We start from the raw sequence: 55116 nt of genomic DNA, 5'->3' as shown, positions 1-55116 counted from the left end.
CCGGACGCCGGGACGACCGGTATCACCGACGCCGAGCTGGAACGGCTCTACGACTACCCCTCGGGACTGGACCGACCCTGGGTGCAGGTGAACTTCGTGGCCAGCGCGGACGGCGCGGTGACCGTCGCCGGGAAGTCCCGCGGACTGGGCAACCCGGCGGACAAGAAGGTGTTCGCGCTGGGTCGTGACCTGGCCGACGTGGTGCTGGTCGGCGCGCGGACCGCGCTGATCGAGGGCTACCAGGGGGTCAAGGCGGGCGAGGTGCGGCGGGAACGCCGGACGCGGCTCGGCCTGTCCGAGGTGCCGCCGATCGCCGTGGTGACCGCGCGGTGCTCCGTCGAGCCCACGTCGCCCCTGCTGGCCGGTGCGGCCGTGCCGCCGATCATCCTCACCACGTCGTCGGCCCCCGTCGAACGCCGGGACGCGCTGGCCGCTGCGGGCGCCGACGTCGTCGTGGCAGGTGACGAGGCCGTGGACATGCGGACGGCGTTGCGGGCCCTGGACGCGCGTGGGCTGCGGCGCGTCGACTGCGAAGGCGGGCCGACGCTGTTCGGAGCGCTCATCGCCGACGACCTGGTGGACGTGCTGTGCGTGACGTTCGCGCCGATGCTCACCGGCGGTGACGCCGGGCGCATCGCGTCCGGACCGCTGCCCGACGCGCCGCGCGACCTGGAGCTGGCGTCGATCCTGCGGTACGAGAGCGCGTTGCTGTTGAGGTACGTCCGGGCCGGCACGTGACGTCGGACCGACCTCTCCTGGAGGCGGCCGTGCGCGGGAACGCCGCGGCGTTCGACCAACTGGTCCGCAGGCACACCGTGCGGATGTACCGGGTGGCGCTGCGCATCGTCGGCGACCCGGTCGAAGCCGAGGACGTGGTGCAGGACGCGTGGATCTCGGCGTGGCGCGCACTGCCCCGGTTCCGCGGCGAGGCCGCACCGTCCACGTGGTTGTACCGGGTGGTCACCAACGCCGCGCTGGCGCACCTGCGGCGGAAGAAGCCCACCGTGCCGCTGGAGTCCGCACCCGAACCGCGCACGTCGGACGGGCCGGAGGCGTCGCTGCTGCGCAACGAGACGACGGACGTCGTGCTGCGCGCCATCGCCGAGCTGGAACCGACCCAGCGGGTGCCGCTGGTGTTGCGGGAGCTGGAGGGACTGAGCTACGAGGAGGTGGCCGAGGTGTTGGGCATCGCGGTGCCGGCCTTGCGTTCGCGGCTGCACCGGGCGAGGGTTGCCCTCATGGCGAAGCTGGGGGAGCAGCGATGAGCCCGCTCCCTTGCGGACGCTCGATCGACGAGTTGGTGGCGTACCTGGCGGACCGGGACGACCCGGAGCTCACCGCGCACGTGGCCGGGTGCGCGCAGTGCGCGGCGGAGCTGGCCGAGTTGGAGGACCGCTGGTCGTCCGTGCGGCTGGTCGCGGTGACCCCCGTGCCGACGCCGCCGGGCCTGGTGTCGCGGGTGCTGGCGGCGGTGCACGGCGTGCGCCCCCGGCTGGGCTCGGCTCCGGCCGGGTTCGACCAGGACGGTGGGCGGGTGAGCGTGGCAGAGCGTGCCGTGCTCGCGGTGTGCCGGCGGTTGGCGGTGGAGTTGGCGACCGGGTTGGGCCTGCACGTGCGGGGTACCGCGGTGGAGGACGGTGAGCTGCAGGTGCTGGTCGCGGCCCGTTATCCGGCGCCGGCGATCTCGGTGGCCGACGAGCTGCGCTCGCAGCTGTCCCGGGAACTGGTCGAGCACCTCGGCGACGCCGCTCCGGTCGTTCACGTGCACTTGATCGACATCGGCTGAGCCGACCGGGCACGGCGCTCGAGCACGCATCCCGCCGGTCGTGCCATCCGACCGAGGCCAGAAAAGTGACCCCGGTCACAGTTCCGTGATGATCCGGACACCGTCCGCATCCGAACCAGTGCAGAACGATTCGACGTTCGGCACCTGCATTGGACATTCGGGATTCGGGACTCGGCCTCGGAAGGACCACCCATGGCGCAGACCACATCCACCAAACCGGACACCGCGAACGTGCCCGCCCGCCTGGCGGACGACACGGCCCAGGGCAAGACCACCATCGCGTCGTCCGTGGTGCAGAAGGTCGCCGGCATCGCGGCCCGTGAGATCTCCGGCGTGCACGCGTTGGGCGGCGGGGTGTCGCGGGCGTTCGGCGCCCTCCGCGAGCGGATCCCCGGCGCGGGCACGTCGACGACGAGCGGCGTGAGCGTCGAGGTCGGCGAGAAGCAGGCGGCCATCGACCTGGACATCGTGGTCGAGTACGGGGCGGGCATCGTCGACCTGGCGCGTGCGGTGCGCCGCAACGTGATCACGGCCGTCGAACGCATCACCGGCCTCGAGGTCATCGAGGTCAACATCGCGGTGAACGACATCCACCTCCCCGAAGACGACGAGGACCAGGAACCGGCTCAGTCCCGAGTCGAGTGATGGACCAGTCGGAACTGCTGGAGGCGGCGCTGCTGGCCCACCCGTCGGTGGCCCGCCTCGACGGCCGGTTCGCGTCCTACCTGCCCGGCCGCCGGGTGGACGGCGTGCGCACCGACGACCGTCGCGTAGGCGTAGCGGTAGTCCTCCACCCCGGCCGCCCGATCCCCGAGGTGGTCGACGAACTGCGGGCGACCGTCATCGCCGTGACAGGCAACCGGCCGGTCGACGTGGTCGTCGCAGACCTGGAGGACCCGTGACCCGAGCCCTCGCCCTCCTCCAGCCCACCCGACTTCCGGGCCGCCTCGCACCCGCCACTTTCGACTCACCGAGCGGCGTCCGCGCTGGCGGGCCGGTACTGGGCGGCGGTCGGGTGGGCGTGGTGCGGGGCGGTCGGGTTGTGTGGGTGGCGGGTGCGGGACGGGCTGTGGTGGGGCTGGGTGCGGGCGTGCTGCGGGAGGCCGTGGGGCTGTCCTGGGGTGGCGGGGGGTGGCCTTGGGGCTTGCGCATTTGCTTCGCCGGGAGTGCCGCGCTCCTTGTTTCCGGCAACGAAATCCGCGCGCACATCGTGCCCAAGATCCGGTGCATTCGCCCGATCGAGCGATCAAGGCTGAGAACCGACCAGGCCAGTCATTGTCCGACCTTCAGGAGCAGGCCGTGAACAGACCAGGCAAAGCGGGCCCGGACGGTACCAGGCGGGCGGCAGGTCGGGCAGGGGTTCGGGCAAATCCTCAAGCCGAGACCCAGAAAGAGCTACAAGCGGAGATTCAGGCGGCGGAGCTTCTAGCAGAGGGTCGGGCCAACCTTCAAGCGGAGGTTCGGGCATTCGTCCGGGCTCATCATCCCGACGTCGGCGGCGATGCGGAGTTCTTCGTGCGCGGTTTGGCCGAGTTGCGGGCCGCACAGCGGGCAAAGGCGGGCGGCGCGGCTCGCGCGAGGGACAGGTGGGATGCGCCGATCGTCGTGGTGCAGCGTGGGTCGTGGCAGCGGAAGGTGTGGCAGCGGCTGTTCAAGCGCCGGGTCCGGCGGAACCTGATCTAGTCCGGCGGGAACCCGGCCCAAGGGGTCTTATCCGAGAATTCTTAGGAGTGCTGGATATGAACGGAACTCAGACCGGGTTGTTGGCGGGCCTCGTCCTCGGCTTGGCCGCGACCAGTGGCTTCACCGCGTTTCTGGTCACCCTCGCGGTCGGTGTCATCGGGTTGGTGGTGGGGCGGGTGTTGGACGGGGAGCTCGAACTCGGCGACCTCATCGGGCGGGGGCGGGACAAATGAGCAGTGCCGTTGCCGAACGGGAGCAGGCGAGTGTTCCCGGTGAAAGCGGCGACCGCACCTCCGACGACCGGAACGACAACGGCGACCGGGGCGGGTTGGACATTCACCAGTCCGTCATCCGGAAGGTCGCCACCAGGGTCGTCGAGCAGGTGGCGGGCACGCTTCCCGGCGCTTCGGTCAAGGTCCGGGGCGAGGGGCAGTACGTCGAGATCGCGGTGAAGGTCGGGCTCGACTACCCCAACCCGGTACGGGCGACCGCGGCCGAAGTGCGGCGCACGGTCACCGACGAGGTCGAGCGGATCACCGGCTACCGGGTGGCGGACGTCGCGGTGACCGTGTCCGCGCTGCGCCCCGAGCCCCGACCACGAGTGGAGTGACGCCGTGCGCGTGTTGTTGCGTCTGCTGTCCCCGTTCCTCGGCCTGGCCGTGGCGGGCGCCGGTGCCCTGCTGATCGCCGAGATCGCCTGGCACTGGGCCGGCCGAGGCCACCTGCTCCCCCGCACGCTGACCGACCTGGCCTGGACCGACGACCGGGTCCGCGTCGCCGCCCTGATCTCCGCGATCGCCGGTCTGCTGCTGCTGATCCTCGCGATGACCGCGCGCCGGAGGTTCCTGCGCCTCCACGACCCGGCGGACGGCGTCGTGGTCACCACCTCCTCGACCGCACTCGCCCGCGTGGTCGGTCACCGGGTGCGCAAGGAGGAAGGTGTCACGGGTGCCTCGGTCACCGCGTCGAAGCGCAAGGTGCACGTCCGGGCCACCAGCAGGCTGCACGACGAGGCCACCCTGCGCCCCCACCTGCTCCAGGTGGTCGGCGAGACGGTGAAGGGCCTGCCGATCGCACGTCGCCCGAAGGTGTCCGTCGTGGTCCACTCGCCGAAGGACCGACCGAAGCACCGACCGGAGGTCCGCCGATGATCGCCCGCTCGAACCGCACCGAACGAGTCTGCGCCGCCATCCTCGGCACGGTCGCCCTGCTCGTCGGCGCCGGCGCGCTGGCGCTCCACCTCCGCCGCGTCGACCGCCCTGTGCTCGAACCGCGAGTGCTGGACTGGGCGCGGGACAACCTGCTGCTCAGCCGCATCGGCGCGATCGTCCTCGGCTTGCTCCTCATCGTGGTGGGCCTGCGCTGGGCGTGGCGGGCCGTCACCCCGGAGAAGCACCCGGACCTGGCCTTGGAGGACGGGGTCGTGGTCACGTCCGGTGCGATCGCGGACGCGGTGAAAGCCGACGTCGAGCAGGTGGACGGGGTGTCGTCGGCCAGCGTGAAGGTGATCGGTGAACCCGCCCTCCGGATGAAGCTGACCCTGCGGCAGGGCGCGGACGTGCGGGCGGTGTGGCAGGAGCTGGACGGGGTGCTCGGCCGGGCGCGCAACGCGCTCGGGGTGACCGTGCTGCCGACGGCGGTGCGGCTGGACTTGGCGGCGCGGGCCCGGCAACGCGTGCGCTGAGCGCTTTCACCAGGCAGGATGACCGCGTGGCGCTTCCGCTGACCCCGCCCGTGCAGCCCATGCTGGCCAACGCGGTGGACGAGATACCGACCGGCTCGGACTGGGTGTTCGAGCCGAAGTGGGACGGCTACCGCTGCCTGGTGTTCCGCGACGGCGACGAGTTGTTCCTCCAGTCCCGCAGCGGCAAGCCGCTCAACCGGTACTTCCCGGAGGCGGTGGCCGCGCTGCTGCGCACCCTGCCGGAGCGGGTGGTGGTGGACGGCGAGCTGGTCGTGGCGAAGAACGACAAGCTGGACTTCGACGCGCTGTCCGAACGCATCCACCCCGCCGCGAGCCGCGTGCAGCTGCTGGCCGAGCAGACGCCCGCGAGCTTCGTGGCGTTCGACCTGCTGGCGGTCGGGGACGAGGTGCTGCTGGACGAGCCGTGCACGAAGCGCCGGGAGCGGTTGGAAGGCCTGGTCACCCCCGGCGACTCGCTCTACCTGACCCCGGCGACGACGGACGGCGCGCTGGCGTTGCAGTGGTTCGAGCTGTTCGAGGGCGCGGGCCTGGACGGGGTGATCGGCAAGCCCGCGTCCGCCGGGTACGCGCCGGGCAAGCGCACCATGATCAAGGTCAAGCACGCGCGGACCGCCGAGTGCGTGGTCGCGGGGCTGCGCTGGCACAAGGACACCGAGCCGGGCACGGCGGTCGGGTCGCTGCTGCTGGGCTTGCACGACGACAACGGGGTGCTGCACCACGTAGGTGTCGTCGGGTCGTTCAAGGCGGCCGAACGGCGGGCACTGGCGGAGGAGCTGAGCGGCCTCATCACCGGGGACGACCACCCGTGGCTGGTGGAGCCGGACGGCCGCCGGTTGCCCGGTGAGATCAACAGGTGGCGGGGCAAGCAGGCCGAGTGGGTGCCGCTGCGCCCGGAACGCGTGCTGGAGATCGCCTACACGCAGACCGAGGGCGGTGCGCCGGTCCGGCTGCGCCACAACGGACAGTTCCGCCGCTGGCGGCCGGACCGCGACCCGGGGTCGTGCCGCTACGACCAACTCGACCAGCCCGCCCGCTACGACGTGGAGTCGGTGCTGCGCGGCGAGGTCCGCCCGGCCTGACACCGTCCCGGGCACGGTGGAACCGCCTCGCCGTAGTGGTCCCACCGCGTAGTGTGACCGGCTGTGGGGGATGTCAACGCACTCGTCCAGGAGCTCGACGAACGGATGCTCCGCGACTGCAAGCGGCTGACGATGTGGCGTCAGCTGCACCGCAGCACCGGCGTGCTGTACACCATCGTGCTCATCCTGGTGCCCGCCGTGCTCGCGGTGGGGTTCACGTCGTCGGAGACCGTGCTGGGCAAGGCGCTGCTGCTGATCGCGGCGGTGGTCGGTGGCCTGAACGTGACGTTCAAGCCCTACCTGCACAGCCAGAAGCGGCGCGCGGACGTCAACGTCATGCGGCGGTTGCGGGACCAGTTCCAGGGCGAGGTCGCCAGGGGCGGGGACGTGATCGCGGTCTACGAGAGGTACTCGGCGCAGTACGCGTCGATCTTCGAGGCGCGCGGGCGGGAGCTGGTGGACGGGCACCTCGGCAACGAGGAGAACAAGCCCGAACAACCGAAACCCGCGCAGCCCTGACCCGGACGACCTCGAACGCCGCGGCCTTGAACAGCGCGGCTCTCGAACGGCGCGGCCCTCGAACGTGCGGCCCCGCAACGTGCGTCGCCGAGCCGGAGCGGACTCCGCGCCGGGGCTAGACCTCCGGTCGCGCGCTGCGGGTCGCGCCCACCGAAGCCAGCACGACACAGCACACCGCGACCCACTGCGCGGGGCGCAACGCCTCGTGCAGCACGACCAGTCCGGCCAACGCCGCGACCGCCGGCTCCAGGCTCATCAGGATGCCGAACACCCTGGGCGGGATGCGGCGCAGCGCCTCCAACTCCACCGAGTACGGGATCACCGACGACAGCAGCGCCACCGCCGCGCCGGCGATCAGCACCACCGGGTCCAACAGCGCCGAGCCGGCGTCGGCGATGCCGAACGGCAGGGCGAGGGCGGCGCCGAACACCATCGCCATGGCCAGGCCCTTGCCGTCCGACGTGCGGCTGCCCAACGCGGCGGCCAGCAGGATGTAGCCGGCCCAGCACGCGGCGGCGGCCAGCGCGAACAGCACACCGGTCAGGTTCAGCCCGCCGTCGACCCCGGTCAGCAGCACCACCCCGGCCGCCGCGAGCAGCGCCCACAGCCCGTCCAGCCACCGCCGCGACCCGAGCACCGCCACCGCCAGCGGCCCGAGGAACTCGATGGTCACCGCCGCGCCCAGCGGGATGCGCTCGATGGCCTGGTAGAAGGTCAGGTTCATGGCGCCGAGCACCAGCCCGTACGCGGAGACGACCAGCAGCGTGCGCCGGTCCATCCGGAACGACGGCCGCCACACGATCAGCAGCACCACGGCCGCGAGCACCAGCCGCAGCGTCACCGTGCCGGCGGCACCCGCCATCGTGAACAGCTGCTTCGCCACGGCCGCGCCGACCTGGACGCTGACCACGCCGAGCAGCACCAGCGCCGGCGGCGGGATCGCCCCGAACGCCCTTGCCAACCCGGACACCGGCCCGGATGGGGGGAAACGCCGTTCGGGGACGCCCTCGACGTGCACTGTGACCACGCCGCTCATCTTCCACCAGCCCGCTCACCGAAGTCTCACCTGCGCTGTGTGAGGCTTTGCACGAGCTGTCGGGAGAGAGTGAGGGACCACCGTGCCGCGTCGGCGTCACGCCGCCTTGTTGCTGGTGGCACTGAGCGCGCTGACCGCGTGCAGCGCGGGCCCGTCGACCCGTCCGGTGATCGCCGTGAACGGCGGTGGCGGGCAGACGCAGGACGCGGCTCCGACCGGTCCCCGCGAGATCCCGCCGCTGGAGAACTACAAGTCGAACCTGACCTGGACGCCGTGCACGGAGCAGACCAAGCTGCGGATGGGCTCGTCCGCCCCGGCGGGCGAGCAGAAGTACGAGTGCGTGCGCCTCACCGTGAAGCTGGACGCCCCGAGCCGGCCGGGACGCGGCAGCCTCGGCATGTCCCTGCTCCGGGTGGGCACCGGCGGCAGCGCCCTGGTCGTCGTGGGCGACCCGGACGGCGAGCCGGGCACCCTCAAGGCGGCCAGGCTCGCCGCGTCGCTGCCCCCGGCGGTGCTGAGCACGTTCACGCTGATCGGCGTGGACCGGCGCGGCACCGGCAGGTCCGACGGCGTGCAGTGCGTGCCGGAGCCGGCCCGGGTCGGCATCGTCGAGTCGGACCCGGACTCCAAGTCCCAGGACCGGCTGCTGGAGCACGTCGGCCGGGCCAGCCAGGAGTGCGTGCTCGACCTGGAGAACCGCCTCACCGCGGTCGACTCCTGGCGGGCCGCCGCCGACCTGGAGCAGCTCCGCGAAGCCCTGGGCACCTCCCACCTCAACGCGATCGGCGTCGGCGACGGTTCGAAGGTGCTCACCCTCTACGCGAGCCGCTACCCGGACCGCATCGGCCGGATGGTGTTCGACGGCGCGCCGGACCCGACCATGGACGTGGCGGGCGTGGCCGAGTCGCGGGCGGTGGCTGCGGAGGCGACGTTCGCCGCGTTCGGGAAGGACTGCGTGATCCGCTCCTGCCCGCTGGGCGCGGACGCGACGAAGCGCTTCACCGCGCTGCTCACCGCGCTGCGCGACAAGCCCCTGCCCGGCGACGACCTGGACCTGACCCCCGGCACCGCCGTCACGGCGGTGCTGACCGCGCTGGCCGACCGCTCGCGCTGGCCCGCGCTGGCCGACGCCATCGTCGCGGCGGAGTCCGGCAACGCCGCTCCGCTGACCGACTTCGTGCGCCCGCAGGTCGTCGACCGCGACGACAACCCGCCGCTGCTGGATTCGGGCATGATCACCGGCTGCAACGACACGGCGACCCGCATCCCCCCGGAACGGGTGGCCGGGTTGACCGGTGACTGGCGCACCAAGCATCCCCTGTTCGGGGCCTGGCACGCCCGCCGGCTCCTGCTCTGCGGGCCGTTCCCGGTGCCGCAGACGGCGAAGCCGCCGAAGCTCACCAGCGCACCCCCGGTGCTGGTGATCACCACGGCCACCGATCCGGTGACGCCGCAGGGCGGCAGCGAGCGGGCGGCGCAAGCCCTTCCCGCCGGCATCGTGCTGGGCTGGCAGGGCGGCGGCCACGGCGCGCTGGGCCAGTCCGCGTGCGCGTCACAGGCCGCGCAGGAATTCCTGGTCGACGCGAAGTCCCCGACCAGCGGCACGGTCTGCCCGCCCTGATCCGGGAACGGGACCGGAGATTGTGCCGAGCCGCGGAAGCGTATTCTTCGGCGATAAATTGAAACAGTCCGGCCGCACATTATCGGCGTTTGATGTTTTTCGTCCCGACGTGACCGAGAATTCCTCGGGAATCGGGGACGGAGGACGGCCCCCGGAGCGGGGGCTCCGGGGGCCGTCGACGATCTTCTCGCGGAGTCAACAGCTGGAGCAGCACCCGCAGCCAGGGCCGGTGCAGCCGCCGCAGCAGCCGCAGCCACTGGCCTGAGGCTGTTCCACTGTCGTGATCTCTACCGTCATCATGGCCTCCCGTGATTGCACGGACATCCAGCATTGGCAAGGTAGGACGGCCCTTACGGTGCGCCCTACCGCCGGCCAGGGGAAGTCCCGTCACCCGATCGCGGAGCATTTATCATCAGATTGTCGCACTGCGTACCCGCATTTCAGCCGGTCAGCTCATCCAATGCGCGTTGGGCCGCGTCCAACTCCGCCCGGAGTTGTTCGACCCGGGCCAGGTGCCGTTCCCGAGCAGCGCTCAAAACCGTCTCCACCGCCTCGTCCACTTCCGGCAGGAGCAGCTTCGCGGCCTGCGCCACCGCCGAGGCCGCGATCGGCGCGGACCTCAGCACCCGTTTCGTCCCGCTCTGGAGGTCGACCGTCCACTCCCCCTCCGCGGTGGACGTCAACGTCACGGTGACCTCCGCGGCACCGGCCTTCTTCCGGGCGGCCGGGCGGGAGGTCGGGGCGGCGGCGGGCTTGGCCGCGGCGGGCTTGGGGTCGGTGCGTGCGGGCTTGGCGGGCACGGGCTTCGGCTCCGGGGTGTAGATGTGCTCGATCGGGGTGGGCGCAGCCGCCGGCCCGGGCTCGGGGTCCTTCGCCCGCGGGGGCGGTGTGCGCTTGCGCGGCGCGGGCTTCTCCAGCGTCAACTCCGCCGGCGAGAAGGACAGCTCGTCCTTCTCGCCCGTGGGCCGCACCTGGATGAAGTCGCCCTCCGCCGGCTCGGTGAACGCCAGCACCTTCGCCGAGCGCCCCGCCTCCACGCCCACCGCGGCGGAGGTGAACCAGACCGCGGGCGCCCGGCCCGCGTCGAGTTCCGCGCGCAGGTGGTCGAGGTCCTCCGGGGACAAGGAGTTCTGCTTCGCCTTCGCCATGAGGGGCACCTCCGCTGCGATCATGATCCGTCGCGTGCAGCTTGCCCTACCGCACCGACAATTCCGCGAGCCGCCGGTCGTGCACGCGAGCGAGCACCAACTGTGCGACCAACGCGCCCGCGAGCGCAAGCAGCATGTCCCACTGGGTGTCCCACACATCCCCTTGCGTGCCAAGGAAGTCCTCCGCGGACTCGCCGCCGGTCAGCGCGCCCAGCCACTCCAGCAGCTCGTAGCAGGCGCTGACCGCCAGGCACACGGCCGAAACCAGGGTGAACGTCCACCCGCCCGGCCGCAGCGGCGTGCGGCGCAACAGGATCTCCCGCACCACCACCGCCGGCACGAACCCCTGCACGAAGTGCGCGAACCGGTCGTAGTGGTTCCGGTCGGTCCACGGCAGGTCGCCCAACGGCACCTCGGCGTAGGTGTAGTGCGCGCCCAGCGCCAGCACCAGCGCGTGCCCGAAGATCAGCCAGTACACCAGCCCGGTCAGCGGGAACCGGCGGTAGGTCAGCACCAGCACCGGCAACGCGACGAGGATCGGAGCGACCTCCAGCAGCCACGTCAAGTAGCTCTTGGGCCGGATGGCCGACACCGCCACCGCCACGACGACCACCACGGCGAGGGCAACGGGGAGACGCGCGCTGCGATCCATCCCGCGATCCTGCACCCTCCACACCCCCCGACGCACCACAGCCCCGCTCACCGGGACCGCAGACGCCACGACCCCATTTGTCCACATAGGACAGATGGGGTCGCTCCGGACGGTGGCGCTCTACGGACTGAACGTGATCCAGTTGACGTTCACGAAGTCGGAGGGCTGGCCGCTGGTGAACGTGAGGTAGACGTCGTGCTTACCGGACAGCCCGGTGATGTCGGCCGGCACGGTCCGCCAGCTCTGCCAACCCCCGGTGTCGGCGATGGCGAAACTCCCCAGCGGGGTCGCCGTCGGGCTGCCGACCCGGACCTCCACCAGTCCGCTGACCCCGGTGGCGGCACCACTGGCCACGCGGGCGACGAACTGGCGCCCGGTCCGCGAACCGAAGTCCACACCCCGGTACAGCGCCCAGTCCCCGTTGGCGACGGCACTGACGTTCCGACCGCCACCGGTGTCCGAGGTCGGCTCCACCGACAACCCGTTCTGCCGGTCGTGCGACTCGGCCTCGATGGTGCCGAACGCGTCCCTGGCCACCGGCGGGGCTGTGGTCGTCGTCGTGGTCGTAGTCGGGTTCACCCCACCTGTCCCCGAGTCGACACCGCTGCCGGCCGGGCCGCGCCAAGCCGTCGAGGCCGCGGGCACGGCCAGCGTCTGCCCATCGGAGAACGTCACCGTGACCGCAGCCGAAGCGGGGTTGTAGGCGACATAGGTCCGCGCCCCGTTCTTGGCCAGCACCGCGTGCGTCGGTGTAGTGGCCGTCACGGAGGGATCAGGCGTGCCGAACGTGTCGAGCGAGGTCAGCCAGTGATAGGCGTGCGCCCGGGAGTCGCCGTCCTCCGGGTTCAGCCCGCTCCCGTAGGCGGCGAGCGCCTGCGCCGGATCGGCGAGGGCGAGGAACTGGAGGATGACGTCCTTCCACTCGACCTCCGGTCCGCCGTTCGCGGCCCGCAGTTCGTTGACGTTGCTCGAAATGTCGGCTTTCCAAGCCGCGTGGTACAGCGACCCACCGGTTATCGGCAGCATGTTGATGCCGTGGATCTCCTCGGGGTTCGCGGTCCACCACGTGCCGTAGGTGCCGCCCGCACCCCACACGATCCCGAGCGTGTCGTGCCCGAAGGACGCCGGGAACACCGCGTCGTCCTTGTCGAACCAGTACTGCCCGATCGCGTTCTCCTGCGTGGTGTGCAGGTAGATCCCGGCGTCACGGAGGGCGTCGTCCCCCACCGCCTGACCGAACAGCACGGCGGCGGTGGCGAACATCATCGCCTCGGAGGAGGACTCCTCGTTGTTGCCGTGGGCGAAACCGGCATGTCCGGATGCCCACCCGTGTCCGGCGTACGCGTCGAAGTTCCGCAGGAACGGGAACCGCGTCTCGGCACGGTCGTAGTTGTTGGCGTCCTTGACCAACAGCTTGACCATCCCCCCGTAGCGGGAGTCCGCGGCCCACGCCGGGTCGTGCTGCGCCAGCACGGAAGCCGCCAGGACGTAGTAGCCGTAGTGGAAGTGGTGGTCGTTGAGTTCCCGGTCGGAGCCGTAGGAGGCGCGGTAGCCGATCAAAGTGCCCCACGTGGCGTCGTACGCGAAGTGCCGCTCGGTCTCCCCCGGAGACGCGGTGAGCCAGTCGGTGAGACGGTCGCGGACGAGGTTCAGCAACCGGTCCCGGGCCGGGGTGTAGCCGATCTGGTTGGCCACCCGGGCGAGCGCCGCCAAGCGCCACAACGCCTTCCCCGTCCAGTACGTGTCCGTGGCGCCCTTCCACGGGTCGGCGGCGTTCAACTCCTGGTCGATCTCGGTCCGCAACCGGTTCCGGTCGGCCTGTGACGACAGCGGAAGGGCCGGCAGGACACCGTTGAACGTGCTGCGGGTGGTGAACGAAGCCCCTTCCCGCAACCGCATCTCGCCGCGCGGCGAGGCGTAGCGGTAGGAGGTGACGGCGTCGGTGGAGTTGAGCCACTGGTGGCGGTAGAGGGCTTGGAGCGTCCCGGTCTGCGTGCCCTGGCGGGCCACCGTCGTCGCCGTGTAGGTGGCGGTGAGCTGCGCGTTGGCCGCGTTGTAGGCCCAGGCGACCTTGGTGTCGGTGACGAACGAGAAGGCATAGCGCTGGAACAGCGGCAGGGCGTCCCGGTTCGGCAGCACGGCGACGGAGAAGAACGCCGCCGAGGCGGTGGCCTCGGCTCCGTTCACCGTCCACGCGCCGGGCGCGAACAAGGCGTAGTCGTGGCCGTTGACGGTGACCCCGACCGTGCCGCCGGTGTTGCTCCACACCGTTGCGGGGCCGTTGAAGGCGACCCGCGCGGCACCTCCCGACGCCTCGGCGTAGACGTACGGCGAGCCGTGGCCGATGGTGGTGCGCAGCGTCCGCGCGCCGTCAGTCCACAGTGGACTCACCGTCCAGTCGGACCAGCCGTCGACCTGGGTGCGCGGCGCGTTGAGGCCGCTCACCCCGACGAACAGGTCGTCCCGGTGCATGAACTCGTAGAACCGCCCGTCGGGCGTGACGGTCGGCGCGGTCGGGTACCCGACGCCGAGGCCCTGCGCCGCCGCGTGGAATGTCAACGGGTGGGCGTACAGGTTCTCGGAGTAGGGGTTGGCCGGGTAGCGCTGGAACACCAGCGAGGACCACCAGTCGTTGGTGGGCACGGGTTTGCCGGACATCCGGGCGGTGACCTTGGGCGCGACCGACGCGCCGGCGGAGTCGGACGGGCCTGAAGCGCCGGCGGGTCGGGCGGAGGCGTAACTGCCCGCGCCGACCGGCACGCCGTGGGCCTGGGCGGGCAGGACGAACGGGACCGAGGCGGCCACCAAGGCCAGCACGGCAAGGCGGATCGAACGCACGGGGAACCTCCCGAGGAACCGTGAGAGCGCTCTCACACTGCCTGCACGGTAAACCCGGCCTTGCTGCCTGTCTACGTTTTGCCCCGGAGTCGGCCCGTTAAGACGGTTCCTCGACCCGCAGCCGGTACTCGCACCCGTACTCGACCGCGTACTGGAGGTCGTAGTGGTGCACGATCTTCGGCCCGCTGTGCAGGTGGACGTGGGTCACGGTCGGTTTGGGCGTTTCCGGCGGTTTGCCGACAGTGTCGACGCGGCCGTCGAGGGGGCCGCCGACGAACCGCACCACGTAGGCGTTCGTCATCGCGGGCCTCCCTCTCTTCGGCGTCGCCGTTCATGGTACGAGAGGTGTAGTCGGATTGCGGCTGAAGTGCGGCGACAACTAGCCGGTTGGCCCAAACCAGTGCTCCGCCAGCCCGTCCAGGCTGGTCGCCGCGGTGGGCACCTCGCGCAGGTACCAGGCGACGTCGGAGTAGACGTGCAGCAGCGCGTACGCCATCACCTTGCGCGGGTCGACGGTCTGCCCGTAGCCGTCGTAGAGCGCGGCGTTGGCGGCCGCGTCCCCACGGGTCAGGAACACCCCGGTCGCGACGAACTCGTACTCCCGTGCGGCCCGCATCGCCGGCTCGAAGTCGAACAGCCCGCTGAGCCTGCCGTCCCGCACGAGCAGGTGGGCGCTCATCACCTCGGTGTGCGCCAGCACCAGTTCCGGGTCGCCGAGATCCACGCTGTCCAGGAACCCCGGCACCTGCTCCAGCCAGAACGGGTCGAGCTGCCGACTCTCCTGCCGCGCCACGCAGTTGCGCTTCTGCGCGGCCACGAACCCGCCCCAGTCGGCCGGCTCCGCCACCGGTGGCGTGATCGCGTGGAGCGCGGCCAACGCCTCCCCCGCCTGTCGCGCGACACCCTGCCGCTCCTCGTCGCCGAGATTCGGCCACACGTCCCTGAGGCTCGCCCCGTGCAGCCGCTCCATGTGGACGTAGCCCCACCCGCCGAACTCCCCGGCCCCGAACACCTCCGGCGTGGGCACCGGCAACCGCCCCTGAACAGCCGCCAACACGTCCCGCTCGACCGGCACCTCGTCCAGGTGCACGGCGGGGAACAGCTTGAGCACGTGCCGCTCGCCCACGGCGTACACCGGCAACGACCCTTCCGCGAACCGCCCCACGTCGCCGTCGATGCCGAGGTGCCGGCACAACGCGTCGACCGCGGGCCGAAGCGCCTGCTCGTCCTCGGCGACGGCGTCGAACTGCTCTTCGGTCTGCGCGATCGGGAAGGTCACGGGCGCGCACGGTAGCGGCCGGTCGGACCGCAGTCGACCGATTTAATTCCAGTCCACGCCTCCATACGTCTCTTGCATAGTCGACGTGAGCGGGATGAATTGACCTCGCCTTGACCGTCTGCTCCAGTGCACCCATCCGGTCACAAAGGAGGGGTCATGCTGGACAGGTTCTTGTCATTCCTGGATGACTATCTGGTAGATCGAGGGGTGACGGGACTTTTGAAAGCCGCAATAGGCATCCTGGCGTTCGGCAGCGTTTTGAGCGTGGCATTCGGCTCACTCGCGGTGAAGGCAGCGTGCTTGACGATTGCCGCACTCTTCGTAGCGGGCACGATGACGATCCTCGCCCGCAATCAATTGCGGTTACGCGGTAAGATGAACCGCCAGGTAGCAATGTTCAACCACTACCAAGCGCTCATCTATCGCGAGCTCGGCCCGCTCTGGCGCATAGACAGGTGGGAGGAAGACGTCGAAGTGGCGAGTAACGGCGACGCGACGGCGTCGATACTGGTCCACTTCTTCGTGGAGCGCGACCGGATGCCGTTCTGCATGATCCGCCTTGGCTCGAAATGGGACCAACCGCTCAGTTCGAAGCGCAAAGTCCAGGTGGTGGCGAGGAACATCGAGAGCGACGGCAGCGGAGGCACCCGCGTCGACGAGACACAGAGATGGCTCCCTGACGGACGACTGGAGGTCCTGACCCATTTCCGCTCCGCCCCGCCGAAGAAAGGTCAGCAGGTGTGCCTCCGGTTCGACGTCGTGTGGCCGCAGAAGGTCGCGCCACTCATGCGCTTCAGGCAGCCGGACGAATTCCTTATCTCGATGCTGAACCCGCTGACTTTCCTCAGCTACCGCGTGACCCTGCCCGCGGGAACCGCGGTCCGCGCGAGTCCGGTCGGCCTCCAAGCGGGCGTGGACGACTACCGTTTGAAGATGTCCACCACCGGCGGCAACCGGCCGGTGGCGGAATTGACGGCTCAGGACATCGCGGCCGACCGGAAGTTCGGGATGCGGCTCGACCTCGAGTGATCACTCGGTCTTGCGGGCCTTCGACGGTTGGACGCGCGGCGGCTCGCCGGGCATCTTCGGGTAGTCCGGCGGATAGGGCAGCTCGCCGCGCGGGTCGGCCGCGTACCACTCCAGCAACGTCTCCAGGCCGAACGCCTCGGAGTCGAGTGCGGCGTGCGGGTCGCCGTGCTCGGCGAGGTACTTCGGCACGGTGAACACGTCGAAGTCGTCCGGGTCCACAGTGGACAGGGTGTCCCACGTGACCGGGGTCGACACGGTCGCCCGCGGCGTGCCCCGCACCGACCACGCGGACGCGATGGTGCGGTCCCGGGCGGCCTGGTTGTAGTCCAGGAAGACCCTGGTGCCGCGTTCCTCCTTCCACCACGAGGTGGTCGCCAGCGAAGGCGCGCGCCGCTCCACTTCACGTGCCAGCGCGATCACGGCGTGCCGCACGTCCACGAAGTCCCACTCCGGCCTGATGCGCACCGCCACGTGGATGCCCCGGCCGCCGGAGGTCTTCGGGTACCCGGTCATGCCCAGTTCGCCCAGGACCTCGTGCAGCACCGAGGCCACCCGCACGGCGTCGGAGAAGTCCGTGCCGGGCTGCGGGTCAAGGTCCACCCGCAGCTCGTCGGGGTGGTCGGTGTCCGGGCGGCGCACGGGCCACGGGTGGAAGTCGAACGTGCCCAGGTTGGCCGCCCACGCCAGGACCGCCGGCTCGGTCGGGCACACCTCGTCGGCCGGGCGGCCCGACGGGAACTTGATGCGGGCCGTCTCCACCCACTCGGGAGCGCCCTTGGGCAGGCGCTTCTGGTAGAACGCCTCCCCGGTCACGCCGTCCACGAACCGCTTGAGCGTCGTCGGGCGGTCCCGCAGGACGTCCAGCAGCGGCCCGGCCACCGCCACGTAGTACTCCACCACCTGGCGCTTGGTGATGCCTCGCTCGGGGAAGTACACCTTGTCCGGGTTGGACACCCGCACCACGCGCTCGCCGACGGTCAGTTCCACAGCCTGTGCCACCGGCCGAGCCTAGCCCGCCGAACCGGTCGGGGCAGGCGGGACGGGCGCACGCGCCGCCAGGCCCGCGACGAACGCGCCCAGTGCCAGTTCGAAGCTGTCGTGGTCGAGTTCACGCGCGACGGACGGCAGCAGGTGGGCCTTGTCCAGGTTCGGGTAGCGGTCCCGGTACAGCGCCTGGTCCTCGGAGAAGCCGCTGGAGAACGAGCTGAGCGCCGCGCCGAACACCAGGTACATCAGCGACGCCGCGATCATGGTCGCCTCGCGGCGCGTCCACCCCGCGGAGACCAGTGCGCCGTGCACGACGTCCAGCCGGCGCAGGGACGCATCACGGTGCGCGGGCCCGTAGGCCAGGAACGGCACGATGTTCGGGTGCTGCGCCAGCGCCGCCCGGTACGACCGCGCGCACATGGTCAGGCCGTGCCGCCAGTCGCCCTCGGCGAACCCGGACACGTCGACCTTCTCCAGGATCTCGCCGGCCACCTCGTGCAGCAGGTCGTCCTTGGTGGACACGTGCCCGTACAGCGAGGCCGCCCGGACGCCCAGCTCGGCGGCCAGTTTGCGCATCGACAGGCCGTCCAGCCCGTCCCGGTCGATGATGTCCAGGGCGGTGGTCCGGATGCGCGAGGCACTCAGGACCGGGTTCCTCGGCATGTCGGCTCCTCTTGCCTCGAGTTCGTCCCCGCGCCTACGTTGAAACCTAACGCCGTTCGGTAAGGAGGCCACCGGAGTGGACCTGCGCATCTCCGACGAACACCGGCAGCTCAAGGAACTGGCCCACCGGTTCACCGAGCAGCGGATCGTCCCGCACGCGGCCCGGTGGGACCGGGACGAGGCGATCGACCGCGACCTGGTGCCCGCGCTCGGCGACGTGGGGTTCCTCGGTCTGGGCGTCGCGGAGGAGTACGGCGGCTCCGGCGGCGACCACCTGGCGTACTGCCTGGTCCTGGAGGAGATCGCGCGCGGCGACTCGGCGGTGCGCGGCATCGTGTCGGTCTCCCTCGGACTGGTCGGCAAGACCATCTTCAAGCACGGCACGGAAAAGCAGAAGCGGCAGTGGCTGCCCGGCCTGTGCGCGGGCCGGAGCCTGGGCTGCTTCGGCCTCACCGAGCCCGGCACCGGCTCCGACGCGGCGTCGCTGGCGACCAGGGCGGTGCGGGACGGCGACGACTGGCTGATCACCGGCCGCAAGGTGTTCATCACCAACGGGACCTGGGCCGACGTGGCACTGGTGTTCGCCCGCACCGGAGGTCCCGGCCCCAGGGGCATCACGGCGTTCCTGGCGCCCACGGACTCCCCCGGCTTCCAGGCCCGCGAGATCAAGGGCAAGCTCGGGATGCGCGGCCAGGCCACCGCCGAGCTGACGTTGGACGACGTGCGCGTGCCCGACGAGAACCGGCTCGGCGACGAGGGCACCGGCTTCAAGCTCGCGATGGCCGCCCTGGACCGGGGCCGGATGTCCGTTGCCGCCGGGTGCGTCGGGGCCGCGCGCGGCGCGCTGGAGGCCAGTCTGGCGTACGCCGGGCAACGGGAGCAGTTCGGCAAGCCCATCGCGGGCTTCCAGCTCGTGCAGGAACTGCTGGCGGACATGGCGGTCGAGACCGACGCCGCGCGCCTGCTCACCTGGCGCTGCGCCGACCTCGCCGACCGGGGCGAGCCGTTCGGCACCGAGGCGTCCATGGCCAAGCTGTACGCCAGCGAGGCGGCCGTGCGGGTGGCCAACAACGCCATCCAGGTGTTCGGCGGCTACGGGTACGTCGACGAGTACCCGGTCGGCAAGTACCTGCGGGACACCAGGGTCACCACCCTCTACGAGGGCACCAGCCAGATCCAGAAACTGCTCATCGGCCGGGCGCTGACCGGCATCAACGCGTTCACGTAGAGGGAGGGCGTCACGTCATGGATTTCACGCTGGACGAGGAGCAGAAGGAGGTCCGCGACTGGGTGCGGACCTTCGTGCGCAAGGAGGTCGTGCCGCTGGAGCCCGAGGTGCTGCGCCGGGAGCGCGCGGGCGAGCCGGGACTGCGCCGGGACGAGCTCCAGGAGTTGCAGGACAAGGCGAAGGCCGCCGGGTTCTTCGGCGTCCTCACGCCGCAGGAGTACGGCGGCATGGGCCTGGGCGCGCTGATGACCGCGCTGATCGAGCAGGAGCTGGGCCGCAGCTTCGTGCCGTTCCGGTTCGGCGGCTACGCGGACAACATCCTGTTCCACGGCAACGAGGAGCAGAAGCGGCGGTACCTGCTGCCCACCATCTCCGGCGAGCGCGTCTCGTGCTTCGCGATCACCGAGCCGGGCGCGGGCTCGGACGCCAAGGCCATCCGCACCTCCGCCCGCAAGGACGGCGACGAATGGGTGATCAACGGGGAGAAGACGTTCATCACCCAGGGCAACGAAGCCGACTTCGTCATGGTGTTCGCGGTGAACGACAAGGAGAAGGGCGCCGAGGGCGGCGTCACGTGCTTCCTGGTCGACCGGGACATGGGCTGGCGGTCCGAGCCGATCCCGACCATGGGCCAGTGGGGGCCGGCGGCGCTGGTGTTCGACGACGTCCGGGTGCCCGAGGAGAACGTGCTCGGCGAGGTCGGCAAGGGCTTCCACCTGGCCATGCAGTGGATCGGCCAAGGCCGCTACCTGCTGCCCGCGCGGGCGCTCGGGTCGTGCGAGCGGCTGGTGGAGATGGCCGTGGAGCAGGCCAAGAACCGGGTCGCGTTCGGGCAGCCGATCGCCGAGTACCAGGCCATCCAGTGGATGCTGGCGGACTCGGCGGTGGAGATCGAGGCGCTGCGCTGGCTGGTCCTGCACGCCGCGTGGCTGGTCGACCGGAAGGCCGATTCCCGGCAGGCGCAGAGCATGGCGAAGCTCTACGGCGGCATCAAGGCCAACGAGATCGTGGACCGGGTGCTCCAGATCCACGGCGGCATGGGCTACACCCGCGAACTGCCCATCGAACGGTGGTACCGCGAACTGCGGCTGCTGCGGATCTACGAGGGCACCGACGAGATCCAGCGCCGCACCATCGCCCGGAACCTGTTGAAGGGGCACGCGAAGGTGACCGGGACACTGGGCTGAGCCCCGCCCCGTGGTTCCAGGTCGTGACTCCAGGCCGTGGTTTTGGGGCCGTGGTTTCGGGCTCCGATCCGCGCCGTGACCCCGGGTTGTGACCCGCTGCCACCACGACCCGGACAGCCACCCCGACGACGGTAGGGCTGCCCCCACCCGGGCTCGGGTAGCGCGCCCCAGGGACTCTCCGCGCCCGTCCCGCCACGATGAGTGCATGCGATCACGACCCGCACTCTTCGAGTCGGACCTGACCCGACAGCGCATCGCGACCGGCGCCGGCACCTTCGACGCCATCGCGACCGGCCCGGTGACCGGGCGCAAGGTGCTGCTCCTGCACGGCGTGCCGGAGTGCGGCATCGAGTGGCGGCACCAACTGCGCGCCTTGGCCGCGCACGGCTACCGGGCGGTGGCCCCGGACCTGCGCGGCTACTCGCCCGGCGTGCGCCCCAAGCAGGTCGACGGATACCGGCTGGAGCACGCGGTGCAGGACGTGCGGGAGATCGCGGACGCACTGGGGTGGAAGCGGTTCGACCTGGTGGGCCACGACTGGGGTGCCGTGGTGGCGTGGATCGCGGCAGCCCGCTACCCGCTGCGGATCCGCACCCTGACGGCCGTCTCCGCGCCGCACCCCGGGGCGCTGGCGCAGGCCCTGCGGACCGATCCGGACCAGCAGCGGCGGTGGTCCTTCCTCGATCACCTGCGCACGCCGGGAGTGGCGGAACGCGAACTGCTGGCGGACGACGCGGCGCAGCTCCGGGCGGGTTGGCCGTCGACCATCGCACCGGAACGGGTGAACCAGTACGTGCGGCGGCTGACCGAGCCGGGTGCGCTGACCGCCGCCTTGAACTGGTACCGGGCGAACCCCCTGACCACGGAGACCTTCCGGCCGGTATCGGTGCCCACGCGGTTCCTGTGGGGCGAGGACGACCGGGTGATCGGGCCGGAGGCGGCACAGACCACCGCGGGTTGGGCCACCGGGCCGTACTGGTTCGAGGTGATGCCAGGGGTGGGGCATTTCGTGCCGGAGGAGGCGGCTGAGCAAACCACGCTTCACCTGCTCGACCACCTCGCAACGTACTGACCGGTGCCGGTTGCACTTCAGGGGTCGGGCTCAGGCGAGGCTGGTGAGCATCTGGGCGCACACGCGGGCCAGGTGTCTGCGCATCACGTCGGAGGCGCGTGAAGGGTCGGCTGCGGCTACGGCCGAGACCAGGGCGTCGTGGTCGTCGAGCGACGCGCGTTGGTGCGGTGGGTGGTCCTGCAGACCGCTGCGGAGCAGGACCACGCGTTGCTGCACCAAGTGGACCTGCTCGGTGATGTACGGCGACCGGGCGGCCTCCAGCAGCGCTCGGTGGAACGCCAGGTCCAGGCGGTAGGGGAAGCGCTCGCCCGCCTGGTACGTCCGGCGGGATTCGGCGCACACGGCGTGCAGGCGCGCCACGTCGGCGTCGGTGCGGCGGGAGGCGGCCAGTTCGGCGGCGGCGCACTCCAAGGCGGTGCGGAGTTCGAACAGCGCTTTGACGTCGGCCGGGCCGGCCTCGGGGACGTGGGCACCCCGGTGTGGCACCAGGACCAGGAGGCCTTCGGAGGCCAGGTGGCGGATCGCCTCGCGCAGGGGACCTCGGCTGATGCCCAGGCGGGCGGCCAGTTCCACCTCGTTGACCCGGGTGCCGGCCGGGATCTCGCCGGTCAGCACCAGTTCGCGCAGGGCGTCCACGGCCTGGCCGGCGAGGCTCAGGTGCAGGGGAGGTGTCACGAACGTCTCCTGGCGCAAGGCGCGGCTGCGTTGTTGACTGTCGACAGTTGGCAGTTTACCTGCGGTGGGAGGGGCTCACGATGGCGCACGAACTGGTCGCCGAGGTGTGGCGGGGCGACTTCCTGGAGTCGGTGCACCACGGCTCGGTCGTCGCGCTGGACCCCTCCGGGGCGGTACAGGTCCGGGTGGGGCAGCCGGACCGGGTCACCTACCCGCGTTCGTCCAACAAGCCCGTCCAGGCCCTCGCCATGGTCCGGCACGGGCTCGCGCTCGACGGCGAGCTGCTGGCCCTCGCCTGCGCCAGCCACTCCGGCGAGGACTTCCACGTCGACGGCGTGCTCCGGATCCTCGAAGGCGCGGGGCTCGACGAGAGCGCCCTCCGGTGCACCCCCGACCTGCCCATCGGCGAGGACGCCCTCAGGGCGCACCTGAAGGCCGGGCGGGGCAAGGCGCCCAGGTACATGAACTGCTCCGGCAAGCACGCGGCGATGCTCGCCACCTGCGTCGTCAACGGCTGGCCCACCGACAGCTACCTGGACCCGGCCCACCCGTCGCAGCAGGCCGTCCGGAACACCCTGGAGGAACTGGCCGGCGAACGGGTCGGCGCGGTCGGCGTGGACGGCTGCGGCGCGCCCCTGTTCGGGATCAGCCTGGTCGGGCTCGCCCGTGCGTTCGCCCGCCTGACCACGTCGGACGGCGAGCACGAGCGCCGCGTCGCGCGCGCCATGAGCACCCACCCGGAGTGGGTCGGCGGCACCGGGCGGGACGTCACCCGGCTGATGCGCGCGATCCCCGGCGCGGTGGCCAAGGACGGCGCGGAGGGCGTGTACGCGATCGGGCTGCCCACCGGGGAGGCCGTGGCGTGCAAGATCGCCGACGGGTCCGGTCGGGCCAGGGCGGTGGTGCTGGTGGCCGCGCTGCGCCTGCTGGGCGTCGACGCGCCCGAGGACCTGGCCACCTTCCCGGTGCTCGGGCACGGTCGTCCGGTCGGTGCGATCCGGCCCGTGAGCGCGCTCACGGGTTGAGCCGGCCATTACCCTTCTCGCATGGCCAGTTCCCGAGCCGCCGACATCCCGGAGGACGACCGGCCCGCCGGGCAGGTCGACGACGGGCAGCCGAGGATCGAAGACGAACTCGTGGGTCTCGACCCCGACGACCCGGAGACCAGGGCGTTCGCCGAGCACCTGGACCGGATGCAGCGCCAGCAGCCCGCGTTCACGGTGGAGGGCTACCTCGCGGGCGTGGAGAACTTCGCCGACTCGGTGAACCGCGCGGGCGGGCTGCGCCGGCTCGCCGCGGTGGCCGTGGTGGTGCTGATCCTGCTGGGTGCGGCGATCAGCGTCTGGTTCGGCCTCGGCGAGATCCTGTCCACGTTCTTCGATTAACGTGGAGGTATGGAACCTGTCGTCGGCGCCACCCCGAAGGTGGTCCGCTCCGAGTTGGAGTGGCGGGAGATCCTGACCGCCAAGGAGTACGCGGTGCTGCGCGATGCGGGCACCGAACCGGCCTGGACCGGCGAGTACACCGAGACCAAGACCCAGGGCGTCTACTCCTGCCGCGCCTGCGGTGCCGAGCTGTTCCGCAGCGACACCAAGTTCGACTCGCACTGCGGCTGGCCGTCGTTCTTCTCGCCGCTGGCCGCCGACTCGGTGATCCTGCGGGAGGACCGGGCGCTGGGCATGGTGCGCACCGAAGTGCTCTGCGCCACGTGCCACAGCCACCTCGGGCACGTTTTCGAGGGTGAGGGCTACGCGACCCCCACGGACCAGCGCTACTGCATCAACAGTGTCAGCTTGCGTCTGGTCGAGAACCCCGCCGGTCCAGCAGACTGAGAGCGCTACTCCGAATGACGAGGCAATCCACACCAGGAGGAATCATGCGCGTATTCAAGGGAACCGACGGCGAGGGCTCCGGCGGCGTGGACGGCGCTTCGTCGTCCTGAAGTCGGGCGACGCCCAACCCTAAGGCTTGCTAAAGCACTCTTGCCGGGGTGTGGCCTGACGCACACGATTGCCTCTCGACGCCGGTGGACCTCGGTCCGCCGTGGCCCACAGGGGGTGGACCGTGGAGCGACCGTGGGGCTTGTCAGGCCCGGAATTCCTCGAGCTGTACTGGATCGCGCTGGCCGTGTCGCTGGCCGTCGCGATCGCCGTCCGGGTGTGCCTGCGGGGAGCGCGGCAAGGCGCCCCCGCGGGCGCGCCGGGCCTCTACGACATCGCTTTCCTGACCGGCGGACCACGGCGCGTGGTCGAGACATCGGTGGCCTCCCTCATCGACTCCGGCGCGCTGCGTCCCGCGCGGGACGGCGCGGTGCGGGTGGTCGGCACGCCCGTCTCCGACGACCCGGTGGACCAGGCGGTGCTGACCGACGCGACCAGGTACCGGTACCGGACGCTGGCGCTGCTGTTCACCTCCGTCTCCGAGCAGGACGCGCCGCGCGCGGTGGGCGACCGGCTCGTCGAACAGGGCTACCTGGTGGCACCGCGGACCGCGAAGCGGTGGCTGCGCCGCAGTGTCGTGCCGATGGCCCTGCTCGGCGCCGTCGGTGTGGTGCGCTGGGTGAACGGCCTGGCGATCGGGGCGCCCGTCGGGTGGCTGACGCTGCAACTCGTGCTCACCGGACTGCTGGTCGCCTTGCTGCGCAAGGCGAGGTTGGTGACGCGCACCGCGCTGGGTTCCCGCGTGGTGGCACAGGCTCGCGCAGGCGAGAGCACCGGGGGTTGGAGGATGGCCGGCTCGGCGGGCAACGCCGAGCCGGTCGCCCTCGACGGTTTCGCCGCGCACCCGAACATCCCGCTGCGGGCGGCTGCCCGCCGGCCGGCTCGCAGCCGCGGCCGGTTGACGGCCACCGGCAGCGGCACGACGTTCATGGCCGCCGGGACGGTCGGGTCGTCGTGCGGCAGCGGCGGATCGTCGTCGTGCGGTAGCAGCAGCGGGTCGTCCTGCGGCGGCGGTGGTGGCGGCGGTTGCGGTGGTGGTGGTGGCGGCTAGTCCGCCGAGCGGCCACGGTCCGTGGAACGGCCCCGGTCCGTCGAGTGGCGGGGTGGTCCCGGCTGTCCGGCGGCGGTCGGGGCGGATTCCGGGTCAAGGCCGGGTCGCGGCTCCTAGGCTGGCCGCCATGGCGTTCCTGTGGTGGTACGGCCCGGCGCTCGTCCTCGCGGTCCTGTCTGGCCTGTGGCTCAAACGGGTCACCGGCACGGCGCCCGCCCGGCCGCTCGCGTTCGAGGAGATCGGCTACCTCGGTGGCGGTCCGGTGCGGGCGGCGGAGGTGGCGGTGGCCGCGCTGGTGGCGGAGAACCGGGCCAGGGTGTCCGGGACGACCGTGACGGCGGTGCCCGGTCAGCAGCCGGGGACGCTCACCGACCTCCAGGCGTTCCTGCTGGCCCGGCTGGGCGGGCCGCGGGACTTGGACGACCTGCTGATGACCACGGCCACCGGCGGACCCGCGCGGCGGCTGGGCCACGGCCTGGTCACGGGTGGGCTGCTGGTAGCCCCGAAGCAGCGGCTGTGGCGCGCGGTGCTGTCCGTGCTGCCGGTGTTGGCACTGGCCGTGGTCACGGTGTTTACGGCCCCAGGTGGCTGGGTGATGGCCACGGCGCTGTCCGTGACGGGCCTGTGCGCCGTGCTGCTGCTGTTGGGTCCGCCGCCCGTGCTGACCAGGCACGGGGCGCGGGCGTACGAGGAGGCCACGGCCGGGCTCGCCCCGGTCGACCCCGCCGAGGTGACGGCGCGTTACGGCTTGGTGCGCAGTGCCGCCGCGCCCGCGCCGGACAAGCGGCCGGGACGGGCGGAGACCGCGGTGTTCGACGGCGAGACGGCGGAACCGATCGGGTATGCCGACGCGTCCGAGCAGGCGCTTCCCCGACGCAGGCGGCCGGTGGTGATCGTCGAGCCGCAGCGGTGGCGGCGGCGCAACGGATGGCTCGTCGCGGGCGGCTGGCTCGCGGGCGGGTGGCTGGCCTCGCAGTGGTTGGAGGGGGATGACGGTGGCGACTTCGTGGACACCGACTTCGGCGGGTTCGGCTGAGCTCCAGCCCGAGGAACTGGGCTTCCTGGCGGGCGGGCCCGGCCGGGCCGCCGAGGTGGCGATCGTGACGCTGGTCGAAGCCGGTGCGGTGCGGATCTCCCGCAACGGCGTGGTGAGCCCCGTGCGCACGCAGCACCGGCCGTGGACGCCGTTGGAGGCCTACGTGCTGCGGGCGGCGCCGCGTTCGCTGGGCGACCTGGTGTCGACGGTGGCGGGCAGCACGCAGGCCGAGTCGTTGCGGCAGAGCCTGATCGGGCGTGGCCTGGTGCGGTCGGTCGGGCAGCGCAACGCCGTGCGGTGGGCACGCCGGCTGCTGGTGGTGGCGGTGATCGCCGCGGTGCTGCTGTCCATGGGCGATCTGCTGAGCTTCGGGTACGTCGTGGCGACGGTGGTGTCGGCGATCGTGCTGAGCCTGCTGGTCGGCCGGGCGGGACGGCCGCTGACCGGGTCGGGGCGCGCGGCGGTGCGGCGGCTGGACAGGGTGGCGACGACGTCGAACCGGCCCGCGCTGGTCGCGTACTACGGGCTGCTGGGCAAGGTCGAAGGCCATCTCGTCTGGGAGACCCTCGGTATGGCGCCCACGGCTGCGGCGACGCTGAAGCGGCGGCCACGGCGTAACAACAACGGCGGCAGCGCGTCCTGCGGCGGTGGCGGCTGCGGTAGCTGCTCCAGCCGCAGTTGCGGCAGCGCTTCGGGCTCGGACGGGGGTTCGTCGTGCGGCAGCGGGTCGTCCTGCGGCGGTGGCGGCGGCTGTGGTGGTGGCGGCGGCGGTGGCGACTGACGACCCGACGGTGACGCCGGTGGCACGTGGAAGGGTGGGTGCGTGGTGGACAAGCTGGGTGTCGGCATCGGCTGGCGGCCGGAGATCGATCTGACCGTGGAGCAGCTCGACGTGGACTTCGTCGAGGTGGTGGCGGAGAACCTGCACGTCGGGCACCTGCCGGAATCGGTGCTGCTGCTGCGTGAACGGGGAGTGCCGGTGCTGCCGCACGCCGTGTCGCTGTCGTTGGGCGGTGCGGAGCCCGTGGACGCCGGCCGGGTGGCCCACCTGGGCGGGTTGGCCGAGGCACTGGGAGCGCCGTTCGTCAGCGACCACGTGTGCTTCGTGCGCGCGGGCGGGCTGGACTCCGGGCACCTGATGCCGCTGCCCCGCACCCGGGAGGCGCTGGACGTGCTGGTGGCCAACGTGAAGGCGGCGCAGGCGGACCTGCCGGTACCGCTGGCGCTGGAGAACGTGGCCGCGCTGCTGGAGTGGCCGGACGGCGAGCTGACCGAGGGGCGGTTCCTGGCCGAGTTGGTGGAGCGGACCGACTGCCTGCTGCTGGTGGACGTGGCGAACCTGTACGCGAACGCCCGCAACCTCGGCACCGACGTGGGCCGGTTCCTGGACGAGATCCCGTTGGAGCGCCTGGCCTACGTGCACGTCGCCGGCGGTGTCGAGCACCAGGGCGTCTACCACGACACGCACGCGCACGCCGTGCTGCCGGAGGTGCTGGACGTGCTCAAGCAGCTGCGGGACCGGATCGACCCGCCGGGTGTGCTGCTGGAGCGGGACGACGACTACCCGGCCGACGCCGAGCTGGCCGGTGAACTGGCCGCGATCCGGGCGGTGCTGGCGTGACGCAGCCGCAGCGGGACCGGTTGGCGGCGGCGCAGGCCGAGCTGCTGCACGCGTTGCTGGGCAACGGCGAGCCGCCGGCGGGCTTCGACCCGGAACGGCTGCGGGTGGAGGCGCGGTCGCTGCTGAACAAGCGGCGCGGCATCGTTGCGATGCTGCGCCCGGACGTGGTCGACGGGCTGGGTGACCGGTTCCGCCCGCTGTTCGAGGGCTACGCCCGCGCGCACCCGCGCCGGGCGGGCAGCCGGGCCCGCGAGGACGCCGCCGCGTTCGCCGAGTGGGCGGTGGCGCAAGGGGAACTGGCACCGCCCAAGAAGCGGCGCTGGTGGCGCCGGGCAACCTGATGGCGCCCGCGTTCCGTCCCGGGGGCATGTGGAGACCGAGCGCGGCCCTGGGCGCCCTGCTGCTCGCGACGGCCTGCGGCGCGGACGCCGGGGAGAAGATGTGCACGCTCATGGGCGCACCCGCCGGCATCGAGCTGAGGGTGGAGCCGACCGCGGTGGACACCGGCACGATCGAGGTGTGCTGGGGCGGCCGGTGCGTCAGCCCGGAGTTCACCCTGTGGCCGTCGAGCCGGGCGGCGGACGCCACGTGCACCGGGACCGCCCCGGACGACGTGTGCGGCGCGAGAGCAGTGCCGACCGGCGCGAAGCACGCCAACGTCGACATCGCGGACCTGCCCGCCGAGCCGGTCACGGTGAAGCTGAGCCTGGCCGACCGGACCGGGACGGCGGTGGTCGAGCGGGAGCTGACCGCGACGCCGGAGGTCGTCCACCCGAACGGTCCCGACTGCGATGCGGGCGGCCCGCAGCTGATCCTCTCGGTGGCCCCGGACGGCTCGGTCACCGCGGGGTAGACCGGCCGGCGCAACCTTTCTGTACCAGTGACATACGTTCCGTCACCAACGTGAGACCTGAACGGGCGGTAAACGTCCCTCAATGAGACGCTGATCTCACTCGTTGGGGTGGATAACGTCGAAGTTGTTGGGGGCTTCGTCACTTCCGGTATCCGCCGCCACCGCAAGTCCGGCGTGCCTTCCCGACTGCGCGATCCACAGCGCGCACAAACAGATTCGGGAGGTATCTGTGTCGAGATCCGGAAAGCGTGGCGCATGGGGATTCGCCGCGTTAACCGTCGGGCTCATCGCCTCGGGGACGGGTGCGGCCACCGCCGCACCGCAGGCAACCGACCACCGCACCACCGCCGGCGAGCAGACGTCCGTCACCCTGATCACGGGCGACCGCGTGCTGCTCGACGGCGACCGACTCGGCTCGGTGACGAGGGGACCGGGCCGGGACGAGACCGTCTTCCACCACTTCCAGCGGGACGGACGGCTGCACGTCGTCCCGCACGACGCCGTGCGCCCGCTCGCCGAGGGCAAGCTGGACCTGCGGCTGTTCGACGTGACCGGGCTCGCCGAGGCCGGCTACGACGACGCGCGCCGCGACGACGTGCCGCTCATCGTCACCGGCCGGACCGGCGCGGCCGGCATCCAGGTCACCCGCGACCTGCCCGCCGTCGGCGCCGTCGCGGCACGGGCCGCGAAGTCCGAGGCGGCCACGGCCTTCCGGTCGCTGGTCGCGGACCCGGCCGTGCGGAAGGTCTGGCTGGACGGCCTGCGCCGGACCAGCCTGGACCGCAGCACCGCGCAGATCGGCGCACCCGCCGCCTGGTCGGCCGGCTACACCGGCAAGGGCGTCAAGGTCGCCGTGCTCGACGGCGGCGTGGACGGCGCGCACCCCGACCTCGCCGGCCAGGAGATCGCGGAGCGCAACTTCACCGAGGAGCCCGACGCCACCGACAACGACGGCCACGGCACGCACGTCGCCGCGACCATCGCGAGCAAGCACGCCGAGTACCGGGGCGTCGCGCCGGACGCGCAGATCCTGGACGGCAAGGTCTGCGTGCAGGGCGGCTGCGCCGAGTCCTGGATCCTCGACGGCATGCAGTGGGCCGCCGACCAGGGCGCGGACGTCGTCAACCTCAGCCTGGGCGGCGGTGACCGGGCGGAGATCGACCCGCTGGAGGAGGCCGTCAACCGGCTGTCCGCCGGGACCGGCACCCTGTTCGTGATCGCGGCGGGCAACTCCGGCCGCCCCGGCTCGGTCAGCTCGCCCAGCACCGCCGACGCCGCGCTGAGCGTGGGCGCGGTCGAGCGGGACGACAGCATCGCGCCGTTCTCCAGCCGGGGCCCGCGCGCCGGCGACGGCGGCGTCAAGCCCGACGTGACCGCGCCGGGTGTGGACATCGCCGCCGCCAAGGCGGCGAAGGGCAACATCGGCACCCCGGTGGACGCCACCCACGTGGCGCTGTCCGGCACCTCCATGGCCACCCCGCACGTCGCGGGCGCGGCGGCGCTGCTCGCCCAGCAGCACCCGGACTGGACCGGAGCGCAGCTCAAGGCGACGCTGGTCGCGTCCGCGAAGAACAACCCCGACCTGACCGTGCTCGACCAGGGCACCGGCCGGATCGACCTGGCCAAGGCCATCACCACCGCGGTCACCAGCGACCCGGTGAGCGTCGGCCTGGGCCTCCAGCAGTGGCCGCACGACGACGACGTGCCGGTCACCAAGGAGATCACCTACCGCAACACGGGCAAGGACCCGCTCACCCTCGACCTGACCGTCGACGTCAAGGGCCCGGACGGCAAGCCCGCCCCGGCGGGCGTGTTCACCGTGACGCCGGCCAAGGTCACCGTCCCGGCGGGCGGCACCGCCAAGACCACCGTGACCGGCGACAGCAAGGCCGCCGCGGTCGACGGCGTCTACGTGGGCGCGGTGGTCGCGTCCAACGGCCTGCGCACGCCGGTCAGCCTCAGCCGCGAGGTGGAGAGCTACGACGTCACGTTCAAGTACACCGACGCCAACGGCAACGCGCCAACGCGGTACTCGTCGCTGGTGATCGGGCTGGACAACGACGCGATCGCGTTCCCGGAAGGTCCGGCGAGCGGGGCGAAGGCACGCCTGCCCAAGGGCGACTACTTCGTGTTCAACGACGTGCTGACCGAAGGCGGGACGGCCGCGCTGCTGCCGCAGCCGCTGCTCGAGGTCACCGGCACGACCACGGTCGACGCCGACGCGCGGATCGCCAAGCCGATCAAAATCACCTTCCCGGACCCGGCGGCCGTGGAGCAGATCGGCGACATCAGCCTGACCCGGAATTACCGGGACCGGCGGTTCGGGTTCGGCACCGCGTTCTTCGGCGGCATCAGCGACCGGGTGTCGCTCGCGCAACTCGGCCCCGTGCTGCCCGCCGAGGAGCTGAGCACGATGGTGCACTCGCACGCCACCGGCGCGTCGGTCGGCACGACGCCGGTGAACTACCGGCTGGCGTGGGTCGAGGCCGGCAAGGTGCCCACCGGCTTCGTCCGCGCGCCCGGCAAGGACGAGCTGGCGAAGGTGGACACCAGGATCCGCCCGCGCCCGGCGGGCCGGACCTACCGCTACGGCGGTCTGCCGCTGGCACCCGGCGGCGGCTCCAGCGGCACCCTGCTGACCCCGGTCGGACCGGCGGGCGACGCGATCGACCACGTCATCGCCAAGGGCCTCGAGTGGAGCTGGGTCGTGTTCCAGCTCAACGACCAGGACCGGCCGGAGGCGCTGCTGCGCTCCCCGGACCGCACCTACCGGCCGGGCCGCGAGTACCACGAGCGGTTCGGCAAGCCGGTGTTCGGCCCGACGCTGACCGAGTCGGACTACCCGTACACGGCCAGGCGCGGCGACGAGATCGGCTTCGGCGTGCCGCTGTGGGGCGACGGCGACGGCAACACCGGCAACGCGAACACCGAGTCCGCGCGCACCACGCTCTACCGCGACGGCAAGAAGATCGGCGAGACCACCTACCCGGCGAACGGCCTGTTCGAGGTCCCGGCGGGCAGGGGTGACTTCAAGGTGGACACCGAGGCGGTCCGGGTGCCGGGCTCGTCGGAGTTCAGCACGAGGGTCGCGGGCACCTGGACGTTCCGCTCGGACACCGTGCCCGGCACGGAGTTCAAGCCGCTGCCGCTGACCGTGGTCCGGTTCGAGCCGAAGCTGGACGACGAGGGCACCGCACCGGCGAACAAGGTGCTGCGGGTGCCGCTCGCGGTCCAGCAGCAGAAGAACGGGCCGGACGGCAAGGTCCGCAGGCTCGACGTCGAGGTGTCGTTCGACGACGGCGAGAAGTGGTCGAAGGTCCCGGTGACCGGCCGCACCGCCCTGGTGCGCAACGGTGACGCGGGCGGGTTCGCCTCGCTGCGGGTGAAGGGTTCCGACAGCAAGGGCAACACGTTCGAGCACACCGTGATCCGGGCGTACAAGATCCGGAAGTAACCGGAACGGGGGGCGTCCGCTCCGGCGGGCGCCCCCTCTTCCGCGCCTACGGCAGGTTGGTGACCAACTCGGCGGCCGGGATCCGGGTTCCCGTGTAGAACGGGATCTCCTCGCGCACGTGCAGCCGCGCCTCGGTGCCGCGCAGGTGCCGCATCAGGTCCACGATCCGGTGCAGCTCGTCCGCCTCGAACGCCAGGATCCACTCGTAGTCGCCCAGCGCGAACGACGCGACGGTGTTCGCCCGCACGTCCGGGTAGTCGCGGGCTTCCTTGCCGTGGTCGGCGAGCATCCTGCGCCGGTCCTCGTCGGGCAGCAGGTACCACTCGTAGGACCGCACGAACGGGTACACGCAGACGTACTTGCGCGGGTCCTCGCCGGCCAGGAACGCCGGGATGTGGCTGCGGTTGAACTCGGCCGGCCGGTGCAGCGCCACCTGGCTCCACACCGGGGTGGACGCGCGGCCGAGCGCGGTCCGCCGGAACCCGGTGTAGGCGGCCTGGACCTGCTCGATCTCCTCGGAGTGCCACCAGATCATGAAGTCGGCGTCGGCGCGCAGGCCCGCCACGTCGTACACCCCGCGCACCACGGTGCCCTTGGCCGCCAGGCCGTCCAGGTACTCCTGCGCCTCGGCGGCGGCCGGACCCCGGTCGTCGGGCAGCCGGCCGGGCTCGGCCCGGAAGACCGACCACATGGTGTAGCGGATGGTGTCGTTGAGCTCGTTGAAGTTCAGGCGGGCCATGTCCTCATCCTCTCACCCGGCCGAGCACGTGTGCCGCGACCCGAGCCGCCGCCGCGTCCCCGGTGGCGATGCAGGCGGGGATGCCGACCCCGTGCAGCGTCGCGCCCGCGACCGCCAGCCCCGGCACGTCCGCCACGGCGTCCTCGATGCCCCGCACCACGTCCAAGTGCCCGACGCCGTACTGCGGCAGCCCGCCGCCCCACCGCCGGACCACGGCGTCGACCGGCGGCGCGGTCACGCCGGTCAGCTCGGCGAGGTCGGCCCGGACCGCCGCCACCAGCTCCTCGTCGTCGCGCTGCAACGCCGCGGTCTCCCCGTGCCGCCCGACGCTCCCCCGGACCAGCACCGGCTCACCGCCCAGGTGGGCCCACTTGCGGCTGGAGAAGGTGAACGCCTTGGCGGTGAACGGCGTGCCGTCGGCGAACCGCTCGCCCTCGGCCAGCAGCACGCCGGACCGCTCGGGCAGCACCGTCCCCGGCGGGAACGCCAACGCCACCACGGCCATCGACGCGACCTCGACCTTCGCGTACTCCTTCGAGGCGGCCGGCGCCACGTCGACCAGCAGCTTGCGCGCCGCCGGCGCGGGCACCGCCACCACCACCCCGTCCACGTCCAGGTACCGCGGAGCGGTGGCCGACCCGATCTCCAGCCGCCAGTCGTGCTCGCGGCGGACCAGCCCGCGCACCGGCAGCCCCAGCCGGACCTCCGGCGCGGCCACCTCCACCAGCCGGGCGACCAGCGAGGACAACCCGCCCGTCAACGTCCCGAACACCGGTGGCCTGCGCCCTCGCGGCTGAGGCGGCGCGGGCATCGTGGTGGCCGCCGCGGCCAGCAACGACCCGACGCCCGAGTCCAGCGCGGTGGCCAGCTGCGGCATCGTCGCCCGCAGCCCCAGCGCATCCGCGTGACCCGCGTAGACCCCGCCCAGCAGCGGGCCGACCAGCCGATCCCCGACCTCGGGCCCGAACCGCTCCCGCAACAACGCGCCGACCGCGACGTCGGCACCGCCGAGCTCGATCGGCGGCAGCGCGGGCTCCGCCGCGACCCGCCGCAGCCCGTCGGCGCTCAGCACCTGTCGAACGGCCTCCACCGACGCGGGCACGCCCAGCAGGGTGTGCGCCGGGATCGGCCGCACCTCGCCGCCGGCCCGGATGCTCGCCGCCGCCGACGTCGGGTGCACCAGGTCCTCGGCCAGCCCCAGCTCGGCGACCAGCTCGGCCGCCTCCGGCCGCCGGTGCAGGAAGGCCTCGGCGCCCACGTCGTAGGCCCGGCCGCCGACCTCGGCGGTCCGCAGCTTGCCCCCGAGCCGGTCGGACTGCTCCAGCACCGTGATGCGGGCCGACGACCCGAGCAGGCAGCGCAACCGGTGCGCGGCGACCAGGCCGGAGATCCCGCCGCCGACCACCGCCACGTGGAGCGTTCTCATCCGGCCCGGTGCACCCACTCGACGGCCTTGGTGATCATGTCCGGATCGGTGTCCGGCAGCACACCGTGCCCCAGGTTGAAGATGTGCCCGGCCGCCGCCTTGCCCTCGGCCACGATCCGGTCGACCTCCCGCCGCAACGCCGTCTCCCCGGCGAACAGCAGCGCGGGATCCAGGTTCCCCTGCACCACCGGCGCGGGCAGCTCCGGCGCGGCCTCCCGCAACCGCCGCACCGCCACGTCCAACGGCGTCCGCCAGTCGACGCCGACCACGTCGGCGCCCGCCTCGCGCATGGCGGGCAGCAACTCGCCGGTACCCACGCCGAAGTGGATCCGCGGCACCGACGTGATCGTCTCCAGGACCCGCGTCGAGTGCGGCAGCACGAACTCGCGGTAGTCCCGCTCCGACAGCGCCCCGGCCCACGAGTCGAACAGCTGCACGGCCTTGACCCCGGCCGCCACCTGGACCCGCAGGAACTCGGCGGTGATGTCGGCGATCCTGGCGAGCAACGCGTGCCACAGCTCGGGATCGGCGTGCATCAGCGCCTTGGTGCGCTCGTGGTGCTTGCTGGGCCCGCCTTCGACCAGGTACGAGGCCAGCGTGAACGGCGCACCGGCGAAGCCGATCAGCGGCACGTCGCCCAGCGCGGCGTTCAGCAACCCGATGGCGTCCGCCACCGGCTGGACCTGGTGCGCTTCCAGCACCGGCAACGCGTCGACGTCGGCGCGGCCGGCGATCGGCTTCGCGACCACCGGCCCGGTGCCCGGCACGATGTCCAGGTCCACACCGGCCGCCTTCAGCGGCACCACGATGTCGGAGAACAGGATCGCGCCGTCCACGTCGTGCCGGCGCACGGGCTGGAGCGTGATCTCGCAGACCATCTCCGGGTCCATGCACGCGTCCAGCATCGCCGTGCCTTCGCGCAGCTTGCGGTACTCGGGCAGCGAACGCCCCGCCTGGCGCATGAACCAGACCGGGGTGCGCGAGGGGACGCCGCCGCGCGCGGCGACCAGCAGTGGTGCGGTGGTGTTGTCGCTCATCTCGTCGCCATGGTCCCACGACTCGCCAACCGCACGCTGTCCGGTCCCGGCGCGCCGCGCTCACTCAACGGGGTTTAGGGGCATACAGTCCGTGTGTGACCGGACTGGCGGCGGAGCCCGAACTGTTCCGGCGGGCGGTGGCGACGCTCAGGTCGGTGAGGATCCGACCGGAGCTGGAGCTGACCGAGGTGCGCCCGCCTCAACGACTGGCACCCTGGGCCTTCGCGCTGACCGCGGAAGCGACCGGTCCCGGCGACGAGCTGTCCACCGGCCGCCTGGTCCTCCTGCACGACCCCGACGGCGTGGAAGCGTGGTCCGGGGTCTTCCGCCTGGTCGCCTACGTGCGCGTGGAGCTGGACCCCGAACTGGCCGCCGACCCGCTGCTGCCCGAAGTGGGCTGGTCGTGGCTGGTGGAGGCGCTGGAAGTGGCCGAGGCCGACTTCCTCGCGCTGGGCGGCACGGTCACCCAGACCTCCTCGGCCCGGTTCGGCGACATAGCCGGCCCGGCCCGCACCGACGACCTGGAGCTGCGCGCCTCGTGGACGGCGAGGGACGCCGAACTCGCCGCCCACGGCACCGCGTTCTACGACGTGATGGCCACCGCGGTGGGCCTGCCCCCGGTCGGCGTCAGCACGCTGCGCTAGTCGTCGTTGGCCCGCAGCACCCGCAGCGCGTTGGCGCCCGCGAGCTTGGCGCAGTCGTCCTCGCTCCAGCCGCGTTCCAGCAGCGCGCCGATCAGCGCGGGGTACGTGGAGACGTCCTCCAGCCCCTCGGGCTGCTCCCGGACCCCGTCGTAGTCGCCACCGAGCCCGATGTGGTCGATCCCGGCGACCTCCCGTGCGTGCTCCAGGTGGGTCACGACGTCGTCCAGCGTCACCCGGGGCGTCTCCGTCTCCCGGCCGGCCAGGAACTCCTCCCGCGCCTCCAGGTCGTTGTGCCGCTTGCCCGCCGCGTCCATCTCGTCCTTCAGGCGCGCGTCCCACTCGGCGTAGGCCTGGGACACGAAGGCGGGCACGAACGTCACCATGCACACGCCGCCGTTGGCCGCCAGCCTGGCCAGCACCGCGTCCGGCACGTTGCGGGGGTGGTCGGCCACCGCCCGGCACGAGGAGTGGGTGAACAGGACCGGCCGCTCGGACACGTCCAGCGCCGCGTTCATCGTCGACTCGGCGACGTGCGAGAGGTCCACGATCATGCCGATCCGGTTCATCTCGCGCACCACCTCGACCCCGAACGCGGTCAGCCCGCCGTGTTCGGCCACGTCCGTCGCCGAATCCGCCCAGGGCGTGTTCTCGTTGTGGGTGAGGGTCATGTACCGGACCCCGGCCCGCCGCAACGCCCGCAGCACGCCCAGCGACGAGTTGATGCTGTGCCCGCCCTCGGCCCCCAGCAGCGACGCCAGCCGCCCGGACTCGAATACCGCGACCGCCTCGTCCGCCGTCTCCGCGAACCCGAGCAGGTCCGGGTAGGCCGCGCACAGCTCCCGGACCAACTCCACCTGCTCCAGCACGGCGGTCACGGCTGCATCACCCGCCAGCCGGCACGGAACCCACACGGACCAGAACTGCATCCCCAAGCGGCCCTGCCGAGACCGCAAAAAGTCGGTCTGGAGACCGGGCTGCAACACCCGCAGGTCCACCTGTCGGACACCTGAAGACCCGCCGGCGCCCGTTGACTTTTCACCGATTTGCCCCTCGGCGAGGAGTTCGCGCACGGCCCACGGGAGGTCGTTGTGACCGTCCACGAGAGGCACCCGGGCCAGCAGTTCCTCGGCCCGGCCTCGGACTGTGGTGCTCGCCACCGGCAACTCCTATGTGTCGTCGTGAGAGGGGCTCGTGTTACCTGCCCTATCGAGTTGTCAGCCGATCGTGTGACAACGGGGGCCAACAGTGACAACTCATTCGGGATAGATACCCGATTGATCGTCCCGTAGACCCGCTTGGGCGGCTACGCTGCCCCAGACGACACCACTTTCGGTCGATCAGTGGCGCGGCTGATTGGACGAAAGTCCCGGTGCCGGTCGGGGGGCACGACCGACTCCAGGGAGGTAGTGACGTGGCTGCCGTCGGCTTAGGTCAGGCCGTTCGTACCACGCCAGCCGGCTCGTTGCCGGCGAACATGGTCCCGCACCCGCGGGAGGAGCTTTTTTCAGTGCTGGTGGTCGACGACCACCCACTGCTGAGGGAGGCGATATCGGCTCGGCTCACCCAGATGGGAGCCGGGACAGTGCATGAGGCGGCTTCGGTTGCGGAGGCTCGGGCGCGGGCACTCGCAACAGGACCGTGCGACCTCGCGATCCTCGATCTGGGTCTGCCGGATGGCACCGGCATCGACCTGGTCACGGAACTCCGTGCCCAGGGCTGGCCCCGCATCGTGGTCCTCGCGTCCTCCGACGACCCCTACGCGGTCAGGTCGGCCTTCCAGGCGGGCGCCCAGGCGTACCTCCTGAAGTCCGCCTCGCCGATGGTGGTCACCGACGGGGTGCGCCGGGTCCTCGACGGCGGCGTCTACGCAGATCCGAGCGTCGCGCCCGTGCTCGCCGCGGGCACCCGCGTGCCGGGCACCGACAACACGCCGCGGGAGCTCTCCGCGCGTGAGGTCGAGGTCCTCCAGCTGGTCGCCGATGGCCAGAGCAACAAGGAAATCGGCGAAGCGCTCAGCCTTTCCGCGCTCACGGTGAAGTCTCACCTGTCGCGGATCGGGCGCAAGCTGGGCACCGGGGATCGGGCTCAGATGGTCGCGCTGGCCATGCGTGCCGGCGTGATCCGCTGACCGGGTCGCCACACTGAACGGGCCGAACACACCCGCGAGTGGTGCGTTCGTCGTAGGGTCTTCCGCCGTGGACGTACCCTCCGACGAGCCGACCGAACCAACCGGAGCTGATCCGGTCCCGCTGACGGAACCCGCTGATGGGGTTCCGCCGGTCGTGGCCGACGCTCAGGCGCTCCGGCGTGCCGCTGACGCGCTCGCCGGAGCGACCGGTCCGGTTGCGGTGGACACCGAGCGAGCCTCGGGATACCGCTACTCGCAACGCGCTTACCTGGTGCAACTGCGCCGGGCGGGCGCCGGGACCGTGCTGGTCGACCCGATCGCCCTGGGCGGTCGGCTCGATCCGCTGGTCGCGGCGCTGGACGGGACCGAGTGGGTGTTGCACGCGGCGTCTCAGGACCTGCCGTGCCTCGCCGAACTCGACCTGCGTCCGAGCGTGCTGTTCGACACCGAGCTGGCGGGCAGGCTGGCCGGTTTCGAACGGGTGGCGCTGGGCACGCTCGTGGAGCGGCTGCTCGGTTATCGGCTGGAGAAGGGGCACGGCGCGGCCGACTGGTCGCGCCGGCCTCTTCCCGCCGACTGGCTGAACTACGCCGCGCTGGACGTGGAGCTGCTGGTCGAGCTGCGCGACGTGCTCGAACAGGAGCTCAAGCGCCAGGGCAAGCTCGAGTGGGCGCTGGAGGAGTTCGAGGCGGCCCGGACCGCACCGCTGCCCAGACCCCGCTCCGAACCGTGGCGGCGGACCTCGGGCATCCACCGCATCCGCAGTCCCCGCCAGCTGGCCGCCGTGCGCTCGCTGTGGGAGACCCGCGACGCGCTGGCCCGCGAACGCGACATCGCGCCCGGCCGCGTCCTCCCGGACAGCGCGCTGGTCGAAGCCGCCGTGCGCAACCCCGCCGACGAACCGAGCCTGCTGGCGCTGCCGGTCTTCCGGGGCCGGGCCCAACGCCGCCTGGTCTCCACCTGGCTGGGCGCGCTCCAACGAGCCGCCGCCCTCCCCCGCAACGAACTCCCCGAGGCCTCGCAGCAGCACGACGGGCCGCCCCCGGCGAACCGCTGGGCGGACAAGGACCCGGCCGCGGCCGCCCGCCTGGCCGCCGCACGGGTGGCCCTGACGGCCGTGGCCGAGGCGAACACCCTGCCGGTGGAGAACCTCCTCCTCCCGGACCTGGTGCGCCGCACCTGCTGGCAGCCGCCGGCCGACACGTCACCCGAAGGCGTGGCCGCCGTGCTGCGCGAGGGCGGCGCCCGGAACTGGCAGGTCGAGCTGACCGCCGAACCCCTCTCCACCGCCCTCTCGGCGACCCCACCGAGCTAGCGGGCTGTGTGCCGTCCGCGGTCGACCAGGCCGCGGGCGGACCACCGCCACACCGACGACAGGTCGTCTCAACGGTCCTGGTCCGGGACGCTCGGGTCCGCACAGTCCTGGTCGGGCCCGTTCCCGTGCCGACCATTTCGAGCCGACCGTCCTGGTTCCGGCCGTCCCGGACCCAGGCGTCCCGGTTCCGGCCGTCCTGGTCCCAGGCGACCTGTGACACACCCGACAGGGCGACCACGGTGGTTACCGGTGAGTAACCTGGTCTAGAGTTGTGTTACCGATCGGTAGGAGTCGCGTCGCCGACCGGTGTGATCGAACGTCACCACAAGTGAAGGAGACGCCGTGGCCGCACCAGTAGCGCCGGCACGCGTTCGGAACGTGGTCTTCGTGGACGGCGTGCGCACGCCGTTCGGCAAGGCCGGCCCCAAGGGGATCTTCGCGGAGACCCGTGCCGACGACCTGGTGGTCAAGGTGATCCGCGAACTGCTGCGGCGTCACCCCGAGCTGCCGCCGGAGCGGGTGGACGAGGTCGCCATCGCGGCCACCACCCAGATCGGCGACCAGGGCCTGACCATCGGCCGCACCGCCGCGCTGCTGGCGGGCCTGCCGAAGTCGGTGCCCGGCTACGCCGTCGACCGCATGTGCGCGGGCGCGATGACCGCCGTGACGACCGCCGCGAGCGGCATCGCGTTCGGCGCGTACGACGTGGTGATCGCGGGCGGCGTCGAGCACATGGGCCGGCACCCGATGGGCGAGGGCGTCGACCCCAACCCGCGCTTCCTGTCCGACCGGATCGTGGACTCGTCCGCCCTGGTCATGGGTTCGACGGCGGAGAACCTGCACGACCGGTTCCCGGCCATCACCAAGCAGCGCGCGGACGCCTTCGCCGCGGCTTCCCAGGCCAAGTACGCGGACGCGGTGGAGAACGGCAGGATCGGCCCCGAGTTCGTGCCGGTCGCGACCCGGTCCGCGGAGCACGGCTGGGGCCTGGCCACCGCCGACGAGCCGCCGCGCCCGGGCACCACGGTGGAGGACCTGGCGAAGCTCAAGACGCCGTTCCGCCCGCACGGCCGGGTCACCGCGGGCAACGCGGCTGGCCTCAACGACGGCGCAACCGGCTGCATCCTGGCCGACGAGGAGACCGCGGACGAGCTGGGCCTGCCGGTCGGCATGAGGCTGGTCGGCTACTCGTTCATGGGCGTCGAGCCCGAGGTCATGGGCGTCGGCCCGGTGCCCGCGACGGAGAAGGCCCTCAAGCGCGCCGGCCTGACCATCGCCGACATCGGCCTGTTCGAGATCAACGAGGCGTTCGCCGTGCAGGTGCTCGCCTTCCTGGACCACTTCGGCATCGCCGACGACGACCCCCGGGTCAACCAGTGGGGCGGTGCGATCGCCACCGGCCACCCGCTCGCCTCGTCCGGCGTGCGCCTGATGACCCAGCTCTCCCGGCAGTTCGCCGAGCGCCCGGACGTGCGCTACGGCATCACCACCATGTGCATCGGCATCGGCATGGGCGGCACGGTCATCTGGGAGAACCCCCACTGGAACGGAGACGCCAAGTGACCACGTTGACCGCAGACGAGGCCAAGGCCCTCTTCCCCGACGAGGTCGTCACCGCCGCGCGCACCCGGCTGGTCCGGGTACCGGGCCTGACCGGCCCGGTCGCCCTGATCACGCTGGACAACGGCCACGACCACACCCGCCCGTCCACGTTCGGCCCGCAGTCGCTGGTGAGCCTGGGCGCGGCGTTCGACGAGGCGGTGGCGGCGTCCCCGGTGGCGATCGCGGTCACCGGCAAGCCGTTCGTCTTCGCGGTGGGCGCGGACCTGACCGCCGTGGAGGGCGCGGCGTCGCGCGAGCAGGCCCTGACCATCGGGCGGCTCGGCCACGACGTGTTCCGCAGGTTCACCGAGTCCTCCGTGCCGACCTTCGCCTTCGTCAACGGCGCGGTGATGGGCGGCGGCCTGGAGCTGGCGCTGTCCTGCCACTACCGGACGCTGGCGTCGAACGCGGCGGCCATCGCGCTGCCCGAGGTGTTCCTCGGCCTGTTCCCCGCCTGGGGCGGCACGCAGCTGCTGCCGAACCTGATCGGCGCGAACGACGCGGTCACCGTGATCTTCGAGAACGCGCTGAACCAGAACCGGATGCTCAAGCCGAAGCAGGCGCTCGACCTGGGCATCGCGGACGTGCTGTTCGACTCGGCCGACTACCTGGAGCAGTCGCTGCTGTGGCTGGCCTCCGTGGTGCGCGGTGAGATCGTGCCGCCCCGCGAGGAGATCGACCGCGGCGAGGCGTGGGACGCCGCTGTGGCCCGTGCCCGCGCGATCGTGGACGGCAAGACCAAGGGCGCGGCGCCGGGTGCGTTGAAGGCGCTGGAGATGCTCGAGCTGGCGCGCGCCAACGACCTGGACGCGGGCTACGCGGCCGAGACCGAGGCACTGGCCGACGTCGTGATGAGCGACGAGCTGCGGGCCGGGCTGTACTCGTTCAACCTGGTGCAGAAGCGGGCCAAGCGGCCGGCGGGCGCGCCGGACAAGTCGCTGGCGCGCAAGGTGACCAAGGTCGGCATCGTCGGCGCGGGCCTGATGGCGTCGCAGATGGCGCTGCTGTTCGCGCGGCGGCTGGAGGTGCCGGTGGTGCTCACCGACATCGACCAGGCACGCGTGGACAAGGGCGTCGGCTACGTGCACGGCGAGGTCGACAAGCTGCTCGGCAAGGGCCGCGTGTCGCCGGACCAGGCGAACCGCCTCAAGGCCCTGGTGACCGGCTCGCTGGACAAGGCGGCCTTCTCCGACGCGGACTTCGTGATCGAGGCCGTGTTCGAGGACCTAGGCGTGAAGCAGCAGGTGTTCGCCGAGGTCGAGCAGTTCGTCTCGGCCGAGGCTGTGCTGGCCACCAACACCTCGTCGCTGTCCATCACGGACATGGCGGCGGGCCTCAAGCACCCCGAGCGGGTCGTCGGCTTCCACTTCTTCAACCCGGTCGCGGTCATGCCGCTGCTGGAGATCGTGCGGGCCGACCGGACCGACGACGCGACCCTCGCCACCGCGTTCGCGGTGGGCAAGCAGCTGAAGAAGTCGTCCGTGCTGGTGAAGGACGCGCCGGCGTTCGTGGTGAACCGGCTGCTGACCCGGTTCATGGGCGAGGTCGTGAAGTCCGTCGACGAGGGCACGCCGTTCGAGGTGGCCGACAAGGCGACCGAGTCGCTCGGCCTGCCCATGTCGCCGCTGGTGCTCCTCCAACTGGTCGGCGCCCCCGTGGCGCTGCACGTGGCCGAGACGATGCACGGCGCGTTCCCGGACCGCTTCGCCGTGTCGGAGAACATGAAGGCGTTCGTGGCGGCGGGCAAGAACGCGGTGTGGCAGTGGGACTCGGCGGGCAGGCAGACGGTGGACCCCGAGGTGCAGGCGCTGTGGCAGTTCGGCGACCAGCCGCTGACCGGTGAAGAGGTCAAGGCGCGGGCGCTGGAGGCGCTGGCCGAGGAGATCCGCCTGATGCTGGACGAGGGCGTGGTCGCCGAGGCGCAGGACATCGACCTGTGCATGATCCTGGGCGCGGGCTGGCCGTTCTGGCTGGGCGGCATCACCCCGTACCTCGACCGGTCGGGTGTCGCCGAAAAGGTGACCGGCAAGCGCTTCCTGTCTCCGGGCGTGGCTTCCGTACCCGCCTGACCAGGCAGTTCACCGGTGCGCCCGGCTTCCCTCCGAGGGAGCCGGGCGCACTGCGTCACAGGGCAGTTGCTACTGCCGTGTGCTCCTGCGCGCGCAGGCGGGTGAGCAATGCTCATACCGGTGTGCCTTGGACGATCTTGTGTGGATGACTCCGCACCGCCGCCGAGCACGTGCCCGCCGCCCCCTGCCCGATCCCGTGCGAGTGGAGGAACTGGTCGAGTTCCTGCGCACCAACCGCTGCTGGCGCGACGAGGTGGCGAAACGCCTGGTGTCCAGGCTCGACCAGCGCCTGGTCCGTTCCGCCAAGGCCTGCGGCTGCCGCCCCCTGGCGCACGTGGCCGAAGAACTCGACAGCCAGGCGTGCGTCGACCTCGGGCCCGGCGCGCCCTACCAACTGGCCAAAGCCGTCTACGGCCAGGTCGCCCTGCGCGGCGCGGCCCGCCTGCGCCACACCGCCCGCAGCCTGCGCGTGCTCGGCGTCTACCTCTGCGGCAACGACCTGGCCCAGTGCCCCTGCACCGCCGCCCTCGCCCGCGACCCGCAACAGACCCGCGTCGACCGCGTGGTGACGGGTGCGCTGGACGGCGCGGGGTTCTAGCGGTCCCGACGCCGCTCCGGCGGTTCAACGGCGCAGCCGACGTGCTACCGGCGTGCTGCACGTTTCGATAGTCACCGAACGGGGCACAATTGACTACCATGAGTGAGATTCGGATCGGTACCTCGGGTTGGCGGTACCCGCAGTGGCGCGGCGACTTCTACCCGCGCGGCCTCCAGCAGCGGCTTGAGCTGGAGTTCCTGTCACGCATGATGGACACCGTCGAGCTGAACGGCCCGTTCTACGGCCTGCGCAAGCCGGCCGACTACCAGTCGTGGTACGCCCGAACGCCGGACGACTTCGTGTTCGCGGTCAAGGCGCACAAGGAGATCACCCACTTCCGCCGATTACGCGACGCCGAGGACGCCATCGACGAGTTCTTCGACTCCGGCGTGCTCGACCTGCGTGAGAAGCTCGGCCCGATCCTGTGGCAGCTGCCGCCGACCCTGCCCTACCGGGCGGACCGGTTCGCGGCGTTCCTCGAACACCTGCCCGGCCCGCCCGTCCGCCACGCCCTGGAGATCCGCCACCGCAGCTACCTGGTGCCCGAGGTGACCGACCTGCTCACCCGGCACGGGGTCGCGCTGGTGGCGGCCGAGTCGGCGGGCCGCTTCCCCGAACCGGAGGAGCTGACCGCCGACTTCGCGTACGTGCGGCTGCACGGCGACAAGGAGCTCTACGTGAGCGAGTACTCCGACGAAGCCCTGGACCGCTGGGCGGAGAAGATCCGCACCTGGTCACGCGACCGCGACATCTACGTCTACTTCGACAACACGATGCACGGGGCCGCCCCGCACGACGCCAGGGCCCTCGCCACCCGCCTGCCCTGAGGCGCCGCACGCTTCGGAGCAGGCTGCCGCCCTCGGAGCCCGCCCCAGAGCCACCACGGCGGTCCTGGAGCCGTGAAACCGGGCCCTAGAGCCGTGGCACGCGGTCCAGCGCGATGCCGAAGTGCTCCGCGTGCGCCCGGATGATCCCGGCGTCGTCCAGCTGCTCCTCCCGCTTCACGCCGCCCTCGGTGACGATCAGCTTGTTCCCCGCCACCGTCACCCGACCGCCGGGCGTGGCCAGCGAGCACGTCGCCGCACGCCGGAAGTTCGACTCCGGCCAGGTCTGCTGGTACCAGCAGGTCGCCCGGAACTCCTCCAGCCCGCGCGGCCGCGGCTCCAGCCGGTACTGCACCACCCCGTCGTGCAGCACGTCGACGTCCCCGTCCGCGGTGTCGACCAGCCGGAACACCCCGGCGGAATCGTGCTGGTCGTCCCGGCGGGTCAGGTCGAGCGGCTTCAGCGTGAACCGCCCGAAACCCACGTCCACCAGCAGGTCGCCCACGCGCAGCGCCATGTGGTCGAACGGCGGGCCGAACGCGCCGTCGCCGAACACCTTGGCGGACAGCATCCGGACCTCGTACCCGAGGCCGGTGAGCAGCGCGGCGAACGCCCCGTTGAGCTCGTAGCAGAACCCGCCGCGCCGGCGGCGGACGATCTTGTCGACCAGCCAGTCCTCGGTGAGCGTGATGGTCTCGCCGAGGTGGATGCTCAGGTTCTCGAACGGCACCGTGCGCAGGTGCCGTTCGTGCAGCTCGGCGAGCGTGCTGTCACGGTTCGCGCCGATCCGGTCGAGGTAGGCGTCGACGGTCTGGGAGTTCATGGGCACCAACTTGCACCTTCGACCGCGCTGGAGGTCAATGGACATGTGATCCACGTCGGCACTTCGGGCTGGGTGTACCCGCCGTGGCGCGGTGTGTTCTACCCGAAGGGCCTGCCGCAGAAACGGGAGCTGGAGTACCTGTCGCGGCAGGTGGGGTCGGTGGAGATCAACGGCACGTTCTACGCCCTGCAACGGCCGTCGAGCTTCCAGGCCTGGTCCGCGCAGACGCCGGACGACTTCGTCTTCGCCGTCAAGGGCAGCCGCTTCATCACCCACATGAAACGTCTGCGCGACCCGCAGGACGCCCTGGGCAAGTTCTTCGACTCCGGCATGCTCGGCCTCGGCCGGAAGCTCGGGCCGTTCCTGTGGCAGCTGCCGCCGACCCTGCGCTACGACCCCGACCTCCTGGCGTTGTTCTTCGACGCGCTGCCCCGAGCCCACGAGGGCCGGCCGCTGCGGCACGCCCTGGAGGTCCGCCACGAGTCGTTCCGCGACCCGGGCTTCCTGCCCCTCCTCCGCGCACACGACATCGCCCTCGTCATCGCCGACACCGCGCAGACGTTCATCGAACTCGAAGCCGTCACCACCGACTTCGTCTACATCCGGCTGCACGGCGACGAGGAGCTCTACGTCAGCGGCTACACCGACCAGGCCCTGGACCGCTGGGCGGCGAAGATCCGGGACTGGGCGCGGGACCACGACGTCTACGCGTACTTCGACAACGACGCCAAGGTCATGGCCCCGAAAGACGCCATGGCCCTCAGCGCCCGCCTGCGCGATGCGTAACGCATTACCCGACCGAGCCGCCCGCCTGACCCTGGCGATGCTCCGGGACGGCCCCGACTGCACGTGGTGCCGCCGGACCTTCACCACCCGCGTCACCCCGACCACCGACCACCTGGTCCCCAAGGTCAAGGGCGGTCCGTCGTGGCTGGAGAACGAGGTGGCGGCCTGCCGGCGCTGCAACCGGGAGCGGGGCCACCGGAGTCCGGCCGACTGGCTGACCGAGTGCGAACGCCGGGGCTGGACCCCGGACCGCGACCGGGTGACGAAGATCCTGACCGACCTCCAGGACACCATCACCGCCCGGGGCGGCCAACGCCGGGCTCGCCCCTACTTGGAGGCGCAGCTGAGACGCCTGCGCCGCTGATCCGAGTAGCCGACACCCACACGATCAGGTGAAACACCGCACCTCGTCCCCCGGACCCCACCCACCCCACGGACGCTGAACCGGTGGAGGTGCCCCGAATGCCGACCCGAGGCCTGCTCACCGCCCTGACGATCACCGCCGCGGCTGTGCTGTCCAGCGGCACGGCGACGGCGCAACAACCGACCCCCACCTGCGACCGCGGCGAATTCTGCGCCTGGCCCGCCACCGACTACACGGGCACACCGCAACGGCTCGACCTGGAGACCGCCAACCCGGGCGAGTGCATCCCCCTGAAATCCGGCCTGGTGGCCCGTTCCTTCGTCAACAACCTGACCAGGGACACCACGGTCTTCCAAAGCGCCACCTGCTCGACCGAAGCGGAGTTCACGACCTACCCGGGCAAGGGCACCTACGTCCCCGACGCCCCCTTCGTAGTCCGCGCGATCCAGGTCTGGGGCCCCTAGTCCGGCTTACGCGTCGAATCGTCACGTTCCCGCTCGTGACGTCCTGCCAGTACTCGCGATGGGAAAAGATCACTCGAATATTTGGCCCGATCAGGTGAACCGATTCGTTAACGATGATCCGATCGTCACCGATATCGGATCATGCAGTAACAAGATCACCCGATCGGCACCCTGATGGGCCCGGTAGTTCGAGGAGTTCGGTGAAGGCCAGCGAAACCACCCTCCGCAGCCTGTTGCAAGGCGAACGCCAGTACGTCGTACCGCTCTACCAACGCCCGTACAGCTGGGAGCGCAAAGATCTCGAACAACTGTGGCAGGACCTCGTCACGGTGGCGGACAACGGGGGCAGCGCCTCGCACTTCCTCGGGTCGGTGGTGCTGGCGCCGAGCCCCGGCAACACCCCGGCCGGTGTCCAGGTGTGGCTGGTGGTGGACGGCCAGCAGCGGCTGACCACCCTGTCGATCCTGTTGTGCGCGATCCGCGACCACGTGCGGGCCGCCGACGCCCGGCTGGCGCAGAAGATCGACGACCTGTACCTGTTCATCCGCTTCGCCGACGGCCAGGAGCGGTACACCCTGCTGCCGACGCAAGCCGACCGGCCGTCCTGGATCAAGCTGTTGGAACAGGCACCCGACGCCGGCGGCGCGGACCGCATCGGCGAGGCGTACCGCTTCTTCCGCAGGGTCCTGGCGGCGGTCGACGACCCGGAGGACCCCCACGACATCACCCGCGTCGAACAGGCCATCACCGGACAGCTCAGCATCGTCGAGATCGCCGCGCACCCGGACGACAACGTGCACCGGATCTTCGAGTCGCTGAACCACACGGGCCAGCCGCTCACCCAGGCCGACCTGCTGCGCAACTACCTGTTCATGCGCCTGCCCACCCGTGCCGACCACGTCTACGCCACCCAGTGGCTGCCCTTGCAGGAAGGGCTGACCAACAAGCAACTCGAAGAACTGGTGTGGCTGGACCTGGTGCTCAGCGGCGACGACCGGGCCACCCAGGACGCGATCTACCAGTCCCAGCAGCAGCGGCTGAGCGCGTTGTCCGGTGAAGAAGACATCGCGGCGTGGATCACCGAACTGCACCACAAGGCGACGTTGTTCCGCAGGGTCCTCGTCCCGGACACCGAACCCGACCCGGTTCTCCGACGCGCGTTGGCCCGGCTCAAGCGCTGGGCGGCACAGGTCGTGCACCCCATCGCCCTGCTGGTCCTGATCGCTCACCACGCGGGTCGTCTCGACGCGCACCAGGCGGCCCGCGCACTCCGCGTCGTGGAGAGCTTCCTGGTGCGGCGGATGATCGTCGGCATCGGCACGACCGGCACCAACCGGATCCTGATGACCCTGGTCAAGGAACTGGGCGACGCCGTGCCGGGTGCCGAGGAGATCACCCGCGTGCTGTCCGGCCAGCGCAAGAAGTTCCCGACCGACCAGCACGTGCGCGAGGCCGTGCTGGTGAACAACTTCTACTGGACCGGCCGCGGCCCTCAACGCACGTTCGTGCTGCGCTGCCTGGAAGAGGACTACCGCCACGGCGAGCCGGTGGACTTCGCCGGCTCGAAGTTGACCATCGAGCACGTGCTCCCCCAGTCCCTGACACCGCGGTGGCGGGACATGCTGGCCGAGGAGCGGACCGGTGACGACACACCGGAGGAGCTGCACGCCAAGCTCGTGCACACACTCGGCAACCTCAGCCTCACCGCCTACAACTCGAAGCTCGCCAACGACGGTTTCGAGGCCAAGAAGCAGATCCTGGCCGACAGCGGTCTGGCGATGAACCGCGAGATCGCCGAGTCCGACCGGTGGGGTGCCGAACAGATCCGGGAACGCGGCCGCGCTCTTGCCGAGCGGGCGTTGCGGATCTGGCCGGGCCCGGCGGACACCGCGGACCCCACACCGGTGGAGCCGCGGTGGTGGCGGATGAACCAGGTGCTCGCCTGCATCCCGGCGGGGCGGTGGACGAGCTACTCCGACGTGGCCGAGGTGATCGGCAGCCACCAGGTGCCGGTCGGGTCGAGGCTGGCCAGTGTGGAGATCCCGAACGCCCACCGCGTGCTGAAGCTCAGCGGTGACGTCTCGCCGGACTTCCGCTGGCCGGACCCGGACCGCACCGACGACCCGAGGACCGTGCTGAGGGCCGAAGGAGTCAGGTTCGACGGCAAGGGCCGCGCTTCGGCCGAGCAACGCTTGACCGCCGTCGAACTGGCCGCTCTGGCCGACCTCGACGTCGACGTGCCGGAAGCGCTCGAGGAGTCGGACGAATGACACCGAACATCCTGGTCGCCCCCTGCTACGGACAGCCCAGCGCCAGAAGGCACTTCCACGACACCATCGAAGGTTGGGTGCCTTTCGCCGACGATGAGCGCGGACCTCTGTTGACCGAGCACCAGCGGAACGCCCTGCTCGCACTGCACCCTTCGGGTGTCGCGCACTTCTGGGGTGCTAGGGCGGGTCACGCCGCGATGATGTCCGAGCTCAAGCGGGGCGACGTCGTCCTGTTCGTCGGGGACAAGAAGGTCAAGGCGTGCGGCGAAGTCGGCCACCACTTCGTCAACCAGCCCTTCGCCGACCGGCTTTGGCGGAAGAAGGGCGATGTGGACAGTTTCGTCCACGTCTACAGCGTGCTGAACGTGCGGCCTGTCGAACGCCCCAAGAGCGACCTGGTCACGCTGTGCGGCTACAAGCCGAACTACGCCATTCCCGGACAGCGCTTCCTGCGGCCTGGCGACGTGCCCGACGTGCTGCGTGAATTCGGCATCGCCACGAGCGTGGCGGAAGCGGCGCTCGAAGAACTCATCGAGGAGGACCTGGAGAGGGCGCGGCGCTCCCGGACCACTCCGGTCGAGAAGGCGCACCAGGACACGATCATCCGGCACACCCCGGCCTCCACGACGCTCACTCACCGCGTGGAGATCAATCTGGTCGAGGCCTACCGGCAATCGTGCCTTCCGGAGGTCCTGCGAGCCTTCCGGACGGACAGCGATTTGAGGGCCGATCTGTACCGGGAATCCGACGACGAGGTCGAGATCATCGAAGCGAAGAGCCTAGCGACCCACGGCAAGGTCCGTGAAGCGGTGGCGCAGCTGATGGACTACGCCTTCCACAGCCCTCGGCCGGTGACCCGGCTGACCGCGCTGTTTCCCGAGAAGCCCGACCACGACGGCTTGAGCTACCTGCACCGGCTCGGTATCGACTGCCTGTTCCACGCCGGGGATCTCTCGTTCGTCCGGGAGCCTGCCGCCGACACGCGACGCGCGCACATGATCCCGGTGTGGCGAGGAGCCTGACCGAAGTCCCAGGAACGTCGAGCCGAACTGCGCCGCCGTAGCACGATCCACCCTCATGGCCGGCAAGCTGTCAGGACAGCCGATCCCGCCGGAGGTAGCACCAGTGGACCGTCCCCTCACCGCCGCTGAACTGTTCGACGCCGTTGGCCGCGGCTACGAGGATGCGTTCGGACGGCCGCCGACCGTGGACGCTGCCGTGCGGCTGCTCCTGGACCGCCTCCCGGAGAGCGCCCGGGTCCTGGACATCGGCAGTGGCACGGGGCGGCCGGTGGCTGCGGAGCTCGTGGCGGCCGGGCATCGGGTGATGGGGGTGGACGTGTCGAAGGAGATGGTCGCCATTGCCCGCGAGCAGGTGCCGGACGCGGACTTCGTGCACGCGGACATCCGGGAGTGGAACTCGGCCGACGGGTCGTGGGACGCGGTTTGTGCGTTCTTCCCGTTCCTCCAGATGACGCGGGACGACACCGTCAAGGTGCTGCAGGACATCGCCCGCTGGCTGAAGCCCGATGGGCTGCTCGCCCTGATCACCGTCCCGATGGACGTCGAGAACCTCGAAGTGCCGTTCCTCGGGCACACCGTGCACGTCACCAGTTTCTCCACGCCCGACCTGCTCCGGCACCTGGAGCAGGTCGGGTTGGACGTCGTCGAGACGAGCAGCACCGTCTTCTCACCCGACCGGGAGGGCCAGCCGGACGAGGAGCACCTCCTGGTCCTGGCCACCAAGAAGTGCTGAACCCGGCAGCGCCAGGCCCCGCACGCTAGGCCCACGCCCCCGACGACGCCGCGTCCTTGACGTAGTCAGCGAACGGACGCGGAGCCCGGCCGAGGACGTCCTGGACGCCGGTGGACAGGAACGCGTCGTGGCCGTCGCGGATCGCGGCCAGGGAACCGGTGAGGGCCTCGCCGTACTCGGGCGCGATGCCGAAGCCCGCCAGCGTTTCCGCGAACGGTCCCTCGGGCACGTCGGTCACGCGGATCGTCCGGCCACTGGCCTCCGCCACCTGCGCCACCGCGTCGGGGAACGAGATGGCCTCCGGGCCGGACAGCTCGTAGACCTCGCCGGCGTGGCCGTCCGAAGTCAGGGCGGCCACGGCCACGTCGGCGATGTCCCGCGCGTCGATGAACGGGTGCCCGCCCGGCCCCATCGGCAGGGCCACCTCGCCCGCCAACACCATCGGCAGCAGGAAGTCCTCGGTGAAGTTCTGGTGGAACCACGTCGGGCGCAGGATCGTCCAGTCCACTGTGGATGAACGGATCAGGGTCTCGCGGCGATCGTCCTCGCCGATGCCCCGCGCGGACAGGTACACGATCCGCCGCACGCCCACCGCCTCCGCGCGCGGCAGGAACTCCGCCATCTCCACCCACTCCATGTTCAGCGCGGGCGGCACCAAGTACACCGCGGTGGCGCCTTCCAAGGCCGCGTCCCAGGTGGACTCGTCGGACCAGTCGAAGCGCTGCGCGGACGAGCGGGAGACGGGGCGGGCGGTGGAGCCGAGGGCGGCGGCGACGCGGCGGCCGGTCTTGCCGGTGGCTCCGAGAACCAGGATTGTCATGGCACCAGCAAATCAAGGCAGTGCTGGACGGAACATGGCCGAAACGCCCGATCACATGTTCAATCGTCTTCGTGGACGCTCTCACGGATCTGCTGCGCGGGGTTCGCGCACACGGTGCCCTGGTGTGCCGTTCCCTCGCCTCGCCGCCGTGGTCACTGCGGTTCACCGCCACCGCACCCCTCACGGTCGCCACGGCGGCACGTGGTGACGGCTGGCTGATCGCCGAGGGACACCCGCCGATGCGGCTGCGGGCCGGCGACATCGGACTGGTGCGCGGGCCGCGGTGGTTCATCCTCGCCGACGACCCCGCGACACCACCCCAAGTGGACACCAGCGAACCCGACTGCGACCGCTGGCTGCTCGGCCCCCGCACGTACGGCTTCCGGGAAGGCGGTGACGCGGTCGTCATCACCGGCACCTACGAGGTCGAGGGCAGCGTGTCCGACCGGCTGCTCAACGCGCTCCCCCAGGCGTTCGTGGTGCCGTGCGCGGACGGGCCGTGCCCGACGCTGGACCTGCTGTCCGCTGAGGTCGCCAAGGACCGGCCGGGACAGGACATCGTGCTGGACCGCCTGTTGGACCTGCTGCTGGTGTTCGCGCTGCGCGAGTGGTTCGACCGGCCGGGGGCGAACCCGCCCGCCTGGTACCGGGCGCTGGGCGACCCGGTGGTGGGGCCGGCGCTGCGGGCCATCCACGACGAGCCGGAACGGGCGTGGACGGTCGGCGAGCTGGCCACCCGCGCGCGGGTGTCGCGGGCGGCGCTGGCGAAGCGGTTCACCGGGCTGGTCGGCGTGCCGCCGCTGACCTACCTCACGGAATGGCGCATGGCGGTCGCGGCGGATCTGCTGGCCAAGCCCGACGCCACCGTCGGCTCGGTGGCCCGCGCGGTCGGCTACACGGACGGCTTCGCGTTCAGCACGGCGTTCAAACGGGTACGCGGTGTGCGACCGAGCGACCACCGTGTGGTAGCTCTGCGGGCATGACCAACAGCCTGGAAGGTCTTCGGGACGCGCTGCGCCGGTTCGCCGCCGCACGCGACTGGGACGTCTACCACACGCCCAAGAACCTGGTGATGGCGCTGTCCGCGGAGGTGGGCGAGCTGACCGACCTGTTCCAGTGGCTCACGCCCGAGCAGGCCGCGCAGGCCATGTCGGACCCGGAACTTGCCTGGAACGTCCGCGACGAGCTCGCCGACGTGATGCACTACCTGGTGCGCCTCGCGGACAAGTTGGACGTGGACCTGGTGGACGCCGCGTTCGCCAAGATCGACCGCAACGAACGGCGCTTCCCGACCGGAGACCTCCGGCCAGTCGAATGAGGGGGCCATGGACCTGCAGTCCCTGGACACACTGCACCTGCACCAGAAGGTCACCATGATGGTGAACCGCTACGAGGCGTTCGCCGACAACGGCAACGGCGAGCCCGGACAACTCGTCGGGTTCGTCGAGCAGAAGCGGTTGGCCTTCAAGGAACAGGTGACCATCTACACCGACGCCGGCAGGCAGCACGTGCTGGCCGGCTTCAAGGCTCAGAAGGTCATCGACCTGGCCAGTGCGTACGACGTGACGGACGGCAACGGCCAGACGATCGGCACGTTCCGCAAGGACTTCGGCAAGTCCCTGGTCAACTCCACGTGGCACCTGGAGCAGCCGAACGCGGACACCGCCACCGGCCGCGAGCGCAACCACGGCATCGCCGTGCTGCGCCGGATCTGGGGCTTCCTGCCGTTCATCAACGACCTGCCGTTCCCGTTCCGGTACCACTTCGACTTCCTCCGGAACGGCTCGCCGGTGTTCAGCGTGGACAAGAAGACCTGGCTGCGCGACCACTACCTGATCCGCATCCAGGACCCGACGGTGGACCGCCGGCTGGTCATCGCGCAGGCCGTCGCCGTGGACGCCCTCCAGTCCCGCTAGACGTAGGTCAGCAGCAGGAGGATCAGCGCCACCAGCACGATCAGTCCGAGCGCAGCGGACACCCACCCGGGCGAGGTCGACGGCGGACTCGGCCTCGCCCTCGCGTGTCTGCCCGATCGCTTGCGCGGTCGCCAGCGCACCGCAGCCTCCCCAACTCCCACGACGCTCCAACCAGGACTGTTCATGGGGGCAACGCTAGGGACGGGGAAGCGGAGCAGATCTCACGTCACCCGGTCGCGCCATCGGGATCGCTCGGACAGCGGTAACGACGAACCGCCCGTCGACCGGACCGGGGAGGATGGATTCATGCAGGTGACAGTGGTGGGTGCGGGGATCGCCGGAGTGGCTTGCGCACGAGCGCTCACCAACGCCGGGGTTACCGTGCGTGTCCTCGAACGGGCGCGCGTCTGCGGCGGACGGATGGCGACCAAGCGGTACGAAGGTCGTCGGGCCGACATCGGGGCCGGGTACTTCACGGTGTCCTCGCCCCGGTTCGCGGCCGTGGTCGACGGCTGGCGGGACGCCGGTCTGGCGCGCGAGTGGACCGACACGTTCGCGGTGTTCTCGTCGGCCGGTCGCGACGTCACGACCGGGCCGATGCGGTGGGCCGCTCCCGGTGGGCTGCGGTCACTGGTCGAACAACTGGCGAACGGCCTGGACGTGCGGACCGGGCACCTGGCCGAGTGGGTCGAGCCCGGCCCACGGGTCGACGGAGTGCCCGCGGACGCCGTCGTGCTGGCCATGCCCGGGGCACAGGCGGTGCGGGTGGTCGATCCCCGGCTACAGCGGACGTGGAGCGTCGCGCAGAGCCAGGAGTGGCTGCCTTCGCTCGTCGCCACGCTGCGGTACGAGGAACGTGGCTGGGACTTCCGCGGGGCGTTCGTGAACGACCACCCCGTGCTGACCACGCTGTTCGACGACGGGAGCCGCCGCGGAGACGGGGCTCCGGTGCTCGTGGCGCACACGACGGCCGAGTTCGCCGGGCAGTTCGTGGCGGACGCGGCGGAGGCCGGCGCGGAGATCGAGGCGGCCGTCCGGGAGCTGCTCGGCTCGCCCGGCCCGGTCGTCCAGGTGGACGTCCACCGGTGGACGTTCGCCCGACCCAGCGCGCCGGGCAGCGCTCCGTTCCACCTCGGCGCGGACCGCGTCGGCATCGCCGGTGACGCCTGGGGCACGCCCAAGGTGGAAACGGCCTGGCTGTCCGGGACGCTGCTCGCCGAAGCGATCGTCGCCGAGCTGGGCTGATCCCCCCAAGAAAACTCGGCAAGAACCGCCTGGACGGATCCGCACCCCGACAAGAACGCAAAAAGCCCTCAGGGGGCACACGGATCCGTGTGCCCCCTGAGGGAAGGAATGTTCGGCGGCGTCCTACTCTCCCACACCCTCACGAGTGC

General features: G+C 71.3%; 60 protein-coding genes (1 of these 60 only partly in view). 44 read left to right on the top strand and 16 right to left on the bottom strand.

Going from position 1 to position 55116, the window contains the following annotated elements; all coding sequences use genetic code 11:
* The 12 genes from FHS29_RS24465 to FHS29_RS24410 all read left to right on the top strand — a co-directional run.
* On the top strand, positions 1–738 hold the 3' portion of the coding sequence (locus FHS29_RS24465; RefSeq protein WP_184694817.1) for a pyrimidine reductase family protein. It extends 21 nt beyond the left edge of the window; 738 of the gene's 759 nt are visible here — the last part of the coding sequence; its start codon lies beyond the left edge, outside the window; it ends in the stop codon at positions 736–738.
* Positions 735–1265 (top strand): RNA polymerase sigma factor, encoded by a 531-nt coding sequence (locus FHS29_RS24460; RefSeq protein WP_184694287.1) that lies wholly within the window; start codon positions 735–737, stop codon positions 1263–1265. The genes FHS29_RS24465 and FHS29_RS24460 overlap by 4 nt, the downstream gene beginning before the upstream one ends.
* A complete protein-coding gene (locus tag FHS29_RS24455) occupies positions 1262–1786 on the top strand; it encodes an anti-sigma factor family protein (RefSeq protein ID WP_184694285.1) in 525 nt (174 codons plus the stop codon). The genes FHS29_RS24460 and FHS29_RS24455 overlap by 4 nt, the downstream gene beginning before the upstream one ends.
* Before the next feature lie 192 nt (positions 1787–1978).
* Positions 1979–2431 carry an Asp23/Gls24 family envelope stress response protein gene (locus FHS29_RS24450; RefSeq protein WP_184694282.1) on the top strand — a complete coding sequence of 151 codons (453 nt, stop codon included), beginning with the start codon at positions 1979–1981 and terminating at the stop codon, positions 2429–2431.
* The gene (locus FHS29_RS24445; RefSeq protein ID WP_184694280.1) at positions 2431–2688 is read left to right on the top strand and encodes a hypothetical protein; all 258 of its coding nucleotides are present in this window, start codon (positions 2431–2433) and stop codon (positions 2686–2688) included. The genes FHS29_RS24450 and FHS29_RS24445 overlap by 1 nt, the downstream gene beginning before the upstream one ends.
* 613 nt (positions 2689–3301) lie before the next feature.
* A complete protein-coding gene (locus FHS29_RS24440; protein WP_246440784.1) occupies positions 3302–3469 on the top strand; it encodes a hypothetical protein in 168 nt (55 codons plus the stop codon).
* A gap of 56 nt (positions 3470–3525) precedes the next feature.
* A complete protein-coding gene (locus tag FHS29_RS24435) occupies positions 3526–3702 on the top strand; it encodes a hypothetical protein (protein ID WP_184694278.1) in 177 nt (58 codons plus the stop codon).
* A complete protein-coding gene (locus FHS29_RS24430; protein ID WP_184694276.1) occupies positions 3699–4079 on the top strand; it encodes an Asp23/Gls24 family envelope stress response protein in 381 nt (126 codons plus the stop codon). The genes FHS29_RS24435 and FHS29_RS24430 overlap by 4 nt, the downstream gene beginning before the upstream one ends.
* A 4-nt stretch (positions 4080–4083) precedes the next feature.
* The gene (locus tag FHS29_RS24425; RefSeq protein WP_184694274.1) at positions 4084–4620 is read left to right on the top strand and encodes a DUF6286 domain-containing protein; all 537 of its coding nucleotides are present in this window, start codon (positions 4084–4086) and stop codon (positions 4618–4620) included.
* Positions 4617–5153: an alkaline shock response membrane anchor protein AmaP gene (locus FHS29_RS24420; RefSeq protein ID WP_184694272.1), complete on the top strand. Its 537-nt coding sequence runs from the start codon at positions 4617–4619 to the stop codon at positions 5151–5153. Before FHS29_RS24425 ends, FHS29_RS24420 begins: the two co-directional genes overlap by 4 nt.
* Positions 5154–5179: 26 nt before the next feature.
* Entirely contained in the window at positions 5180–6253 is a 1074-nt protein-coding gene (locus FHS29_RS24415; protein ID WP_184694270.1) for an ATP-dependent DNA ligase, read from the top strand.
* 63 nt (positions 6254–6316) lie between these two features.
* On the top strand, positions 6317–6772 hold the full coding sequence (locus tag FHS29_RS24410) for a hypothetical protein (protein ID WP_184694268.1): 456 nt from the start codon (positions 6317–6319) through the stop codon (positions 6770–6772).
* 115 nt (positions 6773–6887) lie between these two features.
* On the opposite strand, the gene FHS29_RS24405 is transcribed toward FHS29_RS24410, so the two are convergent.
* Positions 6888–7808 (bottom strand): EamA family transporter, encoded by a 921-nt coding sequence (locus FHS29_RS24405; RefSeq protein WP_184694266.1) that lies wholly within the window; start codon positions 7806–7808, stop codon positions 6888–6890.
* 82 nt (positions 7809–7890) lie between these two features.
* Between FHS29_RS24405 and FHS29_RS24400 the strand changes: the two genes are divergently transcribed.
* Positions 7891–9429: an alpha/beta fold hydrolase gene (locus tag FHS29_RS24400; RefSeq protein WP_184694264.1), complete on the top strand. Its 1539-nt coding sequence runs from the start codon at positions 7891–7893 to the stop codon at positions 9427–9429.
* 440 nt (positions 9430–9869) lie between these two features.
* On the opposite strand, the gene FHS29_RS24395 is transcribed toward FHS29_RS24400, so the two are convergent.
* The 5 genes from FHS29_RS24395 to FHS29_RS24375 form a co-directional block, all read right to left on the bottom strand.
* On the bottom strand, positions 9870–10577 hold the full coding sequence (locus FHS29_RS24395) for a DUF6319 family protein (protein WP_184694262.1): 708 nt from the start codon (positions 10575–10577) through the stop codon (positions 9870–9872).
* Positions 10578–10623: 46 nt separating this feature from the next.
* Positions 10624–11229: a DUF2238 domain-containing protein gene (locus FHS29_RS24390; RefSeq protein ID WP_184694260.1), complete on the bottom strand. Its 606-nt coding sequence runs from the start codon at positions 11227–11229 to the stop codon at positions 10624–10626.
* Between the two features lie 120 nt (positions 11230–11349).
* The gene (locus tag FHS29_RS37040) at positions 11350–14067 is read right to left on the bottom strand and encodes a glycosyl hydrolase (protein ID WP_184694258.1); all 2718 of its coding nucleotides are present in this window, start codon (positions 14065–14067) and stop codon (positions 11350–11352) included.
* Positions 14068–14164: 97 nt separating this feature from the next.
* A complete protein-coding gene (locus FHS29_RS24380) occupies positions 14165–14368 on the bottom strand; it encodes a DUF8847 domain-containing protein (protein ID WP_184694256.1) in 204 nt (67 codons plus the stop codon).
* A gap of 78 nt (positions 14369–14446) precedes the next feature.
* Positions 14447–15346, bottom strand: coding sequence for an aminoglycoside phosphotransferase family protein (locus FHS29_RS24375; protein WP_312865081.1), 900 nt, complete (start codon positions 15344–15346; stop codon positions 14447–14449).
* 156 nt (positions 15347–15502) lie between these two features.
* Here FHS29_RS24375 and FHS29_RS24370 point away from each other — a divergent pair, with 156 nt between their 5' ends.
* A complete protein-coding gene (locus FHS29_RS24370) occupies positions 15503–16375 on the top strand; it encodes a hypothetical protein (RefSeq protein WP_184694254.1) in 873 nt (290 codons plus the stop codon).
* On the opposite strand, the gene ligD is transcribed toward FHS29_RS24370, so the two are convergent.
* Positions 16376–17374, bottom strand: coding sequence for a non-homologous end-joining DNA ligase (ligD, locus tag FHS29_RS24365; protein WP_184694253.1), 999 nt, complete (start codon positions 17372–17374; stop codon positions 16376–16378).
* 9 nt (positions 17375–17383) lie between these two features.
* A complete protein-coding gene (locus FHS29_RS24360) occupies positions 17384–18025 on the bottom strand; it encodes a TetR/AcrR family transcriptional regulator (RefSeq protein WP_184694251.1) in 642 nt (213 codons plus the stop codon).
* A gap of 76 nt (positions 18026–18101) precedes the next feature.
* Here FHS29_RS24360 and FHS29_RS24355 point away from each other — a divergent pair, with 76 nt between their 5' ends.
* From FHS29_RS24355 to FHS29_RS24345, 3 genes are all read left to right on the top strand, one after another.
* Complete coding sequence (locus tag FHS29_RS24355) at positions 18102–19253, top strand: acyl-CoA dehydrogenase family protein (RefSeq protein WP_184694249.1); 1152 nt, start codon at positions 18102–18104, stop codon at positions 19251–19253.
* A 17-nt stretch (positions 19254–19270) separates the two neighbouring features.
* Positions 19271–20440 carry an acyl-CoA dehydrogenase family protein gene (locus FHS29_RS24350; protein ID WP_184694247.1) on the top strand — a complete coding sequence of 390 codons (1170 nt, stop codon included), beginning with the start codon at positions 19271–19273 and terminating at the stop codon, positions 20438–20440.
* Between the two features lie 205 nt (positions 20441–20645).
* Positions 20646–21512, top strand: a complete 867-nt coding sequence (locus FHS29_RS24345) for an alpha/beta fold hydrolase (protein ID WP_184694245.1) — start codon at positions 20646–20648, stop codon at positions 21510–21512.
* 30 nt (positions 21513–21542) lie between these two features.
* Here FHS29_RS24345 and FHS29_RS24340 read toward each other — a convergent pair whose 3' ends face one another.
* The gene (locus FHS29_RS24340) at positions 21543–22187 is read right to left on the bottom strand and encodes a GntR family transcriptional regulator (RefSeq protein ID WP_184694243.1); all 645 of its coding nucleotides are present in this window, start codon (positions 22185–22187) and stop codon (positions 21543–21545) included.
* An 80-nt stretch (positions 22188–22267) separates the two neighbouring features.
* Between FHS29_RS24340 and FHS29_RS24335 the strand changes: the two genes are divergently transcribed.
* The 10 genes from FHS29_RS24335 to FHS29_RS24290 all read left to right on the top strand — a co-directional run bounded on the left by FHS29_RS24335 (position 22268) and on the right by FHS29_RS24290 (position 32142).
* The gene (locus FHS29_RS24335) at positions 22268–23212 is read left to right on the top strand and encodes an asparaginase (protein WP_184694810.1); all 945 of its coding nucleotides are present in this window, start codon (positions 22268–22270) and stop codon (positions 23210–23212) included.
* A 21-nt stretch (positions 23213–23233) separates the two neighbouring features.
* The gene (locus FHS29_RS24330; protein ID WP_184694241.1) at positions 23234–23572 is read left to right on the top strand and encodes a hypothetical protein; all 339 of its coding nucleotides are present in this window, start codon (positions 23234–23236) and stop codon (positions 23570–23572) included.
* Positions 23573–23581: 9 nt separating this feature from the next.
* Positions 23582–24019: a peptide-methionine (R)-S-oxide reductase MsrB gene (gene msrB / locus FHS29_RS24325; protein WP_184694239.1), complete on the top strand. Its 438-nt coding sequence runs from the start codon at positions 23582–23584 to the stop codon at positions 24017–24019.
* 232 nt (positions 24020–24251) lie between these two features.
* The gene (locus FHS29_RS24320) at positions 24252–25178 is read left to right on the top strand and encodes a TIGR04222 domain-containing membrane protein (RefSeq protein ID WP_221456570.1); all 927 of its coding nucleotides are present in this window, start codon (positions 24252–24254) and stop codon (positions 25176–25178) included.
* A 127-nt stretch (positions 25179–25305) separates the two neighbouring features.
* On the top strand, positions 25306–26214 hold the full coding sequence (locus FHS29_RS24315; protein WP_184694235.1) for a TIGR04222 domain-containing membrane protein: 909 nt from the start codon (positions 25306–25308) through the stop codon (positions 26212–26214).
* A complete protein-coding gene (locus FHS29_RS24310) occupies positions 26174–26995 on the top strand; it encodes a TIGR04222 domain-containing membrane protein (RefSeq protein WP_221456569.1) in 822 nt (273 codons plus the stop codon). Before FHS29_RS24315 ends, FHS29_RS24310 begins: the two co-directional genes overlap by 41 nt.
* Before the next feature lie 45 nt (positions 26996–27040).
* Positions 27041–27835, top strand: coding sequence for an MbnB/TglH/ChrH family RiPP precursor modification enzyme (locus FHS29_RS24305; protein WP_184694808.1), 795 nt, complete (start codon positions 27041–27043; stop codon positions 27833–27835).
* On the top strand, positions 27832–28176 hold the full coding sequence (locus tag FHS29_RS24300; RefSeq protein WP_184694232.1) for an SCO6045 C-terminal-like domain-containing protein: 345 nt from the start codon (positions 27832–27834) through the stop codon (positions 28174–28176). Before FHS29_RS24305 ends, FHS29_RS24300 begins: the two co-directional genes overlap by 4 nt.
* Positions 28177–28202: 26 nt before the next feature.
* Positions 28203–28688 (top strand): hypothetical protein, encoded by a 486-nt coding sequence (locus FHS29_RS24295; RefSeq protein ID WP_184694231.1) that lies wholly within the window; start codon positions 28203–28205, stop codon positions 28686–28688.
* Between the two features lie 229 nt (positions 28689–28917).
* Complete coding sequence (locus tag FHS29_RS24290) at positions 28918–32142, top strand: S8 family serine peptidase (RefSeq protein WP_184694230.1); 3225 nt, start codon at positions 28918–28920, stop codon at positions 32140–32142.
* A 46-nt stretch (positions 32143–32188) separates the two neighbouring features.
* On the opposite strand, the gene hemQ is transcribed toward FHS29_RS24290, so the two are convergent.
* The 3 genes from hemQ to hemE are packed head-to-tail and all read right to left on the bottom strand — an operon-like array spanning position 32189 to position 35344.
* The gene (gene hemQ, locus FHS29_RS24285) at positions 32189–32881 is read right to left on the bottom strand and encodes a hydrogen peroxide-dependent heme synthase (RefSeq protein ID WP_184694228.1); all 693 of its coding nucleotides are present in this window, start codon (positions 32879–32881) and stop codon (positions 32189–32191) included.
* Positions 32882–32885: 4 nt separating this feature from the next.
* On the bottom strand, positions 32886–34307 hold the full coding sequence (gene hemG, locus FHS29_RS24280; protein ID WP_184694226.1) for a protoporphyrinogen oxidase: 1422 nt from the start codon (positions 34305–34307) through the stop codon (positions 32886–32888).
* Positions 34304–35344 carry a uroporphyrinogen decarboxylase gene (gene hemE, locus FHS29_RS24275; protein WP_184694224.1) on the bottom strand — a complete coding sequence of 347 codons (1041 nt, stop codon included), beginning with the start codon at positions 35342–35344 and terminating at the stop codon, positions 34304–34306. Before hemE ends, hemG begins: the two co-directional genes overlap by 4 nt.
* Positions 35345–35439: 95 nt before the next feature.
* Here hemE and FHS29_RS24270 point away from each other — a divergent pair, with 95 nt between their 5' ends.
* On the top strand, positions 35440–35988 hold the full coding sequence (locus FHS29_RS24270; RefSeq protein ID WP_184694223.1) for a DUF3000 domain-containing protein: 549 nt from the start codon (positions 35440–35442) through the stop codon (positions 35986–35988).
* On the opposite strand, the gene FHS29_RS24265 is transcribed toward FHS29_RS24270, so the two are convergent.
* Positions 35985–37145 carry a dipeptidase gene (locus FHS29_RS24265; RefSeq protein ID WP_184694221.1) on the bottom strand — a complete coding sequence of 387 codons (1161 nt, stop codon included), beginning with the start codon at positions 37143–37145 and terminating at the stop codon, positions 35985–35987. The genes FHS29_RS24270 and FHS29_RS24265 overlap by 4 nt on opposite strands.
* Positions 37146–37399: 254 nt before the next feature.
* Between FHS29_RS24265 and FHS29_RS24260 the strand changes: the two genes are divergently transcribed.
* The 6 genes from FHS29_RS24260 (at position 37400) to FHS29_RS24235 (ending at position 44527) form a co-directional block, all read left to right on the top strand.
* Positions 37400–38116 (top strand): response regulator, encoded by a 717-nt coding sequence (locus tag FHS29_RS24260; RefSeq protein WP_015099292.1) that lies wholly within the window; start codon positions 37400–37402, stop codon positions 38114–38116.
* A 67-nt stretch (positions 38117–38183) separates the two neighbouring features.
* Positions 38184–39431, top strand: coding sequence for a ribonuclease D (locus tag FHS29_RS24255; RefSeq protein ID WP_184694219.1), 1248 nt, complete (start codon positions 38184–38186; stop codon positions 39429–39431).
* 342 nt (positions 39432–39773) lie between these two features.
* Entirely contained in the window at positions 39774–40994 is a 1221-nt protein-coding gene (locus tag FHS29_RS24250) for a thiolase family protein (protein ID WP_184694217.1), read from the top strand.
* The gene (locus FHS29_RS24245; RefSeq protein ID WP_184694215.1) at positions 40991–43102 is read left to right on the top strand and encodes a 3-hydroxyacyl-CoA dehydrogenase NAD-binding domain-containing protein; all 2112 of its coding nucleotides are present in this window, start codon (positions 40991–40993) and stop codon (positions 43100–43102) included. The genes FHS29_RS24250 and FHS29_RS24245 overlap by 4 nt, the downstream gene beginning before the upstream one ends.
* A 145-nt stretch (positions 43103–43247) precedes the next feature.
* Complete coding sequence (locus FHS29_RS24240; RefSeq protein ID WP_184694213.1) at positions 43248–43700, top strand: hypothetical protein; 453 nt, start codon at positions 43248–43250, stop codon at positions 43698–43700.
* Between the two features lie 89 nt (positions 43701–43789).
* A complete protein-coding gene (locus tag FHS29_RS24235) occupies positions 43790–44527 on the top strand; it encodes a DUF72 domain-containing protein (RefSeq protein ID WP_221456566.1) in 738 nt (245 codons plus the stop codon).
* 85 nt (positions 44528–44612) lie between these two features.
* Here the strand turns inward: FHS29_RS24235 and FHS29_RS24230 are convergent, their stop codons facing one another.
* Positions 44613–45347, bottom strand: a complete 735-nt coding sequence (locus FHS29_RS24230; RefSeq protein ID WP_184694209.1) for an arylamine N-acetyltransferase family protein — start codon at positions 45345–45347, stop codon at positions 44613–44615.
* Between the two features lie 45 nt (positions 45348–45392).
* On the opposite strand from FHS29_RS24230, the gene FHS29_RS24225 reads away from it, so the two are divergent.
* From FHS29_RS24225 to FHS29_RS24200, 6 genes are all read left to right on the top strand, one after another.
* Positions 45393–46133: a DUF72 domain-containing protein gene (locus tag FHS29_RS24225; RefSeq protein ID WP_184694207.1), complete on the top strand. Its 741-nt coding sequence runs from the start codon at positions 45393–45395 to the stop codon at positions 46131–46133.
* Positions 46126–46497 carry an HNH endonuclease gene (locus FHS29_RS24220; protein WP_184694205.1) on the top strand — a complete coding sequence of 124 codons (372 nt, stop codon included), beginning with the start codon at positions 46126–46128 and terminating at the stop codon, positions 46495–46497. The genes FHS29_RS24225 and FHS29_RS24220 overlap by 8 nt, the downstream gene beginning before the upstream one ends.
* Positions 46498–46595: 98 nt before the next feature.
* The gene (locus FHS29_RS24215) at positions 46596–46961 is read left to right on the top strand and encodes a peptidase inhibitor family I36 protein (RefSeq protein WP_184694203.1); all 366 of its coding nucleotides are present in this window, start codon (positions 46596–46598) and stop codon (positions 46959–46961) included.
* Positions 46962–47161: 200 nt separating this feature from the next.
* Complete coding sequence (locus tag FHS29_RS24210; protein WP_184694201.1) at positions 47162–49231, top strand: GmrSD restriction endonuclease domain-containing protein; 2070 nt, start codon at positions 47162–47164, stop codon at positions 49229–49231.
* Positions 49228–50253 (top strand): hypothetical protein, encoded by a 1026-nt coding sequence (locus FHS29_RS24205; RefSeq protein ID WP_184694199.1) that lies wholly within the window; start codon positions 49228–49230, stop codon positions 50251–50253. The genes FHS29_RS24210 and FHS29_RS24205 overlap by 4 nt, the downstream gene beginning before the upstream one ends.
* 103 nt (positions 50254–50356) lie before the next feature.
* Positions 50357–50986, top strand: a complete 630-nt coding sequence (locus FHS29_RS24200; protein ID WP_184694197.1) for a class I SAM-dependent methyltransferase — start codon at positions 50357–50359, stop codon at positions 50984–50986.
* A gap of 25 nt (positions 50987–51011) precedes the next feature.
* Here the strand turns inward: FHS29_RS24200 and FHS29_RS24195 are convergent, their stop codons facing one another.
* Positions 51012–51806: an NAD(P)H-binding protein gene (locus FHS29_RS24195; RefSeq protein WP_184694195.1), complete on the bottom strand. Its 795-nt coding sequence runs from the start codon at positions 51804–51806 to the stop codon at positions 51012–51014.
* Positions 51807–51877: 71 nt separating this feature from the next.
* Between FHS29_RS24195 and FHS29_RS24190 the strand changes: the two genes are divergently transcribed.
* Genes FHS29_RS24190 through FHS29_RS24180 form a run of 3 tightly spaced genes read left to right on the top strand, consistent with a single transcriptional unit; the run spans position 51878 to position 53722 of the window.
* A complete protein-coding gene (locus tag FHS29_RS24190; RefSeq protein ID WP_184694193.1) occupies positions 51878–52789 on the top strand; it encodes an AraC family transcriptional regulator in 912 nt (303 codons plus the stop codon).
* Positions 52786–53124 carry a nucleotide pyrophosphohydrolase gene (locus FHS29_RS24185; RefSeq protein ID WP_184694191.1) on the top strand — a complete coding sequence of 113 codons (339 nt, stop codon included), beginning with the start codon at positions 52786–52788 and terminating at the stop codon, positions 53122–53124. The genes FHS29_RS24190 and FHS29_RS24185 overlap by 4 nt, the downstream gene beginning before the upstream one ends.
* A 7-nt stretch (positions 53125–53131) precedes the next feature.
* Positions 53132–53722 (top strand): LURP-one-related family protein, encoded by a 591-nt coding sequence (locus FHS29_RS24180; RefSeq protein ID WP_184694189.1) that lies wholly within the window; start codon positions 53132–53134, stop codon positions 53720–53722.
* Here FHS29_RS24180 and FHS29_RS24175 read toward each other — a convergent pair.
* Positions 53719–53907 (bottom strand): hypothetical protein, encoded by a 189-nt coding sequence (locus FHS29_RS24175; RefSeq protein ID WP_184694188.1) that lies wholly within the window; start codon positions 53905–53907, stop codon positions 53719–53721. The two genes, FHS29_RS24180 and FHS29_RS24175, sit on opposite strands and share 4 nt — an antisense overlap.
* Positions 53908–54028: 121 nt before the next feature.
* On the opposite strand from FHS29_RS24175, the gene FHS29_RS24170 reads away from it, so the two are divergent.
* The gene (locus FHS29_RS24170) at positions 54029–54967 is read left to right on the top strand and encodes an NAD(P)/FAD-dependent oxidoreductase (protein WP_221456564.1); all 939 of its coding nucleotides are present in this window, start codon (positions 54029–54031) and stop codon (positions 54965–54967) included.
* Positions 54968–55116: the final 149 nt, after the last annotated feature.

It is taken from the genome of Saccharothrix tamanrassetensis, from assembly GCF_014203665.1.
GTDB classification, from domain to species: domain Bacteria; phylum Actinomycetota; class Actinomycetes; order Mycobacteriales; family Pseudonocardiaceae; genus Actinosynnema; species Actinosynnema tamanrassetense.
The sequence above is the reverse complement of the archived record's forward strand: the minus strand, read 5'-3'. Positions and strand labels throughout refer to the sequence as shown.

Excerpts from the sequence above, each read along its gene's own strand:
- FHS29_RS24455 (WP_184694285.1), top strand. The coding sequence starts at position 1,262 with ATGAGCCCGCTCCCTTGCGGACGCTCGATCGACGAGTTGGTGGCGTAC.
- FHS29_RS24450 (WP_184694282.1), top strand. The coding sequence starts at position 1,979 with ATGGCGCAGACCACATCCACCAAACCGGACACCGCGAACGTGCCCGCC.
- FHS29_RS24445 (WP_184694280.1), top strand. The coding sequence starts at position 2,431 with ATGGACCAGTCGGAACTGCTGGAGGCGGCGCTGCTGGCCCACCCGTCG.
- FHS29_RS24435 (WP_184694278.1), top strand. The coding sequence starts at position 3,526 with ATGAACGGAACTCAGACCGGGTTGTTGGCGGGCCTCGTCCTCGGCTTG.
- FHS29_RS24430 (WP_184694276.1), top strand. The coding sequence starts at position 3,699 with ATGAGCAGTGCCGTTGCCGAACGGGAGCAGGCGAGTGTTCCCGGTGAA.
- FHS29_RS24420 (WP_184694272.1), top strand. The coding sequence starts at position 4,617 with ATGATCGCCCGCTCGAACCGCACCGAACGAGTCTGCGCCGCCATCCTC.
- FHS29_RS24405 (WP_184694266.1), bottom strand. The coding sequence starts at position 7,808 with ATGAGCGGCGTGGTCACAGTGCACGTCGAGGGCGTCCCCGAACGGCGT.
- FHS29_RS24395 (WP_184694262.1), bottom strand. The coding sequence starts at position 10,577 with ATGGCGAAGGCGAAGCAGAACTCCTTGTCCCCGGAGGACCTCGACCAC.
- FHS29_RS24390 (WP_184694260.1), bottom strand. The coding sequence starts at position 11,229 with ATGGATCGCAGCGCGCGTCTCCCCGTTGCCCTCGCCGTGGTGGTCGTC.
- FHS29_RS24380 (WP_184694256.1), bottom strand. The coding sequence starts at position 14,368 with ATGACGAACGCCTACGTGGTGCGGTTCGTCGGCGGCCCCCTCGACGGC.
- FHS29_RS24370 (WP_184694254.1), top strand. The coding sequence starts at position 15,503 with ATGCTGGACAGGTTCTTGTCATTCCTGGATGACTATCTGGTAGATCGA.
- FHS29_RS24360 (WP_184694251.1), bottom strand. The coding sequence starts at position 18,025 with ATGCCGAGGAACCCGGTCCTGAGTGCCTCGCGCATCCGGACCACCGCC.
- FHS29_RS24350 (WP_184694247.1), top strand. The coding sequence starts at position 19,271 with ATGGATTTCACGCTGGACGAGGAGCAGAAGGAGGTCCGCGACTGGGTG.
- FHS29_RS24345 (WP_184694245.1), top strand. The coding sequence starts at position 20,646 with ATGCGATCACGACCCGCACTCTTCGAGTCGGACCTGACCCGACAGCGC.
- FHS29_RS24335 (WP_184694810.1), top strand. The coding sequence starts at position 22,268 with ATGGCGCACGAACTGGTCGCCGAGGTGTGGCGGGGCGACTTCCTGGAG.
- FHS29_RS24330 (WP_184694241.1), top strand. The coding sequence starts at position 23,234 with ATGGCCAGTTCCCGAGCCGCCGACATCCCGGAGGACGACCGGCCCGCC.
- msrB (WP_184694239.1), top strand. The coding sequence starts at position 23,582 with ATGGAACCTGTCGTCGGCGCCACCCCGAAGGTGGTCCGCTCCGAGTTG.
- FHS29_RS24315 (WP_184694235.1), top strand. The coding sequence starts at position 25,306 with ATGGCGTTCCTGTGGTGGTACGGCCCGGCGCTCGTCCTCGCGGTCCTG.
- FHS29_RS24295 (WP_184694231.1), top strand. The coding sequence starts at position 28,203 with ATGTGGAGACCGAGCGCGGCCCTGGGCGCCCTGCTGCTCGCGACGGCC.
- hemQ (WP_184694228.1), bottom strand. The coding sequence starts at position 32,881 with ATGGCCCGCCTGAACTTCAACGAGCTCAACGACACCATCCGCTACACC.
- hemG (WP_184694226.1), bottom strand. The coding sequence starts at position 34,307 with ATGAGAACGCTCCACGTGGCGGTGGTCGGCGGCGGGATCTCCGGCCTG.
- hemE (WP_184694224.1), bottom strand. The coding sequence starts at position 35,344 with ATGAGCGACAACACCACCGCACCACTGCTGGTCGCCGCGCGCGGCGGC.
- FHS29_RS24240 (WP_184694213.1), top strand. The coding sequence starts at position 43,248 with ATGACTCCGCACCGCCGCCGAGCACGTGCCCGCCGCCCCCTGCCCGAT.
- FHS29_RS24230 (WP_184694209.1), bottom strand. The coding sequence starts at position 45,347 with ATGAACTCCCAGACCGTCGACGCCTACCTCGACCGGATCGGCGCGAAC.
- FHS29_RS24220 (WP_184694205.1), top strand. The coding sequence starts at position 46,126 with ATGCGTAACGCATTACCCGACCGAGCCGCCCGCCTGACCCTGGCGATG.
- FHS29_RS24215 (WP_184694203.1), top strand. The coding sequence starts at position 46,596 with ATGCCGACCCGAGGCCTGCTCACCGCCCTGACGATCACCGCCGCGGCT.
- FHS29_RS24205 (WP_184694199.1), top strand. The coding sequence starts at position 49,228 with ATGACACCGAACATCCTGGTCGCCCCCTGCTACGGACAGCCCAGCGCC.
- FHS29_RS24195 (WP_184694195.1), bottom strand. The coding sequence starts at position 51,806 with ATGACAATCCTGGTTCTCGGAGCCACCGGCAAGACCGGCCGCCGCGTC.
- FHS29_RS24185 (WP_184694191.1), top strand. The coding sequence starts at position 52,786 with ATGACCAACAGCCTGGAAGGTCTTCGGGACGCGCTGCGCCGGTTCGCC.
- FHS29_RS24180 (WP_184694189.1), top strand. The coding sequence starts at position 53,132 with ATGGACCTGCAGTCCCTGGACACACTGCACCTGCACCAGAAGGTCACC.
- FHS29_RS24175 (WP_184694188.1), bottom strand. The coding sequence starts at position 53,907 with ATGAACAGTCCTGGTTGGAGCGTCGTGGGAGTTGGGGAGGCTGCGGTG.
- FHS29_RS24170 (WP_221456564.1), top strand. The coding sequence starts at position 54,029 with ATGCAGGTGACAGTGGTGGGTGCGGGGATCGCCGGAGTGGCTTGCGCA.